Here is a 44,183-nt window from a genome sequence, read left to right on the forward strand (position 1 = left end):
GTTTTTTTTCACGGCGGCCGCGTTTTGGTGGGGGGGGGGGGGGGGTTTTTTTGGGGGGGGGGGGGGGGGGGGGCCCCCCCCCCCCCCCCCACGAACGTGTGAATCGCGAGTTGGGTCAGTTGGGGAATCCGGGGATCTGGGTGACGGTGGTGCCGGCGGGCAGTACGACGTTGACCCAGAGGTCATCGTTTTCCAGCATGCGGTTCTGGATGTACCAGGGCCGGCGGTAGCGGCTGCCTTCCAGGCTGTTCTGGCGGGCGTTGAGCATGTGCCAGCTGTAGTCGGGGTTGAGTGAGGCGCCTTGTTGGGTGCTGGCGAAGGGGTACTCGTCGCAGGACAATCCGGGTCGGGGGCGCCGGTTGCCGCAGGCGACCCGCCGGTTGGCGGTGATCAGGGCCTGGTTACGGGTGCGGGTGAGTGCGGGTCCGTGTCCTTGCCAGCCCCAGTGGTTGATCAGGTTGCGTTGGGCCCAGAGGATATGCCAGGCGACCTGGGCGGTGTCGGGGTTGGTGGTGGACACGTTGTAGGTGGGCGTGAATTCGTTGTAGACGCAGCCGCCGGTGGCGGGCCCGACGTTCGGGGTGGAGTCGCAGCGTACCGAGGGTGCTGGGGTGATGTAGTACTGCAGCGGCGGCGACTCGACCGGGACCAGGGGGGTCAGCACGAAGTCGGGTTCGACGTGACCTTGCACGGTTGCCGGTCCGGCGGAGGTGACGGTGTAGGGGAAGTCGACCTGGACACCGACGGTGGTGACTTCCAGGTATTCCGATTCGGTGGCGGTGAACCCGGCGCCGTCGGGGAAGATCGCCGTGGCGAACCCGAGGAACCCGGGGGCGGCGGCGGCCTCGGCGTACAGCAGGGTGACTTCGGCGCGTTGGTTCCATTCGCGGCTGCGGACGTCCAGGACGCCGACGAACACGGCTTGGAACGCCGCGGTGCCGATGACCTCGCCGGTCTGCGGGATGAAGATGTCGTACGCGAGTTCGGTGTTGATGCACGACGTGGTGCGGTCGGTGTCCAGAGCGTTCAGGGCGCATTGCACGGCGAGGGTTGCCGCTGCGGCCTTCTTCTGCTGCGGTGCGATGGACGCCTGCGCGGCCGCTGACAGTTGCGCCGGGTCCAGTCGGCATAGCTGCGGCTTGCTGGAGGCGGTCGGGTCGGGCTTCAGGTCGCCGCAGGCCCGAACGGCTGCCGGCCGGCGCAGGTTGATGGCGGCGGCGTCGTGGTCACCGGTGGTGCCGCCTGCCGGGGCGGCGTAGGCCGGCAGTGCGCCCATGGCTGCGGTAAGGCCGCCGGCGACGACTGCGGCGAGGACAGAGAACCCCCGCGTTCGCTGTTTCACAATGCTTTTCCTCCCGTGAATTCGGCTCCCCGAAGCCCAGCACGGCCACGTGGGGCCTGACTGCTGTATCGCCACGGGACGCTACTCGCATCTCAAAGAGGACCGTCAATGCGCAATAGCGTCTTTGTCGAAGATCTGTCACTATCACGAACGTCTAATATGGCAACGGCCAGCGTCGATGCCGCCCGCGTTTTCGACCATGGTCTCCGGGGTGGGGCTGGTGGCCCCACGACGAATTCATGATCGCGGTTGGGTGCAGGCGCCGACCGGTCGTGGCACGGTGCCGCTGGCGGCGCCGTAGCCGCCGAAGGTGTACCGGTGGGCCGGTGTACCGGTGGGCCGGTGGGCCGGTGGGCCGTGGTGGCGGGCTGGCGAATGACGGTGCGGGGCCGCGTCAGGCTGGGATGCCTGGAGGAAGCGTTGAGCGATGAGCGAGCCGTCGGGTGAAACGGTGACTACCTGATGGGTGACTGAGCCGCTACCGTCCGCACGTTGTGTCAGACTGGCGATCTCGCTGCGTAAGGCGGCGCTATGGGGGTGGATTTGGTGCCTTCGGACTATTACGTCGCGTGGTGGAATCTCGAGAACCTGTTCGATGAGGAGCACTCACCCCGGCGCACGGACAAGGTCGCCCGGGTGATCAGCAACGATATCGCCGGGTGGACGCCGGCGCTGCGGGACCGCAAGGTCGCCCAGCTGGCATCGGTGATCGCACAGATGAACGGCGCCACTGGCCCGGACCTGCTCGGGGTCTGTGAGGTCGAGAACCGGTTTGTGCTGGATCTTCTCGCCGCGGCATTGCACGACCGGTTGCCGGGTCGTCAGTACGGCATCGTGCATGCGGATACCGACGACGCCCGCGGGATCGACGTGGCGTTCCTCTACGACCCGTCGGTGTTGCAGGTTCCCGCCGCCGATGCGGTGTTCTTCCACGTGGTGATGCGCCGCAACGCCACCCGGGAGATCGTGCAGGTCAACTTCCAGACCCACCTAGGGCGCACGTGGGCGGTGTTCGGCAACCATTGGCCCTCCAGGAGTGGCGGGCAGTTCGAGTCGGCCGGGTACCGGCAGATCGCGGGGGAGACCCTGTCGTACTTCCATCAGCGGGTCCTGGAGATCCACGGCCCGGAGGCCGCGGTGCTGGTCATGGGGGACTTCAACGACGAACCGTTCGATACCTCGCTGGTCACACACGCGCTGAGCACCCGGCAGCGGCAACGGGTGATCGAGGCGGACACACCGCGGCTGTGGAACCTGATGTGGCCGGTGGCGGGGATCCCGGAAGGCAGCTTCTACTTCAACAACGAGCCCAACCAACTCGATCAATTCCTGGTCAACGCGAACATGGCCCGCCCGACCAGCCCGCTACGGGTGGAAGCGGACACGGTGGAGGTGCTGCACTTCCCCGGCACCGTCGATCCCGGCGTCTATCCGAAGCCCAGGCCGTTCGGCGGGATGGGTAAGCCGATCGACCAAACCGGATTCTCCGACCATTTCCCGATCGGGGTCCGGGTCACCGAAAACCCTTGATCGAACCGGCGGGTGCAACAGTTCACCCCGCTACTGGCGGGCCGAGGAGCCGGAAACGCGCGGGCCTTCCAGTGTGTGTGCAGGCTATTTGCCCTGAAGTGCTCGGCGCAGCATGGCCTGGTGTTCGGCGTCCGCATGCTGCTGCGGCGTCGATGGCGTGGGTGCCGGCGCCGTGGGTGGGTTGTGGAGTGTGGAGAGGCGCAGTCCGTAGCCGCATTGCGAGGTGGTTGTGATGATGATCGGTGCGGTGATCGATTCCGGCCAGGCGCTGATGTGGAATCGTTCGTTGGAGTCGTCGACGGTCTGGTCGTGCTGGTGGTCGCGGCCGCGGGCATGGACCCGGATCCGGTAGGTGCCGGGTCCGGCTGAACTCAGCGGTGCCAGGTCGGGGCGGGTGGCGGCGGGGGTTGTGGTGAGTCGTTCGATGGTGAGTAGGCCGCGGGGGGCATGCAGGCTGAACTCTGCGACGTCGTCCCAGGCGGCCATTTGTGCCCATTGCGTGGCGGTGTCGAGGGCCGGGCGTTCGGTGAGTGCCTCGGTGCTGACGTGGACGTGGCCGGAATCTATTCCGGTGCAGATGAAGGCGGCGGAGGTGCTCGTGCCGGCTACACCGGTGCTGAAGTCGAGTGTTTCGATGGCGGGGTCGGCGTCGGCGTCGGCGAGGACGAACAGGTGGCCCTGGGCGTAGACGCGTGCCGGTGTCGAGGTCATCGCCGCTCCTGTGGCGTCGTTCGTCGTCCAGTATGGCCGGGGTGTCGCGGGAACGCCGACCGCCGTTCCCGCGACGATGCCCGTGCTGAGACTACGACGTTTCAGGCGCCGATGCCGACGCGGAACGGGTCCCCGCCCAGGACTCGGTAGTCGTAGTAGAACTTTGCCATGACACCGCCTTGCGCGTTGTTCTCGCTTGCGGTGATCATGCAGGCGCTGGCTCCGATCGGCCCGGTGACGTTCGTCGGGGCGTTGATGTTGCATCCGGCGAAGGTGCGGCGGGTGCCGCCGAACGCCAGGCCTTGATAGGTGGAGGCCAGCGGGTACTCGTCGCAGCTCTTTCCGGAGATGCTGGGTGCGTCTCCGCAGGCGCGGCTGCGGTTGAGGTTGGTGGTGGCGGTGTCCACGTTGCGGTTGAGCGGGTTGGCGAATCCGGTGCCGGGCAGCCCGGATCCCTGTGCTTGGGACACGTGGGCGGCCAACGCGGGGTAGCTGCTGCGGCTGTAGAGCACCTGGGCGGGGAACCACGGTACGACGCATCCGACCCGGGCGGGCCGGGACCCGTTGGCGCCGACGGCGTTATCACAGGAGATCTCTGCCATGGACGACGATGCCGTCGCGGGCGGGTATCCCGATGCGTGATTCTGACGGTCTCCGGCGGCCCCACCCGGACGGTTTGAACTGGCCCCACCGGTCGAGTGAATCGGATTTTGTGGCGGCTTGATTTGGCCCCACCGCGCGTGGAGCTGGGAGTATCGACTCTCCGTAGTGGGAGGCCGTCGGATGGCCCGGTCGCGTGTGGAGCTTTTCGAGGCGATTCGCCGGGACTACCGGCGGGGCGTCTCGCTTCGTGGCCTGTCGGAGCGGTATGGGGTGCACCGCCGGGTGGTGCGGCAGGCGGTCGATTCGGCGGAGCCGCCACCGGCGCGGAAGACCCCGGTGCGGGCGGCGCCGAGGCTGGAGCCGTTCAAAGCGGCGATCGACGCGATGTTGACGGCGGATCTGACCGCGCCCCGCAAGCAGCGCCACACGGTGCGCCGGGTGCTGGCGCGGTTGGTCGCGGAGAACGCGGCCGGGGACTTGTCGTACTCGACGGTGCGCGATTACGTCGCGGTGCGGCGGCGGGAACTGGCAGCGGAGGCTGGCCGCGGCCGGCAGGAGGCGTTCATCGTGCAGACACACCGGCCAGGTGAGGAACCCGAGGTGGACTTCGGCGAGTTGTGGATCCGGCTGGCGGGTGTCCCGACGAAGGTCTACCTGTTCGCGCTGCGGCTGTCGTATTCGGGCAAGGCAGTGCACCGCGCGTTCGCGTCCCAGGGGCAGGAAGCGTTCATCGAGGGCCACCTGCACGCGTTCGACGTGCTGGGCGGTCTGCCGACGGTGAAGATCCGCTACGACAATCTGCGCTCGGCGGTGTCACGCGTGCTGTTCGGTCGGGCCCGTATGGAGAGCCAGCGCTGGGTGCTGTTCCGCTCGACCATGGGCTTCGAGGCGTTCTACTGCATGCCGGGCATCGCCGGGGCCCACGAGAAAGGCGGCGTCGAAGGCGACATCGGCCGATTCCGCAGAAATCATTTGGTCCCGGTCCCTTCTCTGAACTAAATCCTGGTCGGTCGACCAACGACGCCTCGCGGAAGCGGCTCAACGACGGCACGACAGGGCGAGCCGGCGTCGGAGCAGGTCGATCTCAGTGATGGTGACGGTGACCTCGTCGCCGATTTGGACTGCTTGGTCTGGTGTCTCGATGGGCCTGGTGGAGAGTTCGCTGAGGTGGATCAGGCCTTCGATGCCGTCCTTGACGCGGACGAAGGCTCCGAAGGGCACCAGTTTGGTGACCGAGCCATGCAGGATCTGCCCCACGTGACAGGTGCGAGCGAAGTCCAGGAAAGGATCGGGCTGGGTGGCGCGAAGCGACAGCCGGGCCTCACCGTTGGTGGTGTCGAAGGTGAGGACTTCGCAGGTGACATGCTGTCCTTCGGAGATGACCTCGGACGGATCCCCGAAGGTGAGCCAGGACAGCTCGGGCATGGTGATGAAGCCGACGCCGGGGAAGGTGGGGTGTTTCGGCCCGTCGTCCAGATCCACGAAGACGCCGAATCTTTCGATGGCCGCCACGGTGCCGGACAAACGCTGTCCTCGGTGAAGCGCCTTGAGAAAGGCCCATAACTGGGGATTCTCGGTCGCTGACCGTGAAAGCATGACCCGCCGTCTCAGGTGATCGACAGTGAGGACTTCGGCGGAGACTCGGTCGCCGGCCTGAAGGATCGCGCCGGGCGATCGTTGGAAGGATCGCCAGGAGTAATCCAGGCAGCCTATGAAGCCGATCGGGTCGTCAGTGAAGCTATCGAGCAGCACCGCTGCGCCCGACGGCGTGACTTCCGCAACGGTTCCCACCAGAGTGTCCCCGACGTTCACGGTCGCCATGAACGCGGTTAGGGATTGGTCGTCTTCCATCGTCTTCATGATTCCAGGTCGCTCGCACGGTGTTCCATGGCGATGCCACCGATGAGAGGCGTTCCTGGTAGGGATGCCGCTGCGGCAGCGGTTCGCGCTGCGATCTTGGAAAAAGAGGGCATGCCGAGTTGGACGGCTGCGGCGCGGCGCTGGACGCCCATGTCGGCCTGGGTGAGCTTCTCCTTGACGGCGGCGAGGCTGACGCGGAGCCCGTCAGCCTCGCCGAGCCAGCCTTCACGCTCTGCTTCGGAGATGCGGGCGGTGAGGTTGTCGCGGATGTCGATCAGGCGTTGCCGCTGGGCGGGATCGACGCGAAGTAGTGGACAGCGAACGCAACTGTGTTCGTGGATGCAGCTGGTCCCGTAGGCGCGTCCGCAGTCGCCGAGGGCAAGGCGGCGGCGTTCGAAGTGGCCGAGGAACTCGTCCCATTCCGCGTCGCTGGGGTGCCGGTATTCTTCGCTGGGTCGCAGGCCGCGGCGGCGGGCGATGAAGGCCCTGTGGCCGTTGATGGCCTCCTCTGGGTAGACGGCTTTGTAGCCCATCGTGGTGTTGATGTCTTTGTGTCCCAGGAGCAGTTGAGCGATGTGCGGCGGCATCCCGTTCATGATGGCGTCGGTGGTGAAGATCCGGCGGAAGTCGTGGGGTGCGAAGTCCAATGGTTTGCCGGTGACGTCGGTGAGCCCGGTGCGGGCGAGAGCGTCGCTGACCAGGACGCGGATTCCGGAGATCGGGATGGGCCGGGTCTCCAGTGCGATGGTGCGTTGGAAGAGCAGAGGAATCGGCAAGTTCCAGATCTTTTCGTGGTGGTCGTAGGCCACCACGAGTGGGACGCTGCCGTCGCGGTTGCGGATCCGGCAGACGATCGTAGAGAGCACGTCTGCCAGTTCCGGTGAGATGACCAGCAGTCGTTCCTCGTCGGTTTTCGACGGAGGGATCTGCAGCAGTGGGATCAGTTCGCCGGTGGCTGGGGTCCGGTATTGGACCAGGCTGTGGTGGGACAGTTCGGTGAGTTCCTCGACCCGGATTCCGGTCATGCGCAGCACCTCGACCGCCGCCCAGGCCCAGAACGCGTTGTCTTCTTCGCGGATCAGGTCGCGGCGCCGGCCGGTGGCGGGTTCCTCGGCCCAGATGCGCGGTGAGTGGCGGGCAAGTTGGGCGAGTCGCAAGGTGACGCCGTCGATGGTGAAGGTGTCGCCGGGCTGGGTGGCTCGAGCTGCTGCCAGCCGGTCGGCGGCGGTTTTGCGTTCGCGGTCGACGGCTTCGACGAGGGCTGGCAGGACCGGTAGCCGATCGCGGGTGCGTTGGTCCATGCGGGCCTTGCGCCGGGAATTCATTTTCTTGTGCTGGATGTCGGTGGCCCGGATCGGGCAAGGGGCGGCCCATGGTCCCCAGCGGGCCGGGTCGTCGAGAGCCCATTGGGCCAGGTCGAGATAGAAGCTTCGCACGGTCGTGAGTGCGTCGGTGGCGGTGTCCCGTTCGACCGTCGTTTCGGTGATCTCGCCGTCGGCGCCGCGGGACCGGACAACCCTGGTTCGGATCCGCTGCTTCCAAGCGCTGGCGGTTTCCGGGCTCAGCCGCACGGAGTCGATGCCGGGGTGATGGCGTTCGAGGTCCTTCCAGAACCAGAGCACCAGGGTGGTGGCCAGGGACGTGAGGGTGCCGTAGTCGATCGCGGGCTGCCGTTCACGCAGGTAGTCGACCAGCAGGTCCCGGACCGGGCGAGAGGCCACCTGATACCGGTCGACGAGCTGCTCAACCAGGACCTGGCCGGCAAACACCGGGCTGAACATGCGGACCGTGGGCGGGGCGTCCGCAGGGAACAGACCGGTCGAGTGAAGCAGTTGATAGAAGACCGGGCTGTGCCTGCCGGACCGGGTCGGTCCGGGGAAGACCTCCCTGCTGACCCTCATCAGCTCGAGGCAGTCGCCGATCGTCACGTTGCGAACCAAGCCACCCTTCGCGGCCATGACCAGCGCGACCTTCTCGATGGCGGGAACCATGGTTGAATCGCCAACGGTGCCGGCCATGCGGGCTGTCCGCAGTTCAGCGACGCCTTCGGGATCGCGGACCTTGGCCATCTCGTTGGCGATCCTCAGCGGCGACGTGGTGGCCATGAGCCAACCGAGCGACGGCCGCAGGTAGTCGCCGCCGATCAGCTGGATCAGGCCCGTGCCGAGGATCTTGCGGACATAGCCTGGGTGCCGGTCCAGGAGCCCGGCCGATGCAAGATCGGTCAACACTTGAAGTCGCCAATCCCGGTGGCCGTCACGGCCGGCGCCGGTGGCCTCCCACCGCTGCTGCCAGCTCTGCCCGGGATAGAGCTCCAGCCAGTCGAGAACGGCCTGCAACGACGCCTTGCGATGGCAGCGGGACTGAGAATCGTCGCCGCGGAACGGTGCCGCCGCCATCCGGCCCTCCAAGACCACCCGGCTCTCGCGGGTCCTCGGCCAGGCACCGGGAACCAGGCGCGGTGGGAACTTCTCCAGCAGCGCTTGGGCTTCGCTGCTGACCTGCCAGGTCCGCGGCGTCTGCAGTCCGACGGTCGTTGTGGTCACGAGCCCCTCCGGCCGAACAACACGTCCAGGCTCTCCTTGCGATAACCCAGAGGCTCGGGTTCCGCAGGAGGCCGGGGCTCGGCCCGACGCCGGTGATGGGCGACCACCGCGTCGATGACGTCCGCGGGGGTCGGAGTCGTATAGATCTGGGTGGTGGTCAACGAAGCATGACCGAGAACCCACTGGATGTCAGTGATCGGCATGCCCGGGTCACGGGCCAGACGGTAGGCCGCCGTGTGTCGCAGGTCGTGCAGCGACCAGTTCGACCCCAGCAACGCGTTAGTTCGGACGAACATCGCCCTGGCCGCGTGATAGGTCAGCGGCCGGAACGGCCTGCGCAGCGTCCACCACAACGGGTCATCCGGTCCCGCCGGCGCCGAGCCGTGGATTTGCTGCTGGTAGAGCCGCAGCCAGACGAACGCGTCCGGCGACGCCGGAAGCTGCTGCATCGCTCGGGATCCCTTCCGCACCACGGTGATCAGCTGCTGTCCCGGATCCGCGCCGCTGCGCAGCACTCCCAGCAGCTCCGCGGCCCGCGCCCCGGTTGACACCCAAAAGGCGACCAAGGCCCGGTCCCGGTCGCTGGACAACCGCGCGAACAGGTCGTTGAACACCTCGTCCGGGATCTGCCGCGGAATCCGCTTGGGCTGTCGAGGCCGATACAGACCAGCACGCTTGGGCTCGAACCGATCCATCGGGTTGTGATGCGCGTGCGCTCGCTTGGCTCTGGCCAGCGGGAACGGATTCACCAACGGCCCAGTCCCGGCGTCCAGGTGGAAGCCATAGAAGCTGCGCAGCACCGTCTCGCAGTGCGCGATGGTCGAGGGTGCGTACCTATCGCCGGGCAGTCGTTTGCCGGTCACCGCGTTGACCCGTTTCGGCCTCACCACCACGGGCTTGTCCGGCGCCCGCCAATGCGGTCGGACCGGCTTCGCGCCGATCTGGATCCAACGAGAGAAGTCCCGCGCCTCGATCCGGGTCGCCTCCCGCCAGGCGATCTCTACCGCCCAGAGGAACCGGAACCAGCGCAGCAACGCCATCCCATACGAGCGCTGGGTCGTCGCCGCGCGCCCGGCGGCCTGCAACTCACCGAAGTACGCGGCGACAGCATTCACCGGCTCACCCGAGGAGTCCAGCAGCCGATACGGCTCCCACGGATCACCAGTCGCCGCCAGCGACCCCGCCCGCGGCACGACCAGCGACCGCAGATTCCGGGACGGATTTTCATCTTCGACCACGGGCAGCGACCGTAGTCAACCGGATCTTCAACCGCACTCTGAGCAGGAGCGGTGCAGCAAGTAGTTCAGTCAACAGGACGGAGGTCACTTCCCTCGCAGAGCTCAACGCGATGATCGAGGACGCGGACCGGGCCGACGACGACCGGCGCCTTGAGCACCGGGTGCGCACTGTCGGGCAGGACTTCGGCGTCGAGCAGCCACTGCTGGCCACGCTGCCCGTCGACCGATTCGAGCCGGGTCGGGTGCTGACGCCAAAGGTGAACCGCTACGGGCTGGTCGGGATCCGCCAGTCGCACTACTCGGTGCCGGCCCGGTTCATTGGCCTGACCGTGCGGGTGGTGCTGCGCGCATCCGAGGTCGTCGTCTTCGACGGCCGCACCGAGATCGCCCGACATGAACGATCGGTGGTCAAGAAGTCCCAGACGTTCGTCCTGGACCACTACCTGGAGGTGCTGCTGCGAAAGCCGGGCGCCCTGCCCGGGTCGACCGCGCTGGCGCAGGCCCGCGAGTCCGGGGTTTTCACCATGGCGCACGAGGCGTTCTGGGCGGCCGCGGTGAAGGCCCACGGTGACGCCGACGGCACGCGGGCGCTGATCGATGTCCTGCTGCTGCACCGCCGGTTGCCGGCCGCGGACGTGATCGCCGGGATCACGATCGCCTTGCATGCCGGGGCCACCAGCGCGGACGTCGTCGCGATGGAGGCACGCCGGGCGCAGCAGGTCAGCCGCCCCGACCCGGGCAGCACCGGCGCTGAACCGGTGATCACCGCCCGGGACCAGCGGCGGGTGGTCAGCCTGACCGAGCGCCGGCTGGCCGCGCTGCCACCGGACTCCAGGCCGTTGCCCTCGGTCGCGCAATACGACCAACTGCTACGCCGCCGCGCGGCAGGACCTGCACCACCACAGCAAGGAGAAGTGTCGTGAACCGTCCCCGCCGCGCCCTGACCGAACCCGCCGCCGAAGCCGCCGTCGACCAGGCCTGCCGCATGCTGCGCCTGCCCACCATGCGCAACCGGGTCGGTGAGCTGATCACCGTCGCCGAGAAGGAGCAGCTCACCTACCGCGGGTTCCTTGCCGAGCTACTCCTGGCCGAGTGCGAGGACCGCGACCGGCGCCGCTCCGAACGTCGCATCAAGGGCGCCGGGTTCCCGCGGGAGAAGTGGCTCACCGATTTCGACTTCGATGCGAACCCGAGCATCAACCCGCCACGATCAACACCCTCGCCGGCTGCGGCTGGGTCCGTTCCGGTGAGCCGCTCTGCCTGATCGGCGACTCCGGCACCGGCAAGTCCCACCTGCTCATCGGCCTGGGCACCGCCGCCGCGATGGAAGGCTTCCGGGTCCGCTACGTCCTCGCAGCGAAACTGGTCAACGAACTCGTCGAGGCCGCCGACGAGAAGGTGCTCAACAAGACCATCGCCCGTTACGGCCGGGTCGATCTGCTCTGCATCGATCTATGCCGAGACCGCGACTATGCCGAGGGCTTCCGCGATCTGGCTTGCCCGACGGCGGTTTGAGGCTCAGTCCTCGGCATAATCCGGGGTCATGTCGTACTCGTCGACGTCCAAGACCGCTCCGGTGGCCTGGAGGAAGTCCAGAATCTCCCGGTCGAGATGCCAGCCGAGCAGGTTCGGGGCCTCACCGGAGGGGCTGCTGCGATCGTGCTGCTCGGCTTCCTGGTCGTTGAAGTAGCGCACGACTTCCAGGACGGCGCCAGATTCTTCGTCCTCGGTGTGTAAGCGGCTGGCCAGTGCGGCGATCGCCGCGGTGTGTGGGGCGAGTCGTTCGATGATGCGGGCGATCTGCTCGTCAACACATAGCCCCGGTTCGCGGCAGACGATCTTCCAACAGTGTTGGACCGGGATGGCCTTGGGCTCGGTGCGGCGGCTGCCGCGGACGGTGGTCTCGTCGGGCTCGAGTCCGAGGATGGCTGCCATCTCGGTCGCCGAGGTGCTGCGGCTGAATAGGGCGAAGTAGGCGTACTGGCTGACGTGCACCGATGAAGGATAGAAGCCGTCGTGGTCCGCGGGTGCCCGATATTTGACCCGGCCTGGAACGCCTGGTCCTGCCTATAAGCCGTCGAGGAATGCGAGGGTCTTGTCCGCAGGGCGATAACGACCGGGCTTGGCGGTCAGGGGCGTGGTCAGGGCCAGCGCCTGCTCTTTGGTGGACATGTCGGCGTGGACGTAGGCGTCGGTGGAGCGGACGTTGGCGTGGCCGAGCCAGAGCGCGATGACGGTGGTGTCGACGCCTGCCTGCAGCAGCGACATCGCGCAGCTGTGCCGAAGGACGTGCGGGTGGACGTCTTTGTCGCGCAGCGACGGGCAGCATTCCGTGGCGGTCTTGGTGTGGGTGTTCAATCGTTGGGCGACGGCGTCGCGGCTGAGGCGGCGGCCGGTTCGGGTGGGAAACAGCGGGTCATTGGGGCGTCCGGCGCGCTCGTTCATCCAGGACTTGAGCAGAGCTTGAACCGGGCCGCCAAGCGGAACGATGCGCTGCTTGCGGCCCTTGCCTTCGCAGCGGACCGCGGCGCCGGCGCCCAGGCTGATGTCGGCGCAGTTGAGGCTGGTGAGTTCGGAGACGCGCAGCCCGGTTTGGATGGCCAGGGCGATCATCGCCTTGTCACGCCGGCCTTCCCAGCGGTTGGAGTCCGGTGCGGCGAGCAGGGCCTCGACCTCGGCATCGGTCAGGAAGGTGATGATCCGCTTGTCGAACCGTTTGGGCGGGATGTCCAGGACACGCTGGATAAGCAGGGCGTGCTCGGGGTGCTGGAGCGCGGCGTAGGAGAACAGGGACCGGACCGCGGTCAGGCGGACGTTGCGGGTTCTGGTGCTGTTGCCCCGGTCGTCCTCCAGATGGTTCAGGAACGCCGACACGGTCTCCGCGTCCAGGTCGGTCCAGTCCAGATTCGCGGGCGTGGTGCCGGTCCGCTGCTGGACGAAGACCAGCAGCAGGCGCAGTGCGTCGCGGTAGGCGGCGACGGTGCGCGGGCTGGCCTGGCGCTGCCGGGCCAGCCGCTCGGTGAAGAACGTTTGCAGTGTGGCCGCGATCAGCGTCATGAGCGGGCCGCCTTTCCGATGCCTTCACGGCGGGCCGCGGCCAGCGCGAGCAGTTCGGGGGCCGCGGACAGATACCAATAGGTATGGGCCGGTTCGCGATGTCCCAGATAGGTCGACAGCGAAGGGATCCTGGCCTGGACATTGTCCTCGGTGCGATACCAGTGCAGCAGGGTCCGGACGGCGAAGGAATGCCGCAGGTCATGCAACCGCGGCGGATGAGGTGCGTCGGTGCCGACGCCGGCACCGGTGACGAGCTGCCGGAAGGTGAGGCTGACGACGGCGTAGACCAGCCGCCGGTGAGTCCGGGAGATGAAGAACGCGGAGTCCTTGGGATGCGGTGCGGTCGCGGAGCGAAGCGTGTCGTACTCGCGCAGCGCCTGCATGACGCTGGCGTGCAGCGGGACCAGCCGGGACTTGCCGAACTTCGATTCGCGGATCAGTAACACGCCCTGCGCCCAGTCGATGTCGTCGTCGTCGAGGCCGATCGCCTCGCCGATGCGCAGGCCGGAGGCTGCCAACAGGCCGAGCAGGGTGTGATAGGTAGCCGCCCGGAACGGCGGCCCAATGGCGTCGGCCTCCGTGAGCAGCGCGGTGATGTCGGCGCTGGAGTAGAGGAACGGCGGACGCCAGCGCTGCCGATGCGGCACCAGTCCCATCGGTGGGATCTCGGTAGCCGGGTCGATACCGCTCAGATAGCGGGCGAAGCCCCGGACCGCGGTGATCCGCCGCGGGCTGACGGTCGTGACCACCTCGTCCTCGCGGAGCCGGACCCAGGCCAGGGCGGCCTGGATCGTCACCGTGGACTGGCCGCGCTCGTCCAGGAACGCGACGAAGTCCGGCAGCAGCCAGGCGGCCTCCGCCATCTGGTGTCCCAGCGAGCGACGAAGTTGCAGATAGTCAGCAAGATGCTCGCGCAGCCCGTTCATGCCGCGGCCCCGGGCCACGGCTGGGCGACCTGCCGCAGCGCCGCGAGGTCGACTTTTGCATAGAGCGCGGTCGTGGCCAGATCCTGGTGCCGCAGCACCTGACCGATCGCGGTCAACCCCGCGCCCTGACGCAGCATCTGCTCGGCCAGAGCATGCCGCAACCGATGCGGCCCCACCCGGGCCAGCCCAGCTCGAAGACAGGCCCGCTTGACGACGTCGCTGACCAGATCCGCCCGAATCGGTGCCCAGGGAGCTCGACAGGTCAGGAACAGGTGACGGTCATCGAGCCGGGGCCGAGGGCCGGACAGATAGGAGACCACGGACTCACCGGCCTCGACCGGCAGCGGAAGCCGGTCCTCGCGCCGTCCTTTGCCCCGGACAACGATCTCACCACTGCGCCAATCGATGTCGTCGAGCAGCAGCCGGGCCACCTCGATCGACCGCAGCCCCAGCCGCGCGACCAGCATCAGAATCGCGTAGTCACGGACCTCAACCGCAGTGTCGCGCGGACAGCGATCCAAGAGCAGTTGGACCTTGGACGCCGGCATCGTCGGTGGCACCGAGGCCAGCCGCCAGCCGCCGACCGGCGGCACCGCCGCGCCCAGCTTCCTCGGGATAAGCCCGTGCAGATGGAGGAACCGCATCAGGGACCGAAGCTCGGCCACCCGGCCCTTCGCGGAGCCCGATGAGATTCGCCCACACTCAGACAGCAGAAACGCGTTCAGATCCGCTCCGGTCAACCGGTCCGGTGCGACCTGGCCGCCGGCCATCGCATGGTCGGTCAGGAATCGACGAGCCGTGTTCACATAACGCAGCATCGTGGCCGCCGAAAGGCCCCGTTCCCGGTCCATCCAGCAGCGATATCGATTCAGCAAGACATCCAGCGGAGTAGCTGCGACCTGCGACTCGGGCACCACGCCCAGCTCTCTCAGAAACGTCAGCAGCGGCAACCAGCCCCGAGCTCCGGCCAACCCTCGACGGCCAACTCCTCGCTGGTCGGCCGATAACGCGGTCAGCCGATCCTCGCTCAGATCGGCAGCCTCGAGCCGTTCCCGGCTCAGCCACTGCCCCACCAGGCTGAGATCCGTAAGCATGTTCCTGACCGTCAGAGGCGAATAGCCACGCTGTTTGAGCCAGACCCGATAGCCCTCGACCTGCCCGGCCAGTGCGCCGGCCTTCCTGCGCGGAGTCCCCATCATCGTCACCCCTCTCGCAGGGAGCGTGTGCTCCTCGCAGATCAGGGCTGTGCCCACTCATCGGACTATGCCGATACCATCGCGCCGTCTTTCACCCGATCGAGGACGACGGTGCCGGCGTACGACCTTGCAGTGCAGAGCTGCGTACGCCATGAAGTACACAGCGACATCGACATCCGCAAGCTCAGCGGAGAGCCGGCGGCCGAGCCGCCACCAGCGCATAGGAATGATCGACTACTGGCATGGACGTTCGCAGACGCGGTGAGGTCCGGAACTGTCGATGATGGTGCGTTGAAGTTCAGGCGCGGGCGCTCCGCATTGCCTCCACCAACGCCGTGCGTACGGGTTCGTGGATGAGCGGCGGCAACTCTTCAGGCCGGAACCAACGAATCTCGTCATGTTCATCGGGAGCGGCGTTTGTCGGCGTCCCCTCCCACTCGTCGACAAGCCAGGCGCTGAAGCGCACGGATTGCTCTCCGCGGCCTACCTCCAGCCGAGACAAGTGGACTGCCGAGCCTGTCGTTATCAGCACGCCGAGCTCCTCGTGCATCTCCCTGGCGAGCGCAGCCAGTTCTGTCTCGCCTGCGTCGATGTGTCCGCCGGGCAGATCCCACACGTCCGGGTAGACATGGCGATTCGGACCTCGGTGGACGAGCAGGACTTGACCTTCGCGAACCAGTGCCGCGGTGACGATCTCGGGCATGGGCGGGATTGTGGCACGACCCTCTGACGAGAACCTCCGCAACTGGCGAACCGGGTGCGCGGGCACGTCGTCGCTGGCCTCCAGTAAAGGCCGGTCAGATGGTTTGCGGCCAACGCTCAACCCGACTATGCGCGGGTCGTGCAGGGCGATAGATACTGGCCCGATGATCGACTTGCCGCACGGTCCGTCGGGCCTGTCGAAGTTCCAGTGGTCGCAGGACGACTTCGCGAACATGGGTTGGCACGACTGCCGGGTTCATGCCGTCAGCATCGGCGAGTATGACGACGACACGCTGCCACCCGCAAGGTTGCTGCTTGACCTCGACTACATCGCGCGCTGGGTGTCACCGGCTCGCGGTGACGAGCACTTCAGCTTCTGGATCGCTCCGGCGACTCTCGTGTTCGAGGGAGCGTGGAGCATCAGCGGTCAGCTTGGTCCGCTGCACGAGGTCCTGGAGATCGCCGACATTCATCAACTCGACGCGGCGGACAGCAGCATAGATCCGTGGTGGCACATCGAGGGTCATAACTTCGACCTCCGTCTCCGAGCCGCCGGCTACACCCAGTTCGTACGGTTGCCCCCACGGCACGTACTCCGGCAAAGTCTCACATTGGGTGAGCGGGGCGGAATCAACTTCGCCGAGGAACCCTTCGCTTGATCCTCAATAGGTAGCCACGATCCGGGTGCCTGCCCACGTCCACCGAATACTCAGCCTTCGTGGCCGACTCGGGTTGCCGGACCTGCCCGCCATCGCAGCGTCCCGAATGCTTCTCGTCCCCGCCCTCTGCACCTGGACCCGTACGCCGACAGGCCGTTCGGCATAGTTCCGGTCTCGGCATAGATCAATCTATGGGGATGTCGGCATAGATCGATGAGCTCGGCTACATGGAACTCGACCGGCGCGGCGCCGAACTGCTGTTCCAGGTCTTGACCGAACGCGAGGAGAAGAACAGCGTCGCGATCGCGTCAAACGAGTCGTTCTCGGGCTGGACCAAGACCTTCACCGACCCGCGGCTCTGCGCCGCGATCGTCGACCGGCTCACCTTCGGCGGCAACATCATCGAGACCGGCACCGAATCCTACCGTCTGGCCCACGCCCGCCAGAAGACCCTCGCCACGGCCACGGACTGACTCGCGCCATGACCGATCCCGCAATCCCCACACCAGCCGAACGCGAAGCACTCAACGCGGCCCTGCTTGCCACCGGCACCGAGACCGGCTTCTGGGACGACGATGGACGCCCCGCACCCTGGCCCGACGACATCGACCAATGGCAACCCGAGACCAACGAACCCACCACCGGCCAACCCGGCGAACAACCCTTCTGACCAGGGAACCTTGGAAGATCCGCCGTCACACCACGTCCTGCGGGCTGGACCTCACGCGTTGTTCGGTGTCATCAGCGCAGGCTGATACCGTCCGCGGCCGGAGAACGAATCAGTCTTCGGTGGCGATAGAGGGAGATTGCGGTGCTCGCAGACGGCAACACTTCAGGGCCAGGCGAAAGGACAGACGGCTGGCTTGTCGACACCCGGACGTCATACGACACCGTCGCCGGCAGCTACGCCGACTTCGTCCGCGATTCGTTGGCCAGACAGCCATATCTGCGTGCTGCGCTGGCGCTGTTCGCAGACCTGGTCCACGCCGCTGGCGGCGGGCCGGTGGCCGATCTCGGCTGCGGCCCTGGCCACGTCACCGCCCACCTCCAAAACCTCGGAGTCGAGGCATTCGGCATGGACCTGTCGCCCGCGATGGTCGACATCGCCCGGCAGGACCACCCCGGCTTACGGTTCGAGGTGGGCTCGATGACGGATCTTCAGCTTGCCGACGGATCGGCCGCTGCGCTGCTCGCTTTCTGGTCGCTGATCCACATCCCGGACGATCTAATCCCCACAGTCCTCGAAAATTTCCGGCGTGTGCTGCGACCTGGCGGACCAGTGTTGATCGGCTTCCATGTCGGCGACCAGTCCCGCCTGAAGACCGAGGGCTACGGCGGCCATCCGATGAAGGTCTACGTCCATCGCCGTCGGCCCGAGCAAATGTCCGCCTGGCTACGCGACGCCGGTTTCACGGTCAACGCGCAGATGGTCTTCGATCCAGATGAGAGCTCTCCAGGAGCAGTCCTCATCGCACACCTAACACCCGGTAACTGATCTGAGGCTCTACCGGACGCCACCTGGGGCCAAATCAAGCCGTCACACCACCGCACGCCTCAACCCCGGCGGGGCCACATCAAACCGTCCGGGTGGGCCACCGCAAGCCGTCAGAATCAGATGCGGTCAGCACGAGGTTCCAGGTAGTGGTGCAGTAGCCGATCGCTCCGAGCACGGTGGCCGTGGTGCGGGCCCCGGCGTCGCCGGCGCGTATGACGCCGTTGGCGGGTGCGAGGGACTGGACCGGGAACGACGTCCCATTGAGGACGCAGTCACCGCTGGCGGACAACGTGCCGGTGACGGTGGAGTTGAGCGCGGCTCCCCAGCCCGTGTTCGGCGCGACGGCTCCGTTGCGTTGGCCGATCGGAAAGATCAAGGCACGCTTGAGCAGTGAAGCGTTCAGCGTCCTCTCGGGTCTGGTCGCCTCCGCGATCGGCGTTCGCCGGATTCCGGTTCCCGGCCGACGCGATCATGGTCGCAGTGCGCTGGTACCTGCGCTACGGCCTGTCCTACCGCGACGTCGAGGAACTGCTAGCCGAACGCGGCATCCAGGTCGATCACGTCACGGTGTACCGGTGGGTGCAGCGATTCACCCCACTACTGGCCGACGCCGCCCGCTTCGCCCGCCGTTCGCCCGGTGACCGGTGGTTCGTGGATGAAACGTATGTGAAGGTCAACGGCGTCTGGCGATACGTCTACCGGGCGATCGACCAGCACGGCCAGGTTATCGACGTGCTCCTTACCGTCCGCCGAGACGCCGCTGCTGCCCGCCGGTTCTTCAGCCGGGCACTGCGTACCCTCAAAGTGATGCCAGCCGAGGTGGTCACTGACGCCGCACCGGTCTACCCGGCCGTGCTCGACCAACTGGTGCCGACCGCGTGGCACCACGTTGAGCAGTACGCCAACAATCCGATCGAGGCCGATCACGGTCAGCTCAAGCGTCGACTGAGACCGATGCGCGGACTACAGACGGATCGCACTGCGCAGGTGGTGATCGCCGGCTACGCCTTCCTGCAAAACCTGCGCCGCGGCCACTACGAACTCGCAGTCTGCACACGGCCTGCACTGCGGCTCGCCGCGGCGTTCACCGAACTCGCCCGCGCAATCTGATCCCTACCTGGCGCAGACGTCAGCGCGTCTGCGGTCCTCAAAACGCAACACTGCCCCCCTGGGTCGGAGACATGGCGAAGGGTGTCGATGATCCGTGTGTGACGACAGACCTCAACACCCTCTGACCGCACTTTACGTGAAGATCGATGACTGGCTCGGACGGCCTCGGCGGGTCGGACGCCCGCCGAAGCTCTGGGATGCCGAGTTGCTGACGATCGCGGTGGCCCAGGCTCTGCTCGGGATCCGTTCCGAGGCCCGCTGGCTACGGTTTCTTCCCATACGGCTACCCGGCGCGTTTCCCTATCTACCGGGCCAGTCGGGCTACAACAAGCGGCTACGCGCGGCGTTGCCACTGTTGAAACGCGCGATTCGGGCAGTCGCCGCGGACACCGATCTGTGACACGACGACGTGTGGGTCACCGACTCGACCCCGGTGGAATGCGGCCGATCTCGGCCGACCGCGCAACGCTCGGACCTGGCCGGCTGGGCCGGATATGGCTACTGTGCCTCGCACTCACGCTGGTTCTGGGGGTTGCGCCTGCACCTGGTGTGCACCCGTCGGGTCTGCCGATCGCCTGGAGCCTGGCCACCCCGAAGGTCGACGACCGGCAGGTCCTGACCGGCGTGCTGGGGGAAAATCCCGGCCTGGTGGGTGCCCGCGCCGGTCAGCTGATCATCGCGGACAAGGGATACATCTCCGCTGAACTTGACCGCTGGCTCGCCGAACGTGGGATCCGACTCTTGCGGCCGTCCTACCGCAACCGGACCCCACGACCGGACGAACACCTCCTCAAACCGGTCCGTCAGTTGATCGAGTCGGTCAACGACACCCTGAAAGGCCAACTCGACCTCGAACTGCACGGCGGCCGCACCATCGAAGGCGTCGGCGCCCGGATCGCTCAACGCCTGTTCGCGATGACTGCCGCCATCTGGCACAACCGGACCACCGGCTAACCCGTGACCAGATCACCCATCGCCTACGACCACTGACTCAGTTAGGACTTACTCGTCTAGTCAGCTGGCGACACCACGGAGCCTGGAGACTTCTGTGAGTCTCGCCACTCCATATTGAATGGACATGCATGTGGATCGATGTCAGTATCCGTTGGTATCGAACTTCTGTCATTGGGCAACGACACCTTCGCGGGGGCGGGTGGATCGGCGGCCGTTGACAGTTGAGTAGGTTCGTTGCCGGACCTTTGCGGAGGTCATCGCTCTTTCGCCCCCCTTCACCACGGGGGTGCTGCGTTGCGTGTGAGGCGGAAATCCGGTCGTCGGCAACCGGTCGGGGTCAGGCTACGGCGTGTGGCCATGGCGGTATTGCTCATCCTGCCGACGATGGTCCTGACTAACCACTTGAGCGCGGGTCCGGCCAGCGCAGCAGTGTCTGCGCCCCTGGTCATCGGTTTGACTGATCGCTCCCAGGTCTTGGCGGCCTCCGCCACGACGACTGCGTCCTACCTCAAGATGGCGGCGTACGTGCCGGACGGGGCCGCTACGGCAAGCCTTCAGCGGTGGACCTTCGAGAGCATCGTGAAGACGTACCTCGGCTACGTCTTCAAGGTGCGCAACGTGGCGTCCGGCCTGTGCATGGAGCCCAACGCTCATTTCGGCGTCTATCTGCAGCCGTGCAACCTCTCCGGATCCTGGCTCTACACGGACGCGGCCCCAGTTACCGGGACCGGATACCGCCTGCGGGTCTGGTCCAACGCCTCGGCTGGGGAATGTCTGAACGCGGACAGCAATCCGCCGGCCAACCCGAGCCGGATCAACCCGGATTCGTGTTATCCCACCAGCAACGTGCCCGGCGAGCGGTGGCGGGTGCGACCGGGAGCGGGCATCTGCGCCACCGTCAACGTCACCGCCACCTGCCAGAGCTACAACCCGCCGCGTACCGGGCTGTTCGGTAACTGGAATCAGTCGCTCACGTCATTCGCCAACGCAAGCAATGCCGAGGTCACGGACTATCTCGGCGGTAGGACCGTCGACAGTCAATTCTTCGACAGGGTGCCCGACTGGTTCGAGGTCGGCTGGCTAAACGCGCACACGACCGGGAACGGCACCACCCCGCCGACCACGACCGACGAGGCCTACTGGCTGGAGACCGCGCCCGGATTCACCCAATACCACAGCCTGAGCACCGCGCCCGGCGGCTCGGTCGGTGACGGTCTCAACCACACATATATGGCGCTCAGCTCGGCCAACGGGAAGGTCGACATCCTGTACGACTACGACACGGTCGGCACCACCACACACTCCGAGGGATCAGGCATCTCCTACCTCGAGACCGGCCTCACCAAGCACGACGACGGCAGCGCGGTCCTGCCCAGCGGCATCCAGCACCGGGTGCAGGCGCTCGACCCGATCGTCGGTGTCTGGCAGCGGCTGCCCGCCACCGCGACGGTGGTCAACGACCGGCAGTGCAACGGTCCCTCGACAATGCTGCCGTCGGCGCCGCCGAACTGTGTCAACGTGACGGTCAAAGCCGTCGCGGGGCAGAACGGCGGATCGGACATGGACAACATCGGCTTCACCCAGCCCGTCGCGGCGGCGTTCACCGGCCCTCTCGCCAGGCCAGTCGCGCCCACCACGATCAACGGCGTGGACCAGCGCAAGCTGCACAGTTGCATGCAGGACACGCCGACCGATTGCCTGCGGACGGTGCCTGGCCTCAACGCCTGCGTCGCGGCCCGCCTGCAGTGCAACGCCGGCACGTCCACTCCGGCGAAGATCAACCGGGCCCGGCGGGCGCCGATGACCGCTGCGCAGGCCAAGGTGGCGGCCCGAAACGAAATCCACGCCGCGAACGGCAAGCCACTGCCTGTGGGAACCGCCATGAAGGTCGCGACCGTAGCAGCCCGAACCTTCAATGCCGCGCATCAGCGACCGCTGGCCGGTCTCCCGTCGGACGAGTCTCTGCTGGTCGTCTCGGGGACCACCACCGTCTCCGGATTCCAGCACGGCCGCGCCGCCGGTGGCCCCTACCGCGGGTTCACGCTCACCTATCAGGCGGGCACCGGCGCTCTGCTCGACGCCTGCCTGGGCACCGATTGTCAGCGCCGATGAACCCGGGAGAACCCCTGATGCATGCCCGCCGACTTCTCACCGCGATCGTCGCCGTCGTCCTGGTCATGCTCGGGTCGGGCGGCCCGGCCCATGCCCGGCCCTCCGGCGACGGCGACCGCCCCGCCTGGACACTGATCACCAGAACCGACACCACGAAAGCCGGCCCCGCGCGGGCCGCGGCGCCGGCCGATGACCTCAAGACCGAATGCGCCAAACACTCGGAAGCCGAAACCGACCAGGGCTGGCCCGCCGGACGCTATGACCAGTGCTTCCTGAAGATCAAGAAAGCGTTCATCCTCACCGACCTGGAAACCCAGCAACGACTAGGCGAGATCGACTTCTCCTCCTCACTGCTCGTCCACTCCTACGACAACTCCCGCCGCGTCGACTACACCTTCAACTTCGACGAGTTCAGCGTCGATCTCCGATACGGCCCGGAGGTCTACAGCGACACGACTCTCACGGTCGCCTTCGGCGGTTGCGGCGCTCTGGTGACCTGCTCGCCGGCCTTGCCGCAGATCACCAACACTGCCGCAGGGTGGGCTCTGGCGCCGAGCCGGAACTACGATCTGACCGTCACCTCGAACGACGACGCGGGCACGGGAACCTACAAGATCGTTCGATCGTTGATCACCATGGACTTCGCGGTCGTCTCGGCGAACCCGCGGATCCTGGGATTCAACAGTACGGTCGCGTTCTCCCGCAGCCGGTTCGACACCGCCGGCCTGGCCCTCGGCGGTGTCGCCACCGGCAACAAACTGTCCGGCGCGGTCATGTCGGACTACATCCCGACCGCGGTATTCGACAAGAGCGCGACCAGCCCGTACCGGGCCGAGGCCAAACACATCGACGACGCCCTGCACCACACCTCGCTGACCTTTCCCAGCTTCAGCAACAAGTTCGTTCCCGGCGAAGGAGCCTTCCCGCTGCACCGGCTCATGGACAGCATCGCCAAGGACAACAACCACGACGCGTCGGTCAGGGTCTGCGTCGCCGTCTGGGGTCCGAACTACGCCCAGCCCCGGCCGCCGGGCCGCGACTGCGACGAATACCCCTTCCAATCCACCTACGAAGGCTCGTACACCTCGACAAACGGAAACCCCTTCCAATGGAACGGGTCGGCCCGCGCGATCGACAGCACGCAAAATCAGAACGGCGGCACACACCTGCAGCAGTTCTACATCAACAATCGCATTCTCGACGAGAACGTCGGCTCCGGCCAAACGGGCCCTACCGACCCCTTCCGTGTCGCGATAACCGGCTGACCACTTTGACTGTCTGACGCCTATCGCCTCACCGCGGCTCGTGGATCGCGAATATGATGATCCACGAGCCGCTCGTCGTGAGGGAGTGACATGCCATCGGTCATCGGGCGTCATGAGCTGACCCTGGTCCCGGAGTACCGGGTCGTCAGCCTCCGGGACGCCCAGCGCGGCGGCCTCGAGGGTTCCTCCGAGGCCATCGCCGAGGCCGGCCGGACCGTGGCCGCTTCGGCGCCCTCCGGTCTCTACTTGAGCGTCAGTCAGGATCAGTTGCCGGTCCGTCTCGAACTCGTGATCTGGGACGGGCCACCGACCACCGGTCCCGGTCCCGGGACCGAGCCCACGCTCGACTGGACACCCGTCGGGAGGTTCGTCATGCCTTTTCCCAGTGGTGAGGTAGCCCTCGGCGACCTGGGTGGCAAAGCCGTCAGCGGCCCGTGGCTCCGCGGCCGCACCGGTGACTACACCGTCGAGGTATGGAGCCGCGGACGAGACGAGGCAGCGGCCCGGCAAGCCCAGATGTTCGCCGAGACAGCGGACCTGACCATCCCGCAAGCCAGGGCCTACATCGAACGGGAAGGTTCCGGAATCGAGCAGTACCAGCTATGGCTGTGGCCCCATACGCCGGTCACCTGAGCGAACCGAGCCAGGCGAAGACGCCTGACCGAGTGCGGGCGGCCGCGACGGCCGGTCCTGCATGAGGATTGACACCGGCGGCCCGGCAACGGGCATGGTCACCGCCCCGGGCTCCGTCTACCCGCGGGACTCCTGTCGTCGTGTACCCCTGAACGACTCCCCTCCGGCCGGCTGATCGAAAGTCAAGGCAGGCTGGACGGGTGAAGTCTTACCGCGATTCGTCGCCGTGCCTGTCCGGTCGACGTTCGCCGGGTTCCGGCTCCCGGGCGAGCTGATCATCATGACGGTCTGCCGATACCTGCGTGACGGTCCGTCCCACCGCGACGTCGAGGAGTCACCCCAGAAATTTGACCATGGGGCGCGATCGGGCCCGTTCCTGCGCGTCGGCTTCGCCACCGCGACAGGATCCCTGCAAATGTCCCGCACCGGCAGCATCAGATCGCCGTTTGCGGGGCGTTCGCAGCACCGCCGCGATCAGCCTGAACGTGAGAGCCGGCGTGGGCCAGAGTGAGACCGATGATCGCGCTCAGGAGGTTGACGGACCATCGATCGGCCGCCCGCCGAATCAAACCAATCTATCCGGGTCACTCGATGACCGGATCGACCTTGCGAGATACTGAAGCCATGCTCGATCGTTCATGGCTGTCCAGCATTCGCCGGGGGGAGGTCGTCCTTGGACTCCTACTCGCGGCAGCGAGCTTCGCGCCATGGTGGACGCTCCGCGCGAACGGGGACAGGACGTCGGCGTGGAACGGTCCGCATTTTTCCTGGTTCCCGGTGTTGATCTGCCTGGCGATGGTAGCCGGCAGATCGCTTCCCCGGCCTACGCTCGATAGTCGGTGGGCAGCAACGGGCACCGCCGTGGCTTTGGCCATCGCCGGATGGGGATGGCTTTCCGAGCTTGCCCAGGATGGCGCTTCTCCAGACGGCGGGTCGCACCAGCTGGCCTGGGTACTGCAGGATCAGGGCTCGGACGTCGGCTCAGCTGGCGGCCCGTTCGACATCGCATGGGGCTATCCCGTCGGCCTGTGCCTGATGAGTCTGCTGTTGGCAGCCCTTGTCGCCGCGGCCATGCTGAGCCGGACCCGTTGACTTCTACAGTCGGGCGCAGGTGCAGCAAGGTGCTGCTCGATACTCAGCGACGGGGCTCCGTTGCGTTGGCCGATCGGAAAGATCAAGGCACGCTTGAGCAGTGAAGCGGGCTCCGTTGCATTATCTGTTCGGCAAGCGCGACGAATTCCTCGGCCGTCGCTGGTCAGATGGCTCGAGCGAGTCTGGCGAACGCTGCGGGGAGTCTTGTTGCCGGCGGAGTGTCGAGTGCGATGTCGTAGTGGCCGCGTCGCAGATTCTGCACGAAGGCGTGCCCGGCCATGACCACCTGGGCGGTTCGATCAGTCTGGAGCCCGCGCATCGGTCGCAGTCGGCGCTTGAGCTGGCCGTGATCGGCCTCGATCGGATTGTTCTCGTACTGCTCGACGTGGTGCCAGGCCGAGGGCAGCAGTTCGTCGAGCACGGCGGGGTAGACCGCCGCGGCGTCGGTCACCACCTCGCTTGGCGTCACCGTCAGCGTCCGCAACGCCCGGGTGAAGAACCGGCGGGCCGCCGGAGCGTCCCGGCGGACCGACATGAGCACGTCGATGACCTGACCGTGCTGGTCGACCGCCCGGTACACGTAGCGCCACACGCCGTTGACCTTGACGTACGTCTCGTCGACATACCAACGGTCGCCAGGTGAGTGCGAGTAAACCGGGCGGCATCGGCCAGCAACGGGGTGAACCGCTGCACCCACCGGTACACCGTCACGTGGTCGACCTCGATCCCGCGTTCCGCGAGCAGCTCTTCGACATCGCGGTAGGACAGCCCGTAACGCCGGTACCACCGGACCGCCACCACGATCACCTCGGCCGGGAAGCGGAACCCTGCGAACGCCGACCGGGGAGGCGACCAGAGACGAGAACGCGCGGCATGTTTCACCGGTCAAGCCTGCCTTGATCTCCCGACGAGCTAACGCAACAGAGCCGCGCGCTACGCCGGCGGCGCTTGCCCCGCCGCCGCGATCAGCGGTGGCCCCGGCGTTGGCCGGGGTTGTTGTCGCAGGTGCCCGGCATGATGGCGCGCACGACCGTTCGTGAGTACCCAACGGCACTGACGGCTCCGTCTCATCAGGACCTCCAGGCCATCACCGCGGCGATGACGTGGGTGCGCGAGCAACTCGACGCGGGCCAGCAGGCGTTGGTGTGGACGCCGGACAAGCGGGCACTGACCGGGCATCCTCAGTTGGTGGAGTTCGCACGGGCGTACCTGTCGATGACCCTGAAGACCCGCCACAGCGTGCGATAGCCTCGAGGTTGTCGCGGTGACTCCGGTCGAGGCTACAGTCAAACTGGCGGCGGGATCGGCAACACTGCCACCGGACTCAGCTGGTCCGCGGTGGCGCCGTTACCCAACTGACCCAGGGCGCCGTAGCCCCAGCAGTAGGCTTTGGTGTCGCTGCCCAGCCCACACACGTGGTAGTCGCCGGCGGCGAGTCGGGTGAAGCTCACCCCGTTCGGGGCGTCGACCGCCACTGGACTCGACTGGTCCGCAGTGCCGCCGTTGCCCAGCTCACCGTAGGTGCCGCGGCCCCAGCAGTAGGCCGTGGTGTCATTGCCCAGTCCGCATGTGTGGTCGCTGCCGGCGGAGAGGTGGGTGAAGCTCACTCCGTTCGGGGCGTTGACCGCCACCGGAGTCGACCACCCGTACGGGGTCGCTCCGTTGCCTAGCTGACCGTAGGCGCCGCGTCCCCAGCAGTAGGCCTTGGTGTCGCTACCCAGCCCGCACGTGTGGTCGCCGCCGACAGTGATTTGGGTGAAGCTCACCCCGTTCGCGGCCTCGACCGCGACTGGACTCGGCTGGTCTGTGGTGGCACCGTTGCCTAGCTGGCCAAACTGCCCGAGGCCCCAGCAGTAGGTTTTGGTGTCGCTGCCCAGCCCGCACACGTGGTAACGGCCAGCGGTGAGTTGAGTGAAGCTCACCCCGTTTGGGGCGTTGACCGCCACTGGACTCGACTGGTTCGCGGTGCCGCCGTTGCCCAGCTGACCGTGGCTGCCGCGCCCCCAGCAGTAGGCCTTGGTGTCGCTACCCAGCCCGCATGTGTGGTCGCCGGCGGCAGTGAGTTGAGTGAAGCTCACCCCGTTCGGGGCGTTGACCGCCACCAGACTCGACCACCCGTACGGGGTCGCTCCGTTGCCTAGCTGACCGTAGGCGCCGGAGCCCCAGCAGTAGGTTTTGGTGTCGCTGCCGAGTCCGCACGTGTGGGAGAGGCCGGCGGTGATCTGGGTGAAGCTCACCTCGTTCGGGACGATGACCGACACCGGAGCCGACCGGTTCACGGCGCTACCGTCGCCCAGCTCGCCAACGTCGTTCCATCCCCAGCAGTAGAACTTGTTAGTGCCACTGTCCAGCCCGCACGTGTGGGCGGCGCCGGCAACCACCTGCACGAACTGCGCGCTGGGTGTCGGGGTGGGTGGTGTCGGGGCCGGCGGTGTCGGGGTGGGTGGTGTCGGGGCCGGTGGCGTCGGAGTAGGTGGTGTCGGAGTAGGTGGTGTCGGGGTGGGGCAGTGAGACTGCTGGTCGCCGGCGTGTTCGGTGCACTGGTTACGGCCGGGGCCACCGTCTACCTTGTCGGTGCCGGTACCGCCATCGATGCGGTCGTTGCCGGCGCCGCCGGTCAGGCTGTCGTTGCCCGCGCCGCCGTTCAGCCGGTCGTTGCCGGCGCCACCGTCGAGTTTGTCGTTGCCGCTGCCGCCGGTCAGGGTGTCGTTGCCCGTCCCGCCGTACAACCGGTCGTTGCCGGCCCCACCGTCGATCTTGTCGGTGCCGGAGCCGCCGTCGACCACGTCGTTGCCGCCGCCGGCGTTGATGGTGTCGTTGCCGCCCAGGCCGCAGATGACGTCGTAACGCGGCGTGCCGTACAACCGGTCGTTGCCCTTGGTGCCGACGATCGTGCACGCCTTACCGGTGGCGGACACCGGCCGTGCCGCCGACGCCGGAGCGGCCTGGCCGGCGAGCGCGGTGACCATCGTCGCCGCCACCGCCCATCCCAGGGCAGGAGCAGACCGGGACCCGAAACGACCGGGACGACGCAGCATGGGAGTCACCTCAACCAGAAGCAGGGGGGTCAGCCCGTAACCAACGCGGGCACACCGTGGGACGCAGGGACACCGCACCAGTCGATGCCCAGGGGGAGTACCCACCCTCTCGCGACCCGGTGAGACCGAGGGACTATGCCAGGTTCAATCCCGTTGCAGCCGTCATCGCGGTGATCAAGGCTGGCCGGCAGTTGGACGGCCGCGGTGGGGCGCCCAACTCGTTCCCCAGCTGCAAATTGGGATGTCGGTAAGGAACGCGCCAGGGCGCAAACGGGCCTCTGTTCATTCGCGCGGCTCCTGCGCCGCATCGACCGCGTCGTAGCACAGCGATCACGGCCGCCACGGCGATCGTGAAGTACGAAACCAGGCCCCTCAGCTCAGATTTCAGACAAGGCGGTCGAATCTCCGTAGGGGCGGGAAACGATCTCCGACCGTCGAGCGGAAAGGTCACAGAGTTGGTGAAGCGCTCCAGGAGGCTTCCGCTGCCGATGCCAGCCGCAGTGGTGACGGCGGCGCTGGTGCTCGGAGCCGCAGGCTGCGGATCGGGCCCGTCGGCCTCCGTTCCTCGCCCGCAAGCCTCGTCAACGCCGACGCCTGCTGTATCGACCAGCACCCCTGCCGTTTCGTCCACAGCGGCGACAGCCCCACCGTCAGCCGCTGCTACGTCGTCACTGTCATCGACCTCGCCGCTGATGGAGGAGGACTGCTCGACAATCTCCGCCGCCGCGGTATACAACTCTGCTCACGATCAGAACCGGATCAAGCTGCTCAAAGTGCGCGCACCGAGGATCGTGGTGGACAACCGGCGGGGCTTCACCGCGCCGAAGGGCTCCTCGATCAAGGTTGCCTTGGCCTGCACGGGCACCGGAACATGGTCGAACGGAAATAGCCACACCAAGGTGCACGTCGAACTGCGGGTGGACTCCGACGGAGAAGGATTCATCCTCTTCAAGAGCGATCCAGGCGTGAGCCACATCGAATAACGGGCGCGATCGTGACGCGCCTCCCCGTGCTGCAAGGCATCGAACCCCTGGCCATGCGAGTCACCGCCGCCCCGGTTACAAGGGCCGCCGCACACCTTCCACCAGGCGGCGACCCGGGAATCCTCGCGTCCGCCGGCTGTGTCGCGTGCCGGACGCGATCACCGTCGGGGCGCCACGTTCGGCACCAGGATCTTGATGCTGCTCGCCCTGGACCAGCGCCTCGGCGGCGGCTGCGGCTGACGACCGATCGCCGCCATCCTCAGCGGCCGAGCCCGCTCCGGCGTGGATCCGGGCACGGCTGCGCCGGACCGTACGCCAATGCCGCGCTCGGCACGTACAGCAGAACACCGTCAATATCCGGGCCGTGTCGGCAACCGCCCACCACAGACCGGGCACAAACCCGCCAGCTTCTCAGCCGAAGGCCCGTCCCGCACTGGCCGGCTGTGGCACCAGCGACAACCAACTCCGAGCACCACGCCCCTCACCGCTCATCTCGCGAGCGTAGAACCGGACTTAACCCGATCTTGAAGTAGCGAGACAGGCACTCAGCCGCGGAGTCCGGCCGGTGGCGGTGCCTGGCATGAGGACAGTCGGCGGCCAGGGCGCTGTCGCCCGCCACGGACAGCCGGTAGGTCGGCAGTGGTAGGAGCGTGCCAGCACCGAGCGCGGCGAGCGCGGCGACGTGCATCGCCGCGATGCTAGCCCCTGCCGATCAAGCTTCGTCTCGCCGGCGGCGGCCCTGCGAGCGCCGCGCTTGCAGCCACGCCGGGCGGCGAGGCCACTGCCCCGCCCCGAAAGACCCCGTCGGGTAATCTGATGCCCGCGCGCGGGTCTGTTGCGTTGGGGGATCGCCGACAGGTTGAGCCGGCCGGATACGTTCGTCAGATCGAGTGGGCAAGTTCGGTGAATGCCGCGGCGACCCGCAATGCGGGGCGGGTGTCGGCGCCGAGTTCGTAGTGGCCGCGGCGCAGGTTTTGCAGGAAGGCATGCCCGGCAATCACGGTCTGTGCGGTTCGATCCGTTTGGAGGCCGCGCATCGGTCTCGGCCGGCGCTTGAGCTGCGCATGATCGGCCTCGACCGGATTATTGGCGTACTGCTCGACGTGATGCCACGCTGAGGACAGCACGTCGTCGAGAACAGTCGGGTAGACCGGTGCGGCGTCAGTCACAACCTCGCTCGGGATCACCTTCAGCGTGCGCAGCGCCCGGGTGAAGAACCGCCGCGCAGCCTGGGCATCTCGGCGGGCCGAGACCAGCACGTCGATGACCTGGCCGTGCTGGTCGATGGCCCGGTAGACGTAGCGCCAGATTCCGTTGACCTTCACATACGTCTCGTCGACGAACCAGCGATCGCCGGGTGAGTGTCGGGCGAACCGGGCGGCGTCGGCCAGCAGTGGCGTGAAGCGTTGCACCCACCGGTACACCGTCACGTGATCGACCTCGATCCCACGTTCGGCGAGCAACTCCTCGACATCGCGGTAGGACAGGCCGTAGCGCAGGTACCAGCGCACCGCCACCACGATCACCTCGGCCGGGAACCGGAACCCGGCGAACGCCGAGCGAGGAGGTGACCAAGGGCGCGACCGAGCAGCATGCTTCACCTATCAAAGCCTGCCCGGGCGCGTCCGATCGACAAACGCAACGGACCCTCATGAACGCGATCGGCACGGCGCAGGCCACCCTGTCGCCGATCGTGCAGCAGCGGCAGGCGAAGAGCACCGACTTCATCCCGCGGTTCGTCGACCACGCCGAAGACGACTACGACCGGGCCGGCCAGCAGGCGATGCGGGTGGCCGAGGCCGCGATCCAGGATCACGGAACGCAGATCAAGGTCCCCCAGCTCTACCGCCTGAATCCCGCGGTCAGGGACTCTCCTGTCGACCTTGTTCCGGAGCCCCCAAAGGGTGGGTCCGGTGCGTCGGGGCCACGCGGCGACGGAACTCTGTCGGCGGTGCCGATACCCGTGGCGATTCCGCACGACCCGCCGGACTTCGGCGACGGTGATACCTCCGCCGGCGATCCGCCGGGCGGCTTCGCGGGGACCGGTGACGGTGGGCTCGGGCTGGCGAGTGCGCTGCCCCTCTCGCCAGGGCCGTCCGTCGGAGTCGCCGCCACAGTTCCCGCATTGGGCGCGACACCCTCGAACGGCGGGCTCGGCGGCGGTGGCATCGCGGGCGGCGGCCTGCCCGGAGCGGTGATTGGTGGCGGTGCGCTCGGATTCGGCGCCACCGGCTCAGCTCGCCCTGAATTGCAGCGCCGCCGCCTTCGTACGAGGCGCCTGCTTTACAGCCTTGACCGACTTGCTGACTTCCGCCTTCGGCTTCCGGACGGCTTTCGCCGGCGGTGCCGCAGGAGCCTTCAGCGCCGCCTCGTACGCCTCGACCACACTCGTCGGAATTCGACCGCGGTCGGACAGCTCCTGCCCGTTGGCGGCGGCCCACTCGCGGATGACCTTGTTGTCGGCCCTGCTCGCCCGCTGACCGTTTACGGCGAGACCTGGCCGCCACGTGCCGGCGGCCCGGCCGACGCGGGTACCGGCCGCGACGTACGAAGCGAGCACCTCGCGCAGGGCGCTCGCGTTCGTCTCGGACAGATCAATGGTGTAGTTCCAGCCGTCTACCGAGAACGTGACGGTCTCGGTGGCGACACTCCCATCGATATCGTCGATCAGGGTTTCGACAATCCGCTTTGCCATATTTCCCTCAAGTGTTCGATGACGGGCGATCGTAGCCGCTTACCGCACTATTCTGTATTGAATTGTGTCACCCTAGCGGAGATCACCAAAGCGAGCCATGTCAGACGATACAGCCACCCACGCACGAGGGTGGCAGCTCCTGCGGCGTCTGCTCGCCTGCCGAACTGCCCCTGATCCGCCAACCGTGACCTTGGCGGCCGTGGAGGCGTGGCGACTGTCCGCAATGCGATCTTCTACGACACCGACATATAGACGATTGTTACGGTGTGTGCCGTAGTCATTGACCGTCGAGGGGAACGCCGTTGCCGCACGAGCATGAGGATCTTGGGGTCGATCTACACAACCTCTACGTCGCGGGTAATCGACACCTGCCCGGGATCGCGAGCCAGTTCCTGGAGGCCCGCACCCCCGCGGGGAAGCGGGCGGGGGCGACGCTGGAGGGATCTGTCGCTACTGTGTCGGGACGGCCGATTAGTGGGGCTTGGTGTGCCGGTGGATGACCAATTGCAGAACCTTCGTGAGCTGGAGCATCGGGCCGCCGATCTGGCCCGTCGGTTTGCTGCTGCGGCGGCCTCGGGGAGTGGCACGTTCACGGGTACGGACAGTGACGAGGCCGTTGAGGTCGCGATCGGAGACGATGGCCAGGCGGTACAGGTTCGCCTGAGCCGGGAGTGGCGGAGCCTGATCGGTGACACCGGCCTGGGCGTAGCGGTCGTGACGGCGTTCGCGAACGCCGCGACTGCGCGTCTCACCGCGTGGGCCACCGGCATGGCGGAGCAGACGGGAACGCAATCCGCCGAAGAGGATCTGACTCCGCCGCGTGCGGAGCCTGGGAATCCCGTGTCGCGTCAGTCTGAGTTCGCGTTGCGGGATTTGCTGGACCTGCTCCATGAGGTCGACGAGCAGATGCCTGCGGCGATCGAGGGTGCCGAGGCCGCTGCGACGGGGACCTTGTCGGCGGCGAACCCGCGTCGTACGGTGCGGGTGACGGCGACCGCCGGCGCGGTGACGTCCGTCGAGTTCGACGGCGAGTGGCTGCGCAGCGCCCAGCATGACCGCATCGCCGAGGCGATCACCGAGGCGTTGGCGGCCGTGCAGCGACTCGCCGCAGAGGAACGCGCCAGGGCGTTCGACGGCGTGCCGGCGTTCGGCCGGCTGCGGCGCTTGACCGAGTCGCCGGAGACGTTGTGGCGTGAGATCGGTCTGATCCGATGACGAGTATCCGAACGGGCAGGCGGGAGCGGTCATGACTCAGCCCTCGGGACAGCAGGTGGAAGCATCGATCGAAGCCATTCAGGTGGAGGCCGGCCTCTGGAGCGACATGGCCACGCAGGTCGACGCCATGGCCGCCGTGGCGCAGGGCCTGACCTTGAACGCCTTCCACTTCTCCGGGCTGGGCCACCTGGCCGGGATAGAGGACGTCTACCGCGACCTTCAGGAGCGGATTGCTGGCCTGTTGCAGCAGGCCGCCGACAACTTCGACAGCACCTCCGGCGCGCTGAACAAGGCCGCCGACGACTATCGGCGCGACGAGGACAACGCGGTGCACCGGCTGAAGAACGTCTATTAGACAGAGGGCGACGACGATGGCATTTGCCGCTGACGCTGGCGGGGTCATGTCCGAGGGCGAGTTTCGTGAGCTGCTCGACAGGCTCGACGGAAAGCTCAAGGGCATCGACAGCACGAGCGCCAAGTTGTTCGATCGCAGCAACCGGGCCTTCATGTTCCTGCCGCCCGGCTTGTCCGGCGTGCTGCATGCCGCGCTTGTGGAACTGCGTGATCTGATGGGCAGCCTCTTCGAGGAACTGGCCAAGATCGTTTTGAATCCCGGCTGGCCTCCTGGCCTCTTCAGTGCGGGGAACGACTGGACCACCAAGATCGGCGGCCCGATCAGCGAAGTCTCCGGCAAGATCACCACCGACCAGCTGCACATCGACAACTACTGGACCGGTTCGGCGGCCAGCGCGTACGCGGCCACGCTGCCGGCGCAGCAGAAGGCCATCGACGCGATCACCCAGGCGACGAACGTGCTGGACGGCAACCTGAAGAAGGCCGCGTGGGGGATCATCGCCTTGTGGATCGGCATCCTCACCGCGGTCTCCTCCTACCTCATCGAACTGGCGGGTGAGGCTGGGGCCGCCGCCACGGTCGTGGGCGCTCCACCCGCCGCAGCGGCCGCCGGCGTGTCGACGGCCAAGGTGATCGGCCTGGTCATCGCCGGGGTTGGCGTCTTCACCACGTACGCCGGCCTGCTGGTCGACAGCATGACCACGATGCGCCAGACGATCTACGCCAACGGGCCGTTCCCCGGCGGGCGGTGGCCGAAGTCCACTGTCGCGGAGTTCAACGACGGCAGCCTCAGCGACGGTGACACCACCGATTGGCGGATCGATACGCATGACTGAGCGTGCGATCGCACCCGGCTCCGGCGCCCGGGTACGGCGGGCCTACTCGCTGTATCTACTGATCGCCGCCGTCACGGTCGTGCTCGTGCTGGTCATCGTCGTCGGCTCGGCGCTGGCGGCTACTGAGGGCGGACCCCTGCTGACCGTCGTCTTCGGCGCTACGGCGGCCATCATCGCGTCACTGCTACTGGTGGCATCCCTACTTCGTGGCCGTGCGGCGGTCGCGGCGGACACGCTTTCCGTCCCGGCCATGCGGTCCTCGGGTGCGCTGGCCCGGGCGGCCCAGGTGGCGGGATGCGCGGGGGCCGCCGGTGCGCTGATCCTCGGATTCCTGCAGCACCTGTCCGACATCGAGCTGGCGTTCACCATCGGCGTGGTCACCGCGACCTGCGCCGCAGTGCCAGCCGTTCTCAGCGGGGCTGCGCGTCGCCTGTGCCGGCGCCTCACACAATGATCAGGCTCTTTGCCATGCGTACTCCGGCGAGGAGTCCGTGTTGCTCATTGGCGGTGGTGGTGTAGCCGTTGGCGCGGTAGAGGTCGATTGCCGGGTGCTGGTCGGGGCCAGTCAGCAGTGTTGCGTGTTGGTAGCCGTAGCGGCGGGCGGCGTCCTCGAGGCAGGCAAGGATGGCTTTGCCGTAGCCCCGACCCTGCGCTTCCGGGGCGACGCGCATGCGGGTGATCTCGCAGGTGGAGTCGTCGAGGCTGCGCAGGGCGCCCATTGCGACGATGTGATGGTCGAGTTCTCCGACGAGCAGGGTAGCGCCGTCGCCGAGGTAGGTACCGGTGATGTCCTCAAGGTCGCCGGCATAGACGTCAGATTCTGCGGGGACCCCCGCGGCAGCAAGACCGTAGGCGTTGAGAGCAACCACATCGCTGTAATCGCTTGCACGGTATTCGCGGATGACGAGAGTGTTGGCCATGGTCGTCCCGGATTAGTGGGCGGGCTCGGCGCTGATCGCCAGGACTTCGTGCAGGGCCCGCACCATGGGTGTGCCGCGTCTTGCCGGCGGGATGGCGGTCGCGACCGCGTTGGCTCTTGTCAGGACGATGGCGGGCCGGAACGCGTCGGGCAGGCACTGCAGCACGCTAGAGGCGTAGTCGGCCCCTTGGGCGATATCGCCTTCCTGGACCATGCACAGCGCGCGGTCGAGACGAACCAGGGTCGGGTCGAGACGCTCACCGGGTCCGAACGCGGCGATGGCTTCGTCCTGAGCCTGCCAGGCCGCGCGGCTCTCACCGAGGGTGGTGAGCGCGTGGGAACGGAAGAAGTGCAACTGGCCTGTGGTGAACGCGTACGCGGTGTTGTCACGAACCTGCTCGACGGCGCCGAAGAGCTCCTCCGCGTGGTGTAGTGCATTGCGGGCGGTCTGGGAGTCGGTCATGGTGGCAGCGGCGCGGGCTAGGATCGCCCAGGCCATCGCGGTGATCGGCTCGCGATGGGTGCGGGTGAGCAGTTCCGCTTCCCGGGCGGCCGCGATCGCGGCGTGCGGATCGCCCAGGTGCAGGCACGCGACGGCGCCGCGGGTGGCGACCCAGGCACGCAGGACCGGATCGCCGGCTTCGTCTGCAGCGAGACGGGCGGTGTGGACCCATTCACGGGCCTGCCTGTACTGACCAAGGTTGACCATGGCCATCGAGACCAACCCGGCGAGCTGGGCGGTGACCGCGCACAGGTCGCGGCGTTGGGTCGAGGGCAGTTTGCGGTCGGTGAGGACCTGTACGTCATCGAGGTCTGCAAGGATGTTGTCCAGGAAGACGCCAGTCGGTTGTGTCTTATAGGTACGTCCGTACTGCGCAGCGACGGCTTCCTTGTGTGCCACGGTGCTGTCGGACAGCGTTGAACCCGACAGGGTCTCATCGACGCGTCGACGGACCTGATCAGCGCGGACACCAATAGCCACCAGGTTCAGGAGCGGCACGCTGTCGGCAGTGCCGATCAGCTCGGGTGCGGCTCGCGCGGACCCGGCGTAGCTGGGAGCCTCCGGGTCGCTGTAGTCGGCCGCGAAGCCGAGGTCGACTGGGCCGGTTCCATAGACCCGGCACAGTGCGTCCAGGTAGACGCTGGTAGGACGCTCCTCGCCACGTTCCCACCGTGACGCCCGGGATGGGACCAGCCGTTGCCCGGTGCCGGTCACAGTGATCATCTCGGTGATCAACCGTGCCAACGACCAGCCTCGAGCCAAGCGGTGTGCCCGCAGCCGGTGATGGCCGCAGTGCTCTTCGATCACCTCGACGAGGTGCCGCACGGACCAGCCCTGTTGGGCGGCCTGTTCACGCAGCCGGGTCGCGCAGCGCGTGGCATGCGCCTCAGACTGCGGTCGGTCGGAAAGCGTCACGGTCCGAGCAAACCACGTTCAGGTCCAGGGTGGCATGGCGCGGCGCCGCGCCATGGCGCGGTTTGTGCGCGCGCCGCCAATTCTCTGCCGCCGAACAGTGGACGCGGTGGCGGTGGCCGCACAGTGGCGCGCCGCGTTCCTTGCCGACATCGGGCAGCGGCATGACGCTCGGTACCGCGTCGATCACTGACCCCGAGCGCTTGGTGGCCTGCAGGCCTCCAGGCGTCGCCATTCCGCGCCACCTGCGGTACGAACGATCAGGAAGGACTCCCGTGGTGACCCCATCCCCGCCGTCTCTGGTGATCCGTGATGCGGTCCCACGCGACGCGTTCGCCATCACCCAGGTCCTGACGGCAGCGCTGCAGGACAGCCCGATCGGGCAGTGGATGGATCCCGACCCGCACAGCCGGCACCTCGTGCTCCTGCGCTATGCCGGTGCCTTGGCGACTCGGGTGCTCGGTTCCGGGATCGTGCGGCTGATCGAGGATGCCGGTGAGGTCGTCGCTGCCGCGTTGTGGTCGTTGGATCCCTTGGTCGCGTTGTCGCCGGTGCCGGCCGGGGGTGTCATTGACGGTCCCGCCGGGGAGTCGGTCCTTGATCGTCTGAACCTGCTGCATGAAGTGACGCAGACGCGCCGCCCGTGGCACCAGGCGCACCAGCAGCTCCTGCTGCTCGGTGTGCGCCCGGGCCGCCAGCGGCAGGGCCTGGGCGGGTATCTGTTGATCGGTCATCACACGTATCTGCACGTCACCGGGATCGGTGGGTATGCGATCACGGTGGACGGCGCCGGCCAGCAGCTGCTGGAACGCCACGGCTACAGCCCGATCGGCCCGCCGCAACTGCTGCCGGGCGCGGTGCCGGTGTCGGCGATGTGGAGGCCGCCAGTGGTGGCGGATCCACGCTGAAGCTCCTCGCCTGTCGTGCCCTTGCCATGAGGCGGTGCGGCAGGCGAGGCATCCACACCCTGGCCGTACGCCTACCCCGGCGCTATCCCGAACGGCCGGGTGCCGGCTGGGCGCGTCGACACCCCCGTCGTCGACGCGTCCAGCCCCGACCTTGTTCTCACCCCTCGAGCGGAAGGCGTCTCCCAACCATGATTGGCATCGGAAGTTACGACCGAACCCCGCGGTACGCAGAGCCCCAGCGTGGAGAACCTCCAGCCGGCCGGGAACGCCCCGGCAGCGAACCGGCAAGGCTGGGGAGCCGTCATGGCACGGCGCCCGCTTGGCGCCCGGCCGCCGGCGCCGGAGTATGCCCATGAGCGGGCAGACACTGGCGCGCTACTCCATAGCTGCGGGCGGGCTGTTCGTTGTCGCGGTCGTGGCCAGCTCCCCGCAGACGGTTCTGGTCGGTGGTATCCCCACCACCTACCAGACGACGGGGGTGTCGGGCGTGCCGCTGTCGTTCCTCCTCGTCATGGCCGTCATCGCCGTCCTCGCGGTTGGGTACCTGGCGGTCGGCGGGCATGTGCGTCATGGTGCCCCGTTCTACGCTCAGTTGGTGCGCGGGATGAACCCGACGGTCGGCCTGGCCGGCGGAGCGGTCGCGTTCGTCGGCTACAACGCGCTGCAGATCTCGCTGTATCCGCTGTTCGGGGTGACCGTCTCCGGGCTGTCGGGGCGCGGCACCTGGTGGACGTGGGCGTTACTGGCCTGGCTGATCGTGTTCGTGCTGGGCCGCTACCCGGGCGCGATCAACGCCAGGTTCCTCGGGGTGCTGCTGGCGTTGGAGCTCGCGGTGATCCTGTTGTTCATCGCCGCCGGTTTCACCCATCCGGCCACCGGCGAGATCAGCACGGCAGTGTTCCGCCCGTCGAACCTACTGGTAGCCGGGGCCGCCGCGTCCGTGGTGGTGTTCGCGGTCGCGGCGTTCGCCGGACTGGAATCGGTGTTGGCCTACGCGGAGGAGGCCAAGAGCTACCGCGGCCTGGTGTGGGCAGCCGGCACAGCGATCGGGGTGTGCGGACTGCTGTACGTGCTGGCCTCATGGGCCTACGGCACATGGCTCGGCCTCGACCGGCTGCAGACCGCCGACCAGGAAGCGAACAGTCCTCTCGCTCTGCTGGGGTCGGTATACGGGGCCGGCATCGCGGATCTGGCCACGCTGCTGCTGGTGACCAGCGTGCTGGCCGCGCAGTCGTCCTTCCACGCCACTGTCGCGCGGTACGTGTTCGCCCTGGCGCGTGAGCAGGTGCTCCCGACGTCATGGGGAACGGTCAGCCGCGGAGCCAAGGGCGGGGCACCGCGGGGCGGTGGCGTCGTGCAGTCCGTCACCGCCCTGCTCGTGCTGGCCGGGTTCGTGGCCATCGGCGCCGACCCGATGAGCGTGATGTTCCCGTGGTTGTCCACGATCGGCGCGTTCTGCATCCTGCTGCTGTTGACCGCGGCGAACTGGTCGGCGATCAACTTCTTCGAGCGCGGCCTCGGCGGTGCCGAGTCGGTTCTGGTACGCCGGGTCCTGCCGTACCTCGGCGGGGTCCTCGGCGTGTTGGCGGTGGTGTTCATGGCCTCCAGCCTCAGCGACCTATTGGGCACGCCGCCCGGTTCGGCCAAGCCGTGGCTGGTCGCGGTGCCGATCGGTGCCTTTGTCCTCGGCGCGTTCGTGGTCGGCGGATGGCTGCGACACGCCTGCCCGGAAATCTATGAGCGGCTCGGTCACGGTGTTCCTGACCCGGCACGGGTGCTGGACGACGACCTCGCGGACATCGAGGTATGAGCCCGGTGACGTATCCCCTCGATCCCGCCGATCAGCGCCTGACCGACTTCATGCCGCCGGGTGTCGTCGCCGCGCAACAACGCGCCCTCGAGGACGCCGCCGATCTGCAGATTTGGCGCGCCCACGATGCGCAGTGGCGCAACTTCCACCGTCTACGCCAGTTCAGCGTCAACCATGCCACCCAGGCATGGCGGCGTCGCTACCGCTCCCCGCTGGCCCCGTATGCCCTGGCATACCTGTTCACCCAACCGATCATCGGTGCCGCCGGCAGCAGCAGTATCGCCGAGGTCCGCGCAGCGACCCGGCTGTGGAAGGCGGGCGCGGAGTCCCAGCATCCGATACCGCTGCTGGCCGCGCTCTCCGAGCAATCCCGCGGCCGTGACCCCCGACTGATCTGGGACCTGCGCACCGAGCTCGCCAACCGCAGCGATGACGGCATGGCCGACGACGCCGTCTACATCGGGCTCGGGCTATCCAGCCTCGATACCCCCACCGGGACCTGGGACCAGGTGTGCCGGCAGGCGACCAGCGAACTCGACATCGCCGGCACCATCCTCTACACGTCCACGGGCTCGGAAGACCCGGCCGATCAGCAGGTCATCGTCGCTGACCGACGCGGCGCCTTCGACGTCAACGTCACCACCATCCACACCTATCGTGGGCTCGGGCGCTACCAGCGGTCCTCGCCGTATCCGTTCTCAAACGTCCAGCTGCACCACCTCTACGAGGACTCGGGACACGGGCCGCTGCTGTGGGCCATGCGTGAGCTTGACCTGGTCCTGCACGAGGCGGACCGGCAACGACGCATGGCGGCATCAGGACGCCGGGAGCATCGGCGGAGGCCATCATGACCGTGCCCGACCTGACCCTGCCCGCCATTGCCGACCGTGAGCTGCCGCTCAATGTGCAAGCGGCCCTGTTCGGCTCCCAGGTCGCCGCCGACCGCCGCTACCACCTGGCGTTTCCCGGCGCGACCGATCGCACCTACCCCGACCTGGCTGCCATCCTGACCTCGCAGCTACTCAACAACGTCGGGGATCCATGGACCGACGGGCACGGCCGCAACCACACCAAACCATACGAAATCGATGTCGTACGCCGCCTCGGCCGGCTGTTCAGCGGCGACGAACACGTGTGGGGCTACGTGGCCTCCGGGGCGACCGAAGGCACCATCCACGCCATCGACGAAGCCGCCACCGCCTACCCCGACCTGGTCGTCTACGCCTCCACCGCCGCGCACTACTCCGTCGCTAAAGCCGCCCGCCTCGTCCGCGCACCTCTAGTGCACATCCGTACTGACATCCACGGCCGGATCAGCCTGGACCACCTACGCGACGAACTGACACGGCTCGCCGACCGGCCGGCGGCGATCGTGGCCACCGTCGGCACCACCGAACACGAAGCCGTCGACGACGTCGCCGCCATCACCGGGCTGTGCGACGACCTTCAGATCACGCGGCGGCGTATCCACGTCGACGCCGCCCTCGCCGGCATCCCCCTCGCACTGCTGCCCGACACCGAACGGCCCACGTTCGGCTTCGACGCCGGTGCGACCAGCGTGGTCATCTCCGGGCACAAGTTCTTATCCACCCTCATGCCCTGCGCCGTGATCGTCTACCCACACCGCCCGCCCACACCCGTCGGCGGCGACGTGGCGTACATCGGAACATCGGACACCACCATCGCCGGCTCCCGCTCGGGGCACACCCCGCTGCTGCTGTACTGGTCACTGACCACAGGAGGCGGTCTCGACGGGCACCGACGCCGTGCCCACACCGCCCGCGAGCTCGCCGCCTACACCTACGACCGGCTACGCGGCATCGGCTGGGCGGCGCAGTGGCAGCCACCAGCGTTCACCGTCACCCTCGCCCAGCCAGCCAGGGACCTACCACAACCCTGGGTCCTCGGCGGCGACCAGAAAACCGGCCGGATCATCTGCATGCCCGGAATGCGCCAGGACTGGATCGACGAGTTCCTCAGCGACCTGACCAGCGCGCACCCCGGCCGCACCGTCATCCCCATGCCCCGCCGCGGCGCCGCCCTCGACCCGGAACACACGTCATGACCGCTACCTGTCACGCCACGGCTCGCTCCGGCAATGGCGGCGGACCGCGGCATCGATGGCTGGGTATGACGGGCCCTTCCCGGCCGGCTGCCGACCGGGCTGTCTGGCATCCGGCTCTGCACCATCCATGCCCTCCGCAGGCCAGCACCGCACAATCCACCACAGGTCCGACATCGCACCGATCGCCGATGCTCAAGGGACGACCATCATGACCACGCCCGCACCTTCGAGCCCGCCCGCACCCGATGGCGACGAACCGTCCCCGCGGGCGGACGTGACCTCCGACCCGCCAATGAGCGACTACCGACCTCCTGCCTCGGTCAATGAGTTGTTGCCGCATTCGGCTCGGGTGTGGAACTACTGGCTGGGCGGGAAGGACAACTTTGCCGCCGACCGGGCGCTCGGCGAGCAGATCGTTCAGTTCTTCCCCGACATCGTCGGCATCGCTCGGCAGTCGCGGCTGTTCCTCACCCGAGCCGTGCGGTATCTGGCGGGGGAGGCGGGGATCGAGCAGTTCCTGGACATCGGCACGGGCCTGCCGACCGCGGACAACACCCACGAGGTCGCCCAAAAGATCAACCCATGGGCGCGGATCCTCTACGTCGACAACGACCCGCTGGTGTTGGTGCACGCACGAGCGCTGCTGACCGGCACGCGGGAGGGCGCCACCGACTACCTCGACGCCGACGTGCACGACCCCGACGCCATCCTGCAAGGCGCAGCGAAGATCCTAGACTTCACCCAGCCGGTCGCGTTGATGATGCTCGGCATCCTGGGCAACGTCGTCGACTACGACAGAGCCTGCTCGATTGCCGATCGGCTGGTGTCCGCCCTACCCGCAGGCAGCTACCTCGTGGTCAACGACGGCACCAACGTCATCAACCCCGAAGCCCGCAACGAGGCCACCCGCATCTCGATCGAAGCCGGAACCCCATACATCGCGCGTAGCCCCGAGCAGATCGCCGGCTACTTCCGAGGATTGAACCTCGTTGATCCTGGCGTGGTGTCCAGCAGCCGGTGGCGCCCGAGTCCCGAAGCCCCAGTGCCCGACGAGGTAGACGCGTTCTGCGGGGTGGCGCGACAGCCATGATCGACACCACCGTCGCACCCACTTCGAGACGGAGGACTACCGTGCCTGAGGCAAACAGCGCATCAACTCCTTCTGGAAGCGCCGCAGCGAGAACGGCCGCCTCACGAGCTGGCCGTTGCCCGCAGAGCACGACCACCGGACGATGCGCGGTCGACTGACCTAGCTGACCCGTTCAGTGCGTTCCCACTCGACATGGTGATTGTGTCCGCGAGAACCGAGTTGCGGAACCACCTCCATCGCTACGACAGCGAATCCACCGAGCGATCGATATTGACTTGCACAGCGGTGCTCCGAACGGGTCAGAATGCCAACGTGCTGGAAGCTGACGATGACATCGAGCTGACCGGTGGCGGCCGGACAACGGTGCACCGGCGAGGGCAGACCGTCGTCCGAGACAGCGGTCCCTGGACAGCTACGGTGCATACGCTCCTGCAGCATCTGGAGCGTGTCGGGTTCGCCGCGGCGCCGCGCCTGGTCGGCTCTGGATTCGACCCTGACGGCCGCGAGACGTTGACGTTCATCGAGGGCGAGTTCACCCAACCCGGGCCGTGGGGCCTCGACGGCGCAGCCGCTGTGGGGCGGCTATTGCGGGATCTGCACGCCGCGACCGCCTCCTACCAGCCACCACCTGACGCGGTCTGGTTTCCCTGGCACGGTCGTGGCCTGGGCGCCCCTGCCCGTGTGATCGGTCACTGCGACGTGGCTCCCTGGAACATCGTGGCGCGGGACGGCATGCCGATCGCGCTCATCGACTGGGAGTTCGCCGGCCCGGTCGACCCGCTCGTGGAGCTGGCGCAAGCGTGCTGGCTCAACGCCAAACTGCACGACGACATCGTTGCTGAACTCGAAGGATTACCGCCACTGGCTGTTCGAGCACGCCAGCTACGGGCCATCGTCGACGCCTACGGCCTGTCCGCTCGTCAGCGGCACGGCTTCTTCGACCGCATCATCGAGTACATCGTGTCGGATACCGCCGACCAAGCCGACGACGCTGGCATCACACCTGAGATGACGCACCATTCCGAGGCGCTCTGGGCGATGGCCTGGCGCGCCCGCGCTGCCGCCTGGCTGCTGCGAAACCGCCGCGATCTGCCGGGACCGCGCGCCCGCTGCGGACTACCTCGCCGGGAACGACTATGGATGGTCCGCGATCCTGAGCACAAGGATGCTGGCCGTGCCCGGCGCCACGGGACGCCGTGGGGATGGATATGGGTACGGGCCTCGCCCAGCTCGCGGCCGCGCTCGCAGTCTCCAAGACCACCATCGGCGGCACCTGCCCGCAGCGGCGTAGACATCCCCTGCGCACGATTCGAAAACCGAAGCGGGTCGAGGAGCATGAGCTTCTCCAGCCCCGCCTGACCACGCGGCCGGCATCAGCGCGATCGCGAGCGATCATCTGTTAGAGGCGCCGGTCGAAGCCGCCTACGATCGGCCAATTGGCTTGGTTATCCGTTGATGTAGGCGTAGAAGTACCAGTTCGTCGAGTTCAGGCTCTTCCAGCACGGTGACACGCCATAGACCCGCTTGTAGTCGTACCGGTTGAAATCGCACGTGGACTGCGAGCCGAACGGACCGTGTACCTGCCGAATATTGCGTCCGCGCTGGTCGGAGACGTTCTCGGGTCGCAGCAAACGATCTTGGCTCGCTGTCCCCCGCGTCCTGCTTGTCCATCGTCGTTGATGACTGCGCGATGATGCCGTCTCATGCTGCTGCGACTGGCGTACCTGGGCATCACCAACGCATTCGCGCTGCTGCGGCTGTTACCGGGCAGCGATGGGGACAAGGACACGGAGATCCTCGTGTTGCGCCACCAACTCGCGGTGCT

The 44,183-nt window shown here is 67.2% G+C and carries 40 protein-coding genes and 6 pseudogenes; 27 read left to right on the forward strand and 19 right to left on the reverse strand.

The annotated features are described in order from the left end of the window. Positions 1–115: 115 nt before the first annotated feature. Positions 116–1,276 carry a hypothetical protein gene (locus AB0F10_RS18320; protein ID WP_360625816.1) on the reverse strand — a complete coding sequence of 387 codons (1,161 nt, stop codon included), beginning with the start codon at positions 1,274–1,276 and terminating at the stop codon, positions 116–118. Positions 1,277–1,888: 612 nt separating this feature from the next. Between AB0F10_RS18320 and AB0F10_RS18325 the strand changes: the two genes are divergently transcribed. Further along, the gene (locus AB0F10_RS18325) at positions 1,889–2,872 is read left to right on the forward strand and encodes an endonuclease/exonuclease/phosphatase family protein (protein WP_360625819.1); all 984 of its coding nucleotides are present in this window, start codon (positions 1,889–1,891) and stop codon (positions 2,870–2,872) included. 84 nt (positions 2,873–2,956) lie between these two features. On the opposite strand, the gene AB0F10_RS18330 is transcribed toward AB0F10_RS18325, so the two are convergent. Both AB0F10_RS18330 and AB0F10_RS18335 read right to left on the reverse strand, forming a co-directional pair. Further along, positions 2,957–3,583 (reverse strand): hypothetical protein, encoded by a 627-nt coding sequence (locus AB0F10_RS18330; protein ID WP_360625822.1) that lies wholly within the window; start codon positions 3,581–3,583, stop codon positions 2,957–2,959. Between the two features lie 101 nt (positions 3,584–3,684). After that, positions 3,685–4,185 carry a hypothetical protein gene (locus AB0F10_RS18335; protein WP_360625825.1) on the reverse strand — a complete coding sequence of 167 codons (501 nt, stop codon included), beginning with the start codon at positions 4,183–4,185 and terminating at the stop codon, positions 3,685–3,687. 181 nt (positions 4,186–4,366) lie between these two features. Here AB0F10_RS18335 and istA point away from each other — a divergent pair. Continuing rightward, a pseudogene (istA, locus tag AB0F10_RS18340) lies at positions 4,367–5,173 on the forward strand (IS21 family transposase); the annotation flags it as partial. A gap of 51 nt (positions 5,174–5,224) precedes the next feature. Here istA and AB0F10_RS18345 read toward each other — a convergent pair. Genes AB0F10_RS18345 through AB0F10_RS18355 form a run of 3 tightly spaced genes read right to left on the reverse strand, consistent with a single transcriptional unit; the run spans position 5,225 to position 9,785 of the window. Next, positions 5,225–6,037: a S1 RNA-binding domain-containing protein gene (locus AB0F10_RS18345; RefSeq protein WP_360625828.1), complete on the reverse strand. Its 813-nt coding sequence runs from the start codon at positions 6,035–6,037 to the stop codon at positions 5,225–5,227. A 5-nt stretch (positions 6,038–6,042) separates the two neighbouring features. Next, positions 6,043–8,592: a tyrosine-type recombinase/integrase gene (locus AB0F10_RS18350; protein WP_360625831.1), complete on the reverse strand. Its 2,550-nt coding sequence runs from the start codon at positions 8,590–8,592 to the stop codon at positions 6,043–6,045. Continuing rightward, positions 8,589–9,785, reverse strand: coding sequence for a site-specific integrase (locus tag AB0F10_RS18355; protein ID WP_360625834.1), 1,197 nt, complete (start codon positions 9,783–9,785; stop codon positions 8,589–8,591). The genes AB0F10_RS18350 and AB0F10_RS18355 overlap by 4 nt, the downstream gene beginning before the upstream one ends. 128 nt (positions 9,786–9,913) lie before the next feature. Here AB0F10_RS18355 and AB0F10_RS18360 point away from each other — a divergent pair. Together AB0F10_RS18360 and AB0F10_RS18365 are read left to right on the forward strand one after the other, a co-directional pair. After that, positions 9,914–10,753, forward strand: a pseudogene (locus AB0F10_RS18360) (IS21 family transposase); the annotation flags it as partial. Positions 10,754–10,833: 80 nt separating this feature from the next. After that, a pseudogene (locus AB0F10_RS18365) lies at positions 10,834–11,345 on the forward strand (ATP-binding protein). A gap of 3 nt (positions 11,346–11,348) precedes the next feature. On the opposite strand, the gene AB0F10_RS18370 reads toward AB0F10_RS18365, so the two are convergent. From AB0F10_RS18370 to AB0F10_RS18390, 5 genes are all read right to left on the reverse strand, one after another. Next, positions 11,349–11,825 (reverse strand): DUF4279 domain-containing protein, encoded by a 477-nt coding sequence (locus tag AB0F10_RS18370; RefSeq protein WP_360625837.1) that lies wholly within the window; start codon positions 11,823–11,825, stop codon positions 11,349–11,351. A 72-nt stretch (positions 11,826–11,897) separates the two neighbouring features. Next, positions 11,898–12,887, reverse strand: coding sequence for a tyrosine-type recombinase/integrase (locus tag AB0F10_RS18375; protein WP_360625840.1), 990 nt, complete (start codon positions 12,885–12,887; stop codon positions 11,898–11,900). Beyond that, the gene (locus tag AB0F10_RS18380) at positions 12,884–13,831 is read right to left on the reverse strand and encodes a tyrosine-type recombinase/integrase (protein WP_360625843.1); all 948 of its coding nucleotides are present in this window, start codon (positions 13,829–13,831) and stop codon (positions 12,884–12,886) included. Before AB0F10_RS18380 ends, AB0F10_RS18375 begins: the two co-directional genes overlap by 4 nt. Then, a complete protein-coding gene (locus tag AB0F10_RS18385) occupies positions 13,810–15,066 on the reverse strand; it encodes a tyrosine-type recombinase/integrase (protein ID WP_360625846.1) in 1,257 nt (418 codons plus the stop codon). Before AB0F10_RS18385 ends, AB0F10_RS18380 begins: the two co-directional genes overlap by 22 nt. A 241-nt stretch (positions 15,067–15,307) precedes the next feature. Next, the gene (locus AB0F10_RS18390; RefSeq protein ID WP_360625849.1) at positions 15,308–15,712 is read right to left on the reverse strand and encodes an NUDIX domain-containing protein; all 405 of its coding nucleotides are present in this window, start codon (positions 15,710–15,712) and stop codon (positions 15,308–15,310) included. Positions 15,713–15,875: 163 nt separating this feature from the next. On the opposite strand from AB0F10_RS18390, the gene AB0F10_RS18395 reads away from it, so the two are divergent. From AB0F10_RS18395 to AB0F10_RS18410, 4 genes and pseudogenes are all read left to right on the forward strand, one after another. After that, positions 15,876–16,370 (forward strand): hypothetical protein, encoded by a 495-nt coding sequence (locus tag AB0F10_RS18395; protein ID WP_360625852.1) that lies wholly within the window; start codon positions 15,876–15,878, stop codon positions 16,368–16,370. A 209-nt stretch (positions 16,371–16,579) separates the two neighbouring features. Beyond that, positions 16,580–16,843, forward strand: a pseudogene (locus AB0F10_RS18400) (ATP-binding protein); the annotation flags it as partial. 8 nt (positions 16,844–16,851) lie between these two features. Next, positions 16,852–17,040 carry a hypothetical protein gene (locus AB0F10_RS18405; RefSeq protein WP_360625854.1) on the forward strand — a complete coding sequence of 63 codons (189 nt, stop codon included), beginning with the start codon at positions 16,852–16,854 and terminating at the stop codon, positions 17,038–17,040. 141 nt (positions 17,041–17,181) lie between these two features. After that, a complete protein-coding gene (locus AB0F10_RS18410; protein WP_360625857.1) occupies positions 17,182–17,865 on the forward strand; it encodes a class I SAM-dependent methyltransferase in 684 nt (227 codons plus the stop codon). A 79-nt stretch (positions 17,866–17,944) separates the two neighbouring features. Here AB0F10_RS18410 and AB0F10_RS18415 read toward each other — a convergent pair whose 3' ends face one another. Further along, positions 17,945–18,241: a hypothetical protein gene (locus AB0F10_RS18415; protein ID WP_360625860.1), complete on the reverse strand. Its 297-nt coding sequence runs from the start codon at positions 18,239–18,241 to the stop codon at positions 17,945–17,947. Between the two features lie 14 nt (positions 18,242–18,255). Between AB0F10_RS18415 and AB0F10_RS18420 the strand changes: the two genes are divergently transcribed. From AB0F10_RS18420 to AB0F10_RS18450, 7 genes are all read left to right on the forward strand, one after another. After that, positions 18,256–18,975, forward strand: a complete 720-nt coding sequence (locus tag AB0F10_RS18420; protein WP_360625863.1) for an IS6 family transposase — start codon at positions 18,256–18,258, stop codon at positions 18,973–18,975. A gap of 136 nt (positions 18,976–19,111) precedes the next feature. Then, positions 19,112–19,375 carry a hypothetical protein gene (locus tag AB0F10_RS18425; RefSeq protein WP_360625866.1) on the forward strand — a complete coding sequence of 88 codons (264 nt, stop codon included), beginning with the start codon at positions 19,112–19,114 and terminating at the stop codon, positions 19,373–19,375. 38 nt (positions 19,376–19,413) lie between these two features. Continuing rightward, positions 19,414–19,929, forward strand: a complete 516-nt coding sequence (locus tag AB0F10_RS18430) for a transposase (RefSeq protein WP_360625869.1) — start codon at positions 19,414–19,416, stop codon at positions 19,927–19,929. A gap of 453 nt (positions 19,930–20,382) precedes the next feature. Then, the gene (locus AB0F10_RS18435; protein WP_360625872.1) at positions 20,383–22,041 is read left to right on the forward strand and encodes a hypothetical protein; all 1,659 of its coding nucleotides are present in this window, start codon (positions 20,383–20,385) and stop codon (positions 22,039–22,041) included. Then, positions 22,026–23,306 carry a hypothetical protein gene (locus AB0F10_RS18440; RefSeq protein ID WP_360625875.1) on the forward strand — a complete coding sequence of 427 codons (1,281 nt, stop codon included), beginning with the start codon at positions 22,026–22,028 and terminating at the stop codon, positions 23,304–23,306. Before AB0F10_RS18435 ends, AB0F10_RS18440 begins: the two co-directional genes overlap by 16 nt. A 90-nt stretch (positions 23,307–23,396) precedes the next feature. Beyond that, on the forward strand, positions 23,397–23,939 hold the full coding sequence (locus tag AB0F10_RS18445) for a hypothetical protein (protein ID WP_360625878.1): 543 nt from the start codon (positions 23,397–23,399) through the stop codon (positions 23,937–23,939). Positions 23,940–24,455: 516 nt separating this feature from the next. Beyond that, the gene (locus tag AB0F10_RS18450) at positions 24,456–25,031 is read left to right on the forward strand and encodes a hypothetical protein (RefSeq protein WP_360625881.1); all 576 of its coding nucleotides are present in this window, start codon (positions 24,456–24,458) and stop codon (positions 25,029–25,031) included. A 163-nt stretch (positions 25,032–25,194) separates the two neighbouring features. Here AB0F10_RS18450 and AB0F10_RS18455 read toward each other — a convergent pair. After that, positions 25,195–25,913: pseudogene (locus AB0F10_RS18455) on the reverse strand (IS6 family transposase). A gap of 132 nt (positions 25,914–26,045) precedes the next feature. Between AB0F10_RS18455 and AB0F10_RS18460 the strand changes: the two are divergent. Next, on the forward strand, positions 26,046–26,279 hold the full coding sequence (locus tag AB0F10_RS18460; RefSeq protein WP_360625884.1) for a hypothetical protein: 234 nt from the start codon (positions 26,046–26,048) through the stop codon (positions 26,277–26,279). A gap of 38 nt (positions 26,280–26,317) precedes the next feature. Here the strand turns inward: AB0F10_RS18460 and AB0F10_RS18465 are convergent, their stop codons facing one another. After that, positions 26,318–28,012 (reverse strand): hypothetical protein, encoded by a 1,695-nt coding sequence (locus AB0F10_RS18465; protein ID WP_360625887.1) that lies wholly within the window; start codon positions 28,010–28,012, stop codon positions 26,318–26,320. A 749-nt stretch (positions 28,013–28,761) separates the two neighbouring features. On the opposite strand from AB0F10_RS18465, the gene AB0F10_RS18470 reads away from it, so the two are divergent. Continuing rightward, the gene (locus AB0F10_RS18470) at positions 28,762–29,052 is read left to right on the forward strand and encodes a hypothetical protein (RefSeq protein ID WP_360625890.1); all 291 of its coding nucleotides are present in this window, start codon (positions 28,762–28,764) and stop codon (positions 29,050–29,052) included. Between the two features lie 881 nt (positions 29,053–29,933). On the opposite strand, the gene AB0F10_RS18475 is transcribed toward AB0F10_RS18470, so the two are convergent. From AB0F10_RS18475 to AB0F10_RS18485, 3 genes and pseudogenes are all read right to left on the reverse strand, one after another. After that, positions 29,934–30,653, reverse strand: coding sequence for an IS6 family transposase (locus AB0F10_RS18475; protein WP_360625893.1), 720 nt, complete (start codon positions 30,651–30,653; stop codon positions 29,934–29,936). Next, a complete protein-coding gene (locus tag AB0F10_RS18480; protein ID WP_360625896.1) occupies positions 30,650–30,868 on the reverse strand; it encodes a hypothetical protein in 219 nt (72 codons plus the stop codon). Before AB0F10_RS18480 ends, AB0F10_RS18475 begins: the two co-directional genes overlap by 4 nt. 552 nt (positions 30,869–31,420) lie before the next feature. After that, positions 31,421–31,747 (reverse strand): annotated as a pseudogene (locus AB0F10_RS18485) (Lsr2 family protein); the annotation flags it as partial. Between the two features lie 492 nt (positions 31,748–32,239). Here AB0F10_RS18485 and AB0F10_RS18490 point away from each other — a divergent pair. Genes AB0F10_RS18490 through AB0F10_RS18505 form a run of 4 tightly spaced genes read left to right on the forward strand, consistent with a single transcriptional unit; the run spans position 32,240 to position 34,606 of the window. Beyond that, on the forward strand, positions 32,240–32,962 hold the full coding sequence (locus AB0F10_RS18490; protein ID WP_360625899.1) for a hypothetical protein: 723 nt from the start codon (positions 32,240–32,242) through the stop codon (positions 32,960–32,962). 31 nt (positions 32,963–32,993) lie between these two features. Then, positions 32,994–33,317: a hypothetical protein gene (locus tag AB0F10_RS18495; protein WP_360625901.1), complete on the forward strand. Its 324-nt coding sequence runs from the start codon at positions 32,994–32,996 to the stop codon at positions 33,315–33,317. Between the two features lie 16 nt (positions 33,318–33,333). Further along, positions 33,334–34,152 (forward strand): hypothetical protein, encoded by an 819-nt coding sequence (locus AB0F10_RS18500; RefSeq protein WP_360625904.1) that lies wholly within the window; start codon positions 33,334–33,336, stop codon positions 34,150–34,152. Beyond that, positions 34,145–34,606: a hypothetical protein gene (locus AB0F10_RS18505; RefSeq protein WP_360625907.1), complete on the forward strand. Its 462-nt coding sequence runs from the start codon at positions 34,145–34,147 to the stop codon at positions 34,604–34,606. The genes AB0F10_RS18500 and AB0F10_RS18505 overlap by 8 nt, the downstream gene beginning before the upstream one ends. Here the strand turns inward: AB0F10_RS18505 and AB0F10_RS18510 are convergent. Together AB0F10_RS18510 and AB0F10_RS18515 are read right to left on the reverse strand one after the other, a co-directional pair. Beyond that, on the reverse strand, positions 34,596–35,072 hold the full coding sequence (locus AB0F10_RS18510; RefSeq protein ID WP_360625910.1) for a GNAT family N-acetyltransferase: 477 nt from the start codon (positions 35,070–35,072) through the stop codon (positions 34,596–34,598). The genes AB0F10_RS18505 and AB0F10_RS18510 overlap by 11 nt on opposite strands. A 12-nt stretch (positions 35,073–35,084) precedes the next feature. Next, the gene (locus AB0F10_RS18515) at positions 35,085–36,488 is read right to left on the reverse strand and encodes a helix-turn-helix transcriptional regulator (protein WP_360625913.1); all 1,404 of its coding nucleotides are present in this window, start codon (positions 36,486–36,488) and stop codon (positions 35,085–35,087) included. Positions 36,489–36,763: 275 nt separating this feature from the next. Here AB0F10_RS18515 and AB0F10_RS18520 point away from each other — a divergent pair, with 275 nt between their 5' ends. The 6 genes from AB0F10_RS18520 (at position 36,764) to AB0F10_RS18545 (ending at position 43,717) form a co-directional block, all read left to right on the forward strand. Further along, positions 36,764–37,393, forward strand: a complete 630-nt coding sequence (locus tag AB0F10_RS18520; protein WP_360625916.1) for a hypothetical protein — start codon at positions 36,764–36,766, stop codon at positions 37,391–37,393. Positions 37,394–37,745: 352 nt separating this feature from the next. Then, complete coding sequence (locus tag AB0F10_RS18525) at positions 37,746–39,203, forward strand: APC family permease (RefSeq protein ID WP_360625919.1); 1,458 nt, start codon at positions 37,746–37,748, stop codon at positions 39,201–39,203. A gap of 5 nt (positions 39,204–39,208) precedes the next feature. After that, positions 39,209–40,054, forward strand: coding sequence for a hypothetical protein (locus AB0F10_RS18530; RefSeq protein ID WP_360625922.1), 846 nt, complete (start codon positions 39,209–39,211; stop codon positions 40,052–40,054). Beyond that, a complete protein-coding gene (locus AB0F10_RS18535) occupies positions 40,051–41,268 on the forward strand; it encodes a pyridoxal-dependent decarboxylase (RefSeq protein ID WP_360625925.1) in 1,218 nt (405 codons plus the stop codon). Before AB0F10_RS18530 ends, AB0F10_RS18535 begins: the two co-directional genes overlap by 4 nt. Before the next feature lie 292 nt (positions 41,269–41,560). Beyond that, positions 41,561–42,358 (forward strand): SAM-dependent methyltransferase, encoded by a 798-nt coding sequence (locus AB0F10_RS18540; protein ID WP_360625931.1) that lies wholly within the window; start codon positions 41,561–41,563, stop codon positions 42,356–42,358. Positions 42,359–42,670: 312 nt separating this feature from the next. Continuing rightward, positions 42,671–43,717, forward strand: coding sequence for a phosphotransferase (locus AB0F10_RS18545; protein WP_360625928.1), 1,047 nt, complete (start codon positions 42,671–42,673; stop codon positions 43,715–43,717). Positions 43,718–44,183: the final 466 nt, after the last annotated feature.

It is taken from the genome of Actinoplanes sp. NPDC026623 (assembly GCF_040638275.1).
Lineage (GTDB): Bacteria > Actinomycetota > Actinomycetes > Mycobacteriales > Micromonosporaceae > Actinoplanes.

What these genes read in the sequence shown, in the direction of transcription:
- AB0F10_RS18395 (WP_360625852.1), top strand. Translation starts at nt 15,876, where the DNA reads ATGATCGACTTGCCGCACGGTCCGTCGGGCCTGTCGAAGTTCCAGTGG.
- AB0F10_RS18345 (WP_360625828.1), bottom strand. Translation starts at nt 6,037, where the DNA reads ATGGAAGACGACCAATCCCTAACCGCGTTCATGGCGACCGTGAACGTC.
- AB0F10_RS18375 (WP_360625840.1), bottom strand. Translation starts at nt 12,887, where the DNA reads ATGACGCTGATCGCGGCCACACTGCAAACGTTCTTCACCGAGCGGCTG.
- AB0F10_RS18335 (WP_360625825.1), bottom strand. Translation starts at nt 4,185, where the DNA reads ATGGCAGAGATCTCCTGTGATAACGCCGTCGGCGCCAACGGGTCCCGG.
- AB0F10_RS18495 (WP_360625901.1), top strand. Translation starts at nt 32,994, where the DNA reads ATGACTCAGCCCTCGGGACAGCAGGTGGAAGCATCGATCGAAGCCATT.
- AB0F10_RS18405 (WP_360625854.1), top strand. Translation starts at nt 16,852, where the DNA reads ATGACCGATCCCGCAATCCCCACACCAGCCGAACGCGAAGCACTCAAC.
- AB0F10_RS18535 (WP_360625925.1), top strand. Translation starts at nt 40,051, where the DNA reads ATGACCGTGCCCGACCTGACCCTGCCCGCCATTGCCGACCGTGAGCTG.
- AB0F10_RS18430 (WP_360625869.1), top strand. Translation starts at nt 19,414, where the DNA reads ATGCGGCCGATCTCGGCCGACCGCGCAACGCTCGGACCTGGCCGGCTG.
- AB0F10_RS18510 (WP_360625910.1), bottom strand. Translation starts at nt 35,072, where the DNA reads ATGGCCAACACTCTCGTCATCCGCGAATACCGTGCAAGCGATTACAGC.
- AB0F10_RS18525 (WP_360625919.1), top strand. Translation starts at nt 37,746, where the DNA reads ATGAGCGGGCAGACACTGGCGCGCTACTCCATAGCTGCGGGCGGGCTG.
- AB0F10_RS18390 (WP_360625849.1), bottom strand. Translation starts at nt 15,712, where the DNA reads ATGCCCGAGATCGTCACCGCGGCACTGGTTCGCGAAGGTCAAGTCCTG.
- AB0F10_RS18450 (WP_360625881.1), top strand. Translation starts at nt 24,456, where the DNA reads ATGATCGCGCTCAGGAGGTTGACGGACCATCGATCGGCCGCCCGCCGA.
- AB0F10_RS18445 (WP_360625878.1), top strand. Translation starts at nt 23,397, where the DNA reads ATGCCATCGGTCATCGGGCGTCATGAGCTGACCCTGGTCCCGGAGTAC.
- AB0F10_RS18505 (WP_360625907.1), top strand. Translation starts at nt 34,145, where the DNA reads ATGACTGAGCGTGCGATCGCACCCGGCTCCGGCGCCCGGGTACGGCGG.
- AB0F10_RS18460 (WP_360625884.1), top strand. Translation starts at nt 26,046, where the DNA reads ATGATGGCGCGCACGACCGTTCGTGAGTACCCAACGGCACTGACGGCT.
- AB0F10_RS18500 (WP_360625904.1), top strand. Translation starts at nt 33,334, where the DNA reads ATGGCATTTGCCGCTGACGCTGGCGGGGTCATGTCCGAGGGCGAGTTT.
- AB0F10_RS18470 (WP_360625890.1), top strand. Translation starts at nt 28,762, where the DNA reads ATGGAGGAGGACTGCTCGACAATCTCCGCCGCCGCGGTATACAACTCT.
- AB0F10_RS18330 (WP_360625822.1), bottom strand. Translation starts at nt 3,583, where the DNA reads ATGACCTCGACACCGGCACGCGTCTACGCCCAGGGCCACCTGTTCGTC.
- AB0F10_RS18540 (WP_360625931.1), top strand. Translation starts at nt 41,561, where the DNA reads ATGAGCGACTACCGACCTCCTGCCTCGGTCAATGAGTTGTTGCCGCAT.
- AB0F10_RS18320 (WP_360625816.1), bottom strand. Translation starts at nt 1,276, where the DNA reads ATGGGCGCACTGCCGGCCTACGCCGCCCCGGCAGGCGGCACCACCGGT.